52 protein-coding genes and 2 pseudogenes (1 of these 54 cut by a window edge) are annotated in these 56,869 nt (G+C 71.9%); 17 read left to right on the forward strand and 37 right to left on the reverse strand.

The annotated features are described in order from the left end of the window. The 3 genes and pseudogenes from VA596_RS35825 to glgC form a co-directional block, all read left to right on the forward strand. Positions 1–943: pseudogene (locus VA596_RS35825) on the forward strand (glycosyltransferase); the annotation flags it as partial. 81 nt (positions 944–1,024) lie between these two features. Then, entirely contained in the window at positions 1,025–2,179 is a 1,155-nt protein-coding gene (gene glgA / locus VA596_RS35830) for a glycogen synthase (RefSeq protein WP_323333105.1), read from the forward strand. Next, entirely contained in the window at positions 2,176–3,393 is a 1,218-nt protein-coding gene (gene glgC / locus VA596_RS35835) for a glucose-1-phosphate adenylyltransferase (protein ID WP_323333106.1), read from the forward strand. Before glgA ends, glgC begins: the two co-directional genes overlap by 4 nt. Before the next feature lie 25 nt (positions 3,394–3,418). Here the strand turns inward: glgC and VA596_RS35840 are convergent, their stop codons facing one another. Both VA596_RS35840 and VA596_RS35845 read right to left on the reverse strand, forming a co-directional pair. Then, a complete protein-coding gene (locus tag VA596_RS35840) occupies positions 3,419–3,550 on the reverse strand; it encodes a hypothetical protein (RefSeq protein ID WP_323333108.1) in 132 nt (43 codons plus the stop codon). Positions 3,551–3,650: 100 nt separating this feature from the next. Then, positions 3,651–3,797, reverse strand: a complete 147-nt coding sequence (locus tag VA596_RS35845; RefSeq protein ID WP_323333110.1) for a hypothetical protein — start codon at positions 3,795–3,797, stop codon at positions 3,651–3,653. Between the two features lie 194 nt (positions 3,798–3,991). Here VA596_RS35845 and VA596_RS35850 point away from each other — a divergent pair, with 194 nt between their 5' ends. After that, positions 3,992–5,029: an NADPH:quinone reductase gene (locus VA596_RS35850; protein WP_323333112.1), complete on the forward strand. Its 1,038-nt coding sequence runs from the start codon at positions 3,992–3,994 to the stop codon at positions 5,027–5,029. 87 nt (positions 5,030–5,116) lie between these two features. Here VA596_RS35850 and VA596_RS35855 read toward each other — a convergent pair whose 3' ends face one another. Further along, positions 5,117–5,959 (reverse strand): NAD(P)-dependent oxidoreductase, encoded by an 843-nt coding sequence (locus VA596_RS35855; protein ID WP_323333113.1) that lies wholly within the window; start codon positions 5,957–5,959, stop codon positions 5,117–5,119. A gap of 90 nt (positions 5,960–6,049) precedes the next feature. On the opposite strand from VA596_RS35855, the gene VA596_RS35860 reads away from it, so the two are divergent. Beyond that, a complete protein-coding gene (locus VA596_RS35860; RefSeq protein WP_323333115.1) occupies positions 6,050–6,655 on the forward strand; it encodes a hypothetical protein in 606 nt (201 codons plus the stop codon). Between the two features lie 201 nt (positions 6,656–6,856). Here VA596_RS35860 and VA596_RS35865 read toward each other — a convergent pair whose 3' ends face one another. Then, a complete protein-coding gene (locus tag VA596_RS35865) occupies positions 6,857–7,744 on the reverse strand; it encodes a LysR family transcriptional regulator (protein ID WP_323333117.1) in 888 nt (295 codons plus the stop codon). 112 nt (positions 7,745–7,856) lie between these two features. Here VA596_RS35865 and VA596_RS35870 point away from each other — a divergent pair, with 112 nt between their 5' ends. From VA596_RS35870 to VA596_RS35885, 4 genes are all read left to right on the forward strand, one after another. Beyond that, complete coding sequence (locus tag VA596_RS35870) at positions 7,857–9,071, forward strand: MFS transporter (protein ID WP_323333119.1); 1,215 nt, start codon at positions 7,857–7,859, stop codon at positions 9,069–9,071. A gap of 46 nt (positions 9,072–9,117) precedes the next feature. After that, positions 9,118–9,978 (forward strand): universal stress protein, encoded by an 861-nt coding sequence (locus VA596_RS35875; RefSeq protein WP_323333121.1) that lies wholly within the window; start codon positions 9,118–9,120, stop codon positions 9,976–9,978. Between the two features lie 10 nt (positions 9,979–9,988). After that, positions 9,989–10,915 (forward strand): SDR family NAD(P)-dependent oxidoreductase, encoded by a 927-nt coding sequence (locus tag VA596_RS35880; protein ID WP_323333123.1) that lies wholly within the window; start codon positions 9,989–9,991, stop codon positions 10,913–10,915. 85 nt (positions 10,916–11,000) lie between these two features. Beyond that, a complete protein-coding gene (locus VA596_RS35885) occupies positions 11,001–13,130 on the forward strand; it encodes an AfsR/SARP family transcriptional regulator (RefSeq protein ID WP_323333124.1) in 2,130 nt (709 codons plus the stop codon). Positions 13,131–13,187: 57 nt separating this feature from the next. Here the strand turns inward: VA596_RS35885 and VA596_RS35890 are convergent, their stop codons facing one another. The 14 genes from VA596_RS35890 to VA596_RS35955 form a co-directional block, all read right to left on the reverse strand. Then, positions 13,188–13,544: a DoxX family protein gene (locus VA596_RS35890; RefSeq protein ID WP_323333126.1), complete on the reverse strand. Its 357-nt coding sequence runs from the start codon at positions 13,542–13,544 to the stop codon at positions 13,188–13,190. A 69-nt stretch (positions 13,545–13,613) separates the two neighbouring features. After that, the gene (locus tag VA596_RS35895) at positions 13,614–13,988 is read right to left on the reverse strand and encodes an STAS domain-containing protein (protein ID WP_323333127.1); all 375 of its coding nucleotides are present in this window, start codon (positions 13,986–13,988) and stop codon (positions 13,614–13,616) included. Positions 13,989–14,027: 39 nt separating this feature from the next. Then, positions 14,028–15,263, reverse strand: coding sequence for a pectate lyase family protein (locus VA596_RS35900; protein WP_323333128.1), 1,236 nt, complete (start codon positions 15,261–15,263; stop codon positions 14,028–14,030). 45 nt (positions 15,264–15,308) lie between these two features. Beyond that, positions 15,309–16,559, reverse strand: coding sequence for a Gfo/Idh/MocA family protein (locus VA596_RS35905; RefSeq protein WP_323333130.1), 1,251 nt, complete (start codon positions 16,557–16,559; stop codon positions 15,309–15,311). After that, positions 16,556–17,635, reverse strand: a complete 1,080-nt coding sequence (locus tag VA596_RS35910; RefSeq protein WP_323333132.1) for a Gfo/Idh/MocA family protein — start codon at positions 17,633–17,635, stop codon at positions 16,556–16,558. Before VA596_RS35910 ends, VA596_RS35905 begins: the two co-directional genes overlap by 4 nt. Continuing rightward, positions 17,632–18,207, reverse strand: coding sequence for a hypothetical protein (locus tag VA596_RS35915; RefSeq protein ID WP_323333134.1), 576 nt, complete (start codon positions 18,205–18,207; stop codon positions 17,632–17,634). The genes VA596_RS35910 and VA596_RS35915 overlap by 4 nt, the downstream gene beginning before the upstream one ends. A gap of 5 nt (positions 18,208–18,212) precedes the next feature. After that, the gene (locus VA596_RS35920) at positions 18,213–19,064 is read right to left on the reverse strand and encodes a carbohydrate ABC transporter permease (RefSeq protein ID WP_323333135.1); all 852 of its coding nucleotides are present in this window, start codon (positions 19,062–19,064) and stop codon (positions 18,213–18,215) included. After that, positions 19,061–20,008, reverse strand: a complete 948-nt coding sequence (locus VA596_RS35925; RefSeq protein ID WP_323333136.1) for a carbohydrate ABC transporter permease — start codon at positions 20,006–20,008, stop codon at positions 19,061–19,063. Before VA596_RS35925 ends, VA596_RS35920 begins: the two co-directional genes overlap by 4 nt. Before the next feature lie 3 nt (positions 20,009–20,011). Further along, positions 20,012–21,292, reverse strand: a complete 1,281-nt coding sequence (locus tag VA596_RS35930) for an ABC transporter substrate-binding protein (protein WP_323333137.1) — start codon at positions 21,290–21,292, stop codon at positions 20,012–20,014. A gap of 182 nt (positions 21,293–21,474) precedes the next feature. Continuing rightward, complete coding sequence (locus VA596_RS35935; RefSeq protein ID WP_323333139.1) at positions 21,475–22,740, reverse strand: FAD-binding protein; 1,266 nt, start codon at positions 22,738–22,740, stop codon at positions 21,475–21,477. A 10-nt stretch (positions 22,741–22,750) separates the two neighbouring features. Then, entirely contained in the window at positions 22,751–23,890 is a 1,140-nt protein-coding gene (locus VA596_RS35940; RefSeq protein WP_323333141.1) for a serine hydrolase domain-containing protein, read from the reverse strand. Positions 23,891–24,023: 133 nt separating this feature from the next. After that, a complete protein-coding gene (locus VA596_RS35945; protein ID WP_323333143.1) occupies positions 24,024–25,067 on the reverse strand; it encodes an Lrp/AsnC family transcriptional regulator in 1,044 nt (347 codons plus the stop codon). A 73-nt stretch (positions 25,068–25,140) separates the two neighbouring features. Then, on the reverse strand, positions 25,141–25,905 hold the full coding sequence (locus tag VA596_RS35950; RefSeq protein ID WP_323333145.1) for a hypothetical protein: 765 nt from the start codon (positions 25,903–25,905) through the stop codon (positions 25,141–25,143). 2 nt (positions 25,906–25,907) lie between these two features. Further along, positions 25,908–26,498: a papain-like cysteine protease family protein gene (locus tag VA596_RS35955; protein ID WP_323333147.1), complete on the reverse strand. Its 591-nt coding sequence runs from the start codon at positions 26,496–26,498 to the stop codon at positions 25,908–25,910. 355 nt (positions 26,499–26,853) lie between these two features. Here VA596_RS35955 and VA596_RS35960 point away from each other — a divergent pair, with 355 nt between their 5' ends. Next, positions 26,854–27,573 carry a S1 family peptidase gene (locus VA596_RS35960; protein ID WP_410171956.1) on the forward strand — a complete coding sequence of 240 codons (720 nt, stop codon included), beginning with the start codon at positions 26,854–26,856 and terminating at the stop codon, positions 27,571–27,573. A 55-nt stretch (positions 27,574–27,628) separates the two neighbouring features. Here the strand turns inward: VA596_RS35960 and VA596_RS35965 are convergent, their stop codons facing one another. Next, positions 27,629–28,165 (reverse strand): hypothetical protein, encoded by a 537-nt coding sequence (locus VA596_RS35965; RefSeq protein WP_323333151.1) that lies wholly within the window; start codon positions 28,163–28,165, stop codon positions 27,629–27,631. Positions 28,166–28,288: 123 nt separating this feature from the next. Between VA596_RS35965 and VA596_RS35970 the strand changes: the two genes are divergently transcribed. Both VA596_RS35970 and VA596_RS35975 read left to right on the forward strand, forming a co-directional pair. After that, entirely contained in the window at positions 28,289–28,858 is a 570-nt protein-coding gene (locus VA596_RS35970; protein WP_323333153.1) for a TetR/AcrR family transcriptional regulator, read from the forward strand. Positions 28,859–28,936: 78 nt separating this feature from the next. Beyond that, positions 28,937–29,959: a medium chain dehydrogenase/reductase family protein gene (locus VA596_RS35975; RefSeq protein ID WP_323333155.1), complete on the forward strand. Its 1,023-nt coding sequence runs from the start codon at positions 28,937–28,939 to the stop codon at positions 29,957–29,959. A 64-nt stretch (positions 29,960–30,023) separates the two neighbouring features. Here VA596_RS35975 and argG read toward each other — a convergent pair whose 3' ends face one another. Then, positions 30,024–31,472: an argininosuccinate synthase gene (gene argG / locus VA596_RS35980; protein ID WP_323333157.1), complete on the reverse strand. Its 1,449-nt coding sequence runs from the start codon at positions 31,470–31,472 to the stop codon at positions 30,024–30,026. Positions 31,473–31,563: 91 nt separating this feature from the next. Between argG and VA596_RS35985 the strand changes: the two genes are divergently transcribed. After that, complete coding sequence (locus VA596_RS35985; RefSeq protein ID WP_323333159.1) at positions 31,564–32,469, forward strand: aminoglycoside phosphotransferase family protein; 906 nt, start codon at positions 31,564–31,566, stop codon at positions 32,467–32,469. Here VA596_RS35985 and VA596_RS35990 read toward each other — a convergent pair. The 4 genes from VA596_RS35990 to VA596_RS36005 form a co-directional block, all read right to left on the reverse strand. Continuing rightward, positions 32,384–33,490: a hypothetical protein gene (locus VA596_RS35990; RefSeq protein ID WP_323333161.1), complete on the reverse strand. Its 1,107-nt coding sequence runs from the start codon at positions 33,488–33,490 to the stop codon at positions 32,384–32,386. The genes VA596_RS35985 and VA596_RS35990 overlap by 86 nt on opposite strands. Positions 33,491–33,552: 62 nt before the next feature. Beyond that, positions 33,553–35,259: a glycerol-3-phosphate dehydrogenase gene (gene glpD, locus VA596_RS35995; RefSeq protein ID WP_323333163.1), complete on the reverse strand. Its 1,707-nt coding sequence runs from the start codon at positions 35,257–35,259 to the stop codon at positions 33,553–33,555. Positions 35,260–35,264: 5 nt separating this feature from the next. Next, entirely contained in the window at positions 35,265–36,782 is a 1,518-nt protein-coding gene (gene glpK, locus VA596_RS36000; protein ID WP_323333165.1) for a glycerol kinase GlpK, read from the reverse strand. 15 nt (positions 36,783–36,797) lie between these two features. Continuing rightward, positions 36,798–37,616 carry an MIP/aquaporin family protein gene (locus VA596_RS36005; protein ID WP_323333167.1) on the reverse strand — a complete coding sequence of 273 codons (819 nt, stop codon included), beginning with the start codon at positions 37,614–37,616 and terminating at the stop codon, positions 36,798–36,800. 151 nt (positions 37,617–37,767) lie between these two features. Between VA596_RS36005 and VA596_RS36010 the strand changes: the two genes are divergently transcribed. After that, positions 37,768–38,520, forward strand: a complete 753-nt coding sequence (locus VA596_RS36010) for an IclR family transcriptional regulator (protein WP_323333169.1) — start codon at positions 37,768–37,770, stop codon at positions 38,518–38,520. Between the two features lie 208 nt (positions 38,521–38,728). Further along, positions 38,729–40,666 (forward strand): glycerol kinase GlpK, encoded by a 1,938-nt coding sequence (gene glpK, locus VA596_RS36015; RefSeq protein ID WP_323333171.1) that lies wholly within the window; start codon positions 38,729–38,731, stop codon positions 40,664–40,666. On the opposite strand, the gene VA596_RS36020 is transcribed toward glpK (VA596_RS36015), so the two are convergent. Together VA596_RS36020 and VA596_RS36025 are read right to left on the reverse strand one after the other, a co-directional pair. Continuing rightward, on the reverse strand, positions 40,663–41,376 hold the full coding sequence (locus tag VA596_RS36020; protein WP_323333173.1) for a class I SAM-dependent methyltransferase: 714 nt from the start codon (positions 41,374–41,376) through the stop codon (positions 40,663–40,665). The genes glpK (VA596_RS36015) and VA596_RS36020 overlap by 4 nt on opposite strands. A 19-nt stretch (positions 41,377–41,395) precedes the next feature. Beyond that, the gene (locus tag VA596_RS36025; RefSeq protein WP_323333175.1) at positions 41,396–41,785 is read right to left on the reverse strand and encodes a YunG family protein; all 390 of its coding nucleotides are present in this window, start codon (positions 41,783–41,785) and stop codon (positions 41,396–41,398) included. A 265-nt stretch (positions 41,786–42,050) separates the two neighbouring features. On the opposite strand from VA596_RS36025, the gene VA596_RS36030 reads away from it, so the two are divergent. Continuing rightward, on the forward strand, positions 42,051–43,550 hold the full coding sequence (locus VA596_RS36030) for a DUF1996 domain-containing protein (RefSeq protein WP_323333177.1): 1,500 nt from the start codon (positions 42,051–42,053) through the stop codon (positions 43,548–43,550). 69 nt (positions 43,551–43,619) lie between these two features. Here VA596_RS36030 and mmsB read toward each other — a convergent pair whose 3' ends face one another. The 11 genes and pseudogenes from mmsB to VA596_RS36085 form a co-directional block, all read right to left on the reverse strand. Next, a complete protein-coding gene (mmsB, locus tag VA596_RS36035; protein WP_323333178.1) occupies positions 43,620–44,840 on the reverse strand; it encodes a multiple monosaccharide ABC transporter permease in 1,221 nt (406 codons plus the stop codon). Beyond that, positions 44,837–46,357, reverse strand: coding sequence for a multiple monosaccharide ABC transporter ATP-binding protein (mmsA, locus tag VA596_RS36040; RefSeq protein ID WP_323333180.1), 1,521 nt, complete (start codon positions 46,355–46,357; stop codon positions 44,837–44,839). Before mmsA ends, mmsB begins: the two co-directional genes overlap by 4 nt. After that, positions 46,354–47,460, reverse strand: a complete 1,107-nt coding sequence (gene chvE / locus VA596_RS36045; protein ID WP_323333182.1) for a multiple monosaccharide ABC transporter substrate-binding protein — start codon at positions 47,458–47,460, stop codon at positions 46,354–46,356. Before chvE ends, mmsA begins: the two co-directional genes overlap by 4 nt. 28 nt (positions 47,461–47,488) lie before the next feature. Then, positions 47,489–48,988 carry an L-arabinose isomerase gene (gene araA / locus VA596_RS36050; RefSeq protein WP_323333184.1) on the reverse strand — a complete coding sequence of 500 codons (1,500 nt, stop codon included), beginning with the start codon at positions 48,986–48,988 and terminating at the stop codon, positions 47,489–47,491. Positions 48,989–49,005: 17 nt separating this feature from the next. Then, positions 49,006–49,683 carry an L-ribulose-5-phosphate 4-epimerase gene (locus VA596_RS36055; protein WP_323333186.1) on the reverse strand — a complete coding sequence of 226 codons (678 nt, stop codon included), beginning with the start codon at positions 49,681–49,683 and terminating at the stop codon, positions 49,006–49,008. Next, positions 49,683–51,314, reverse strand: coding sequence for a ribulokinase (araB, locus tag VA596_RS36060; RefSeq protein ID WP_323333188.1), 1,632 nt, complete (start codon positions 51,312–51,314; stop codon positions 49,683–49,685). The genes VA596_RS36055 and araB overlap by 1 nt, the downstream gene beginning before the upstream one ends. A 42-nt stretch (positions 51,315–51,356) precedes the next feature. Then, complete coding sequence (locus VA596_RS36065; RefSeq protein WP_323333190.1) at positions 51,357–52,388, reverse strand: LacI family DNA-binding transcriptional regulator; 1,032 nt, start codon at positions 52,386–52,388, stop codon at positions 51,357–51,359. 275 nt (positions 52,389–52,663) lie between these two features. Beyond that, positions 52,664–53,626 (reverse strand): endonuclease/exonuclease/phosphatase family protein, encoded by a 963-nt coding sequence (locus tag VA596_RS36070; protein WP_410171957.1) that lies wholly within the window; start codon positions 53,624–53,626, stop codon positions 52,664–52,666. Beyond that, on the reverse strand, positions 53,623–54,546 hold the full coding sequence (locus VA596_RS36075; protein WP_323333194.1) for a D-alanyl-D-alanine carboxypeptidase family protein: 924 nt from the start codon (positions 54,544–54,546) through the stop codon (positions 53,623–53,625). The genes VA596_RS36070 and VA596_RS36075 overlap by 4 nt, the downstream gene beginning before the upstream one ends. A 185-nt stretch (positions 54,547–54,731) precedes the next feature. Then, positions 54,732–55,580: pseudogene (locus VA596_RS36080) on the reverse strand (glycoside hydrolase family 16 protein); the annotation flags it as partial. Positions 55,581–55,773: 193 nt separating this feature from the next. Beyond that, on the reverse strand, positions 55,774–56,019 hold the full coding sequence (locus VA596_RS36085) for a hypothetical protein (protein WP_323333196.1): 246 nt from the start codon (positions 56,017–56,019) through the stop codon (positions 55,774–55,776). Between the two features lie 228 nt (positions 56,020–56,247). Here VA596_RS36085 and VA596_RS36090 point away from each other — a divergent pair, with 228 nt between their 5' ends. Next, positions 56,248–56,869 carry the 5' portion of a phosphocholine-specific phospholipase C gene (locus VA596_RS36090; protein ID WP_323333198.1) on the forward strand. 1,421 nt of this gene lie beyond the right edge of the window, so the window shows 622 of its 2,043 coding nt (coding positions 1–622); the start codon lies at positions 56,248–56,250; its stop codon lies off the right edge, out of view.

Consider the following 56,869-nt stretch of genomic DNA (forward strand, 5'->3'; position numbering starts at 1 on the left):
CCTGGAGCCGGGTCAGCCGGTCGAGCACTCGCTGACCACCGCGGACCTGCTCGGCGTCGACGAGGAAACGTTGAAGCCGAACCGGCAGGAACGTCGTCTGGACGCCGGGTACAACGGCTGGTGGTCCTGCCTGATCCCGTATGAGGTCGTGCAGGCCACCGGGTATCCGATGCCGTTCTTCTTCCAGTGGGACGACGCGGAGTACTCCTACCGCGCCCGCGCCCACGGCTTCCCGACCGTCACCCTGCCGGGGGCGGGGGTGTGGCACGCGGACTTCCACATGAAGGACTGGGACGAGTGGCACCGCTACTTCAACCTGCGCAACTCCATCATCACCGCGGCGCTGCACTCGCCGTTCAACCTGAACCTGCTCTCCCGCGTGCTGCTGGCCCAGCTGGTGCGGTACCTGCTGGGGATGCAGTACGGGCTGTCGGCGACGTTGATCAAGGCCGTGGAGGACTTCCTCGAAGGTCCTGAGGTGCTGCGTGACGGTGGTGTGGAGGCGATGAAGGAGATCCGCCGGATCCGGGACCAGTACCCGGAGACCAAGCGGCACAAGGCCACCGACGTCCCGGGCATCGCCTCCAACGACATCGGCATCATCAACAGCGCGCCGCCGCCCAGCCGGACCCTCGTGGTCCTGCTCAAGCGGCTGCTCGACCAGACCAGGGGCCGGCACCGGTTCGGCCTGGGTGCCGTCCCGGCCGACGAGGCCCACTGGTGGCACGTCGCGCTGTTCTCGACCGTCGTCGTCACCGACGCGAACCAGGACGGCGTCCGCGTCCGCTCCTACGACCGGGCGAAGACGTTCGAACTGGCCAAGCGCGGCGTCCGGGTGATCCAGCGGCTACGCAGGAAAGGTGCGGCCGTTCAGGAGCAGTACCAGCGCGCGATGCCGGAGCTGACGTCCCGGGAGAACTGGGCGCGGCTCTACGCGAGCTGACGCTCCGCTCATCCGAGCGATCAAGGAATTCGCCTGGACGCCAGACTGCGCCGGAGGCCGGGGAGGCCATAGGGTTCGGTCATGAAGGTCGGCCTGCTCACCCGGGAGTACCCGCCGGAGGTCTACGGCGGAGCCGGGGTTCACGTGGAGTTCCTCGCCCGGGAGTTGCGGTCGCTGGTCGATCTCGACGTGCACTGCTGGGGCCCGGACCGCCCGGACGCGACCGGGCACACCGACCCGCACGGCTACCGCCAGCCCGCGTTCACGACCATGGACATCGCCGTCTCGATGGCGAACGCCCTCGAAGGCCACGACCTCGCGCACAGCCACACCTGGTACGCGAACCTGGCCGGCCACCTGGCGAAGATGACCTACGGCATCCCCCACGTCGTCACCGCGCATTCGCTGGAGCCGCTGCGGCCGTGGAAGGCCGAGCAGCTCGGCGGGGGCTACCGGGTGTCGTCGTGGATCGAGCGCGAGGCCTACGAGTCGGCCGACGCGATCGTCGCGGTCAGCGGCGGCATGCGCCAGGACGTGCTGACCGCGTACCCGGCCGTGCCGCCCGAGCGCGTCCACGTGATCCACAACGGCATCGACACCACGCTCTACCGGCCCGACCCGGGCACCGACGTCCTGGCGAAGCACGGCATCGACCCGGACCGGCCGTACGTGCTGTTCGTCGGGCGGATCACCCGGCAGAAGGGCGTCCCGCACCTGGTCAGGGCCGGTGCGGCCCTCGACCCGGGCACGCAGCTGGTGCTGTGCGCGGGCGGCGCGGACACCCCCGAGCTGGACGCCGAGTTCCGCGGGCTGGTCGCCGACCTCGAGAAGACCCGCACCGGCGTCCGCTGGATCCCGGAGATGCTGCCGCGCCCCGAGGTCGTCCAGCTGCTAACCCACGCCGCGGTGTTCGCCTGCCCGTCGGTCTACGAGCCGCTCGGCATCGTGAACCTGGAGGCGGCGGCGTGCGGCACGGCCGTGGTCGCCAGCGACGTCGGCGGGATCCCGGAGGTCGTCGACGACGGCCGGACCGGCCTGCTGGTGCACTACGACGAGGCGGACACCGCCGGGTACGAGGCGCGGCTGGGCGCGGCCCTCAACGAGCTGGTGGGCGACCCGGACCGGGCCGCCGCGATGGGTACCGCCGGCCGCGAGCGCGCGGTCGGCGAGTTCGGCTGGAAGGCGATCGCCGAGCAGACGGTCGCCCTCTACGAAGCGTGCGGGAGGTCCTCGTGAACAGTGGAGCCGACGTTCTGGGCATCGTGCTCGCGGGCGGCGAGGGCAAGCGCCTGATGCCGCTCACCGCCGACCGCGCCAAACCCGCCGTGCCGTTCGGGGGTGTGCACCGGCTGGTCGACTTCGTGCTGTCGAACCTGGTGCACGGCGGGATCCGGCGGCTGTGCGTGCTGACGCAGTACAAGTCGCACTCGCTCGACCGGCACATCTCGACCACGTGGCGGCTCTCGGCCCTCACCGGCGAGTACGTCACGCCGGTGCCGGCGCAGCAGCGGCTGGGCCCGCGCTGGTACCAGGGCAGCGCCGACGCGATCCACCAGAGTCTCAACCTGGTCTACGACGAGGACCCCGAGTACATCGCGGTGTTCGGCGCGGACAACATCTACCGGATGGACCCCCGGCAGATGCTGGAGACCCACATCTCCTCGGGCGCCGGCGTCACGGTCGCCGGGATCCGGGTGCCGCGCGCCGAGGCGAGCTCGTTCGGCGTCATCCGGACGACCGACGGCCTGATGATCGACGCGTTCATGGAGAAGCCCGCCGACCCGCCGGGGCTGCCCGACTCCCCCGAGGAGTCGTTCGTGTCGATGGGCAACTACATCTTCACGACGAAGGTGATGCTGGAGGCGCTGCACGCCGACGCGGAGAACGCGGCGTCGCACCACGACATGGGCCGCGACATCATCCCGGCGCTGGTGAAGTCCGGCGAGGCGGCGGTCTACGACTTCAGCGGCAACGTCGTCCCGGGGGAGACCGAGCGCGACCACGGCTACTGGCGCGACGTCGGGACGATCGACAGCTACTACGACGCGCACACCGACCTGATCTCGACGCACCCGATCTTCAACCTCTACAACCGCAAGTGGCCGATCCTGGCCCACCCCGGCCAGCGGGCGGCGGCGAAGTTCGTCGAAGGCGGCTCGGCCAACCAGTCGATCATCAGCAACGGCTGCATCATCTCCGGCGCGCAGGTCGTCGACTCGGTGCTCTCCCCCGACGTCCTGGTCGAGCACGGCGCGGTGGTGCAGGGCTCGGTGCTGCTCGACGGGGCCCGGGTGGGCCGCGGCGCGGTGGTGCGGCGGGCGATCCTGGACAAGAACGTGGTGGTCCCGCCGGGCGCGCACATCGGGGTGGACCTGGCCCGCGACCGCGGGCACTACCACGTGAGCGAGGGCGGGATCGTGGTGCTGGGCAAGGGGGAGCGCGCCATCTGAGGCGCTGGGCAGGCCGCCTGGCCGGTCAGGACCCGGCGGCGGCGGAGATCCGCTCGACGACCTGGCGCGGGTCGATGCCCCAACGCTCGGCCAGCTCCGAGATCGAGGCTCCCGCCGCGTACTCGGCGGCGATCATGCTGTTGACCACGCCTGCCAACGTCCTACTCCTCACCCGCAGATGCACGTGCAGCCAAGATGCTACATGTTCCGCGCGGACGTCGAACAATCTGCCTCAGATCCCGAGTGTGCCGGTGTGGTCAGCGCGCCGCTTTGCCCTCGCCCGCGGGTTTCCCGGGCTTCGTGTTCTCCCCCGCCCCCTTGCGGGCCGCGTTCGCCACGGCGTCGAAGATGGGCGTCGGCTCACCGTCGTCGGACTTCGAACGCTCTTCGCGCGATGTGCGCAATTCCTCTCCCACACGCTCAGTTTCTGTGACCCCGGCCGGTTTCGCTCGGGCAACACCGAAAATCGCCCGGCCGGGGGATCACCCGTACCGCGGTGCCTTTCCGCGGCATTTTCCGCTTGCGCGCATTTCCGCACGTCACGCAATTCCGGGCGGCCCGGGGAATATCCCGGGGGTCCGGCGGGATTGCACCGGGCATGAAAGCTGTCGTCTACCGCCGCGCAGGCGGACCCGAGGTGCTGACGCTGTCCGAGCGGGACGTCGCGGAGCCCGGGCCCGGCGAGGTCCGCGTCCGGCTCGTGGTGTCCGCCGTCAACCCCACCGACTGGAAGGCGCGGCAGGGCCGCGGCGTCGAGGCCGGGACCGAAGTGCCCGACACCGTCCCCAACCAGGACGGCGCCGGGATCGTCGACGCGGTCGGCCCGGACGTGACCGGCTTCGCCCCCGGCGATCGCGTGTGGACGCTGCTGGCGGGCACGCACGCGCCGGAGTCCGGCACCGCCCAGGAGTACACGGTGCTGCCCGCCGAAAAGCTCGCCGGGCTGCCCGGCGGCGTCGGCTTCGACGAAGGAGCCGGCTTCGGCATCCCGGCGCTGACCGCGCACCGCGCGCTGACCGTCGCCGAAGACGGCCCGGCACGCCTGTCCCCCGGCGCCCTGGCGGGCAAGACGGTGCTGGTCAGCGGCGGCGCGGGCGCGGTCGGCAACGCCACGATCCAGCTGGGCCGCTGGGCCGGCGCGACGGTGATCGCCACGGTCAGCAGCGACGCGAAGGCTGCACTGGCAACCGCGGCCGGCGCCCAGCACGTGCTGCGCTACCCCGACCCGGAACTGGCGGAGCGGGTCCGCGAAATCGCGCCCGACGGCGTCGACCTGGTGGTCGAGGTCGCCACCGGCGTCAACGCCCCGCTGCACGCGGCGGTCCTGCGCACCCGCGGCACGGTAGCGGCCTACGGCGACGACCGCGGCACGGGCACGATCAGCCTGGAGTTCGGCGCGAACCTCTGGCTGAACACGCGCTACCAGTTCCTGGTGCTCTACACGGTCGGCGCGGACAAACTGCGCGCCGGGGCCGAGGACATCAACGCAGCCTTCGCGGACGGCGCCCTGCGGCTCGGGGACGAGCGCGGGGTGCCGGTGCACCGGTTTTCGCTGGCCGACACGGCGAAGGCGCACATCGCGTCTGAGGAAGGCGCGACTGGGAAGGTGCTGATCGACATCAGCCCGGAGTCGTGAGGTCCGGGGTGACGGCCGGCAGCTCGCCGGCCGTCACCTCCTCGTCACCCCGATACTCGCGCCAGCGGCCGAATGAGCCCATCGACATCAGCCTGGCTCCGCGACCTCCGGGGTAACAGCCAGCGCCGCAAGCAACTCGCCGGCCGTCACCTCTTCGTCGTCGCGGTGGTCGCGCCAGCGGCCGAACAGTTCCTGGGCCGCCGTCAGCAGCGCTGGGGACAGGCCGGCGTCCGTGCACGCGGCCGCGATCTCCGCCATCTCGCCCTCCCAGCGCCAACCCCGCTGCGCCGCGGACTCGAGGGCGCCCGGGGCGCCGAGCGGGGTGTCGCGCCGGACCGCGCCGGCCAGGTCGCGGAACACCTCGTCCACGCCGTGGTGGGCCGCGAGGGCGTGGGCCTGCGCGGCGAGCGCGTAGGTCAGCTTGTTGTACGACGCGAACGCGAGCTTGAGCGCCGAAGCCCGCCCGACCGGGCCGTCGAGCACGATGGGCCGCAGGAGGGTCCCCTCGAAAAGGCTTTCCACGCGCCCGGCGTCCGGTCCGGACAGGTAGAGCCGCGTGGAGCCGTCGTGGCGCGGCGGCGGCCCGACGATCCCGCCGTCCACGACGGACGCCTGGCCGCGGAACAGGTCCTCGATCTCCTGGGCGTGCCCGGGGCTGATGGCGTTCGCGTCCAGGTAGACACCCGCGAACCCACTCGCGGCGACCTCCCGGGCGACATCCACGGCGGACGCGGGCGGGCAGATGCTGAGCACGACGTCGCAGCCGGCGAGGTCGTCGGCCTGGGTGAACCCGGCGTCCTCGGCGCGACGGCGGGTGGCGGGCCCGCGTCCGGCGGGCAGCCAGCGGACGGGAACGCCCCGGTGCACCAGCAGCGCGCCGACCGCCGCGCCCATCGCCCCCGGGTGCAGCACCCCGACGGAAATCTTCACGTGTGCTCCTTTCACGGCTTCGAGACCCAGCGTAGGCAGAGTTCGCGCAGGGGGCCGACGAGCACTTCCGGCTCCCCTAGACTCGGCGGCGTGACCGATCTCGCCACGACCAGGCGTTCCCTGCACGGCGTCGCCGAGCTGCTGCTGGCGGGTCCGCAGCACCGGGCGAGCGGCCGGATCGAGCTGCGCGTGGCCGAGGGCGGCTTCGCCACCGTCGTCGCGCCGGACCTGCGGGTCGACGGCACCGAGCTGGTGACGAACTCGGTGCGCGTCCCACTGGCCGGCCGTACCTACCTCGACGTCGCCGCGGCGGCCGGGCTGACGGCGGGGGAACCCGAAGGGGTCTACTCGGGCGGCCCCGGCGTCCGCCCCGGCGAGACGATCGCCTTCGACGCGGCGTCACTGACGGCCCTGCTGCGGGGTTTCGCCGACGGCGACCGCGCGCTGCGGGAGTTCGCGCCGGACGCGACGCCGGTGCTGTGGCCGGAGCACTTCGACGTCGCGATCACCGTGGACGAGGTCAACTACGGCGTCTCCCCCGGCGACGGGTACCTCGGCGAGCCGTACGCCTACGTCGGGCCGTTCGAGCCGCGGGAGGGCGAGTTCTGGAACGCCCCCTTCGGCGCGGCCCGGCCGCTGAGCGACCTCGACGGCCCGATCACGGAGTTCTTCCGGGCCGGCCGCGAACAGCTTTGACGTGTCGGCCGCGCGCCCGGTCTTCGGCCGCCGCGGCCCACTGCGGGAACGCGAACTCGAAGCCCGCGTCCAGCACCACCCGGCGGCTCTTCAGGAGCGGCTCCGTGTCGCTGCGCAGGACGAACGCGGCCATCCAGCGGGCGGCGGGCAGCCCGTACGGTCGTCCCCCGCGACCGACCGTACCGGAGGAGTTGAACGCGTTCAAATACCCTCGTGAGCAGCGACGAGGTCGAGGAGCGTGTGCAGGGCCCGGCTCGGCGGCTTGGTGCTCGCGGAGACGAGGTTGAGCGGCCAGTCCAGGCCCGCGCCGGCCAGCGGCAGCGAGACGACGTCCGCCTCGTCGGCTTCGGGCAGCTCCGGGATGACCGCGATCCCCAGGCCGGCGCGGACGTACCCGGGCACGGTCCGCAGGTCGGCGACCTCGACGGTGACGCGCCGGGGCGAGCCCAGCGCGTCGTAGGCGCGGTCCACCAGGACCCGGTTGCCGAAGCCGCGGGGCATGTCCACGAAGGACTCGCCCGCGAGGCTCTCGAGCCGGATCTCCCGCTCGCGCGCCAGCGGATGACCGACGGGCAGCAGCGCGACGAACGGCCGGGTTTCGAGGCTCCGGACGTCCAGGCCGGGCAGGTCCGCGCCGGGCAGGCCGACCAGCGCGGCGTCGAGGCGGCCCTGGCGGACGTCCTCGGCCAGGCCGGTCGAGCCGGTGATCGACACCGTGACCTGGATGTCCACCAGCGGGTAGCGGCGGTGGAACGCGCCGAGCAGGCCCGGCAGGTCGACGCTGCCGATCGAGGTCAGCGTGCCGATCCGGAGGCTGCCGCGCAGGCCCGCCGACGCCTCCTGGACCGTCGCGCGGGCGCGTTCGAGGGCTTCGATCGCCGCCTTGGCCTCGGGCAGGAACGCGACGCCGGCCGCCGACAGCGCGACCCTGCGGGTGGACCGGTCGAACAGCCGGGCGCCGAGCTCCGTCTCCAGCGCCCGGACCGCGGCCGACACGGTGGACTGCACCGCGTACAGCCGCTGGGCGGCCCGGGTGAAACTGAGCTCCTCGGCGACGGCGACGAAGTACTCGAGCTGGCGCGTCTCCATACGCGCCAACTTATCGCTTGATCCGATAACTGGCACCACAACTCTTCGTTGGACTTGGTGAGTCAGCGGGTTCATGGTGGAAGGCGGAAGATCCGTAGACCAGGAGGTCAGCATGTCCGCCACCGTCACCCCGGCCCGGCCCGCCGCGCGCCCGCGGGTGAGCCACGGCCTGGGGTTCCGCATCATCGCCGTCGCCTTCGCGACCGCGCTCGCGTTCTCGACCGTCCCCACCCCGCTGTACGCGCTTTACCAGCAGCGCGACGGCTTTCCGACCTTCGTCGTCACCGTCGTCTTCGCCGCCTACGCGGTCGGCGTGATGCTGAGCCTCTACCTGGCCGGGCACGTCAGCGACTGGCTGGGCCGCCGCCGCGTCATCGTCGCCGGGCTGCTGGCCGAGGCCGTCGCCGCGGCCCTGTTCCTGCTGTGGCCGGACGTCCCGGGCCTGATCGTCGCCCGGCTGATCAGCGGCGCCGGGATCGGCGCGCTCACCGCGACCGCCACCGCGCACCTGTCCGAGCTGCGCGCGCAGGCGAACCCGGACGCCGACGCCGGGCGGTCCGGCCTGATCACGACCGTGGTCAACGCCGGCGGCCTCGCCCTCGGCCCGCTGGTCGGCGGGTTCTTCGCGCGGTTCGCCGGCCAGCCACTGCACACGCCGTTCACGGTCTTCCTGATCGTGCTGCTCGTCGAGGCGATCGCGGTGAGCCTGGTGCCGGAAACCGTCGAACGGCTGGAGGAGCGCCCCGCCTACCGCCCGCAGCGGCTCTCGCTGCCGCCGGCCGCCCGGTCCGAGTTCACCGGCGCCGCGATCGGCGTGTTCGGCGCGTTCGCGATCAGCGGCCTGTTCATGGCGCTCGCCCCCTCGCTGCTGGTGCAGGAGCTGCACCAGACTTCGCGGCTGCTGGCCGGCATCGCGCCGTTCGTGATGCTCGGCAGCGCCGCGGTCGTCCAGATCGTGTTCGCCCGCGCCGGCACGCGCCCGCAGCTTCAGGCCGGGTACGTGCTGATGGGCGTCGGCCTGGTGCTGCTGGCGGTGTCGGCTTTCGCCGCCTCCCTCCCGCTCTTCTTCGTGGCTGCGGTGCTCGGCGGCGCCGGGTTCGGCCTGGGCTTCCGGGCGGGTGTCGGGACCGTCGCCGCGCTCGCCGACCCCCTTCGCCGCGGCGAAGTGCTGGCCGCGCTGTTCCTCGCCGCCTACGCGGGCCTGGTCCTGCCGGTGCTGACGACCGGCCTGGCGCTGCTCTGGCTGCCCGGCTCGGTCGTGCTCGCCGGGTTCGCGGTGCTGGAACTGGGGTTGATCGGCTGGTCCGCGCGGCGCACGCTCAGCTGACCGCGGGCCGGGAGCCGGCGGACGACCGCCGCGTCAGGAGCCGCCGATGTCCCCCTCGCCGATCGTCACGGGAGCCGACGGCTCGGCGGAGTCGCTCGACGCCGTCCGGTGGGCGGCGCGGGCGGCCCGGCTGCACGGCCGTCCGCTGGAGATCCGGCACGCGCTGGATTTCCCGGCTCTGCTCGCGGGCGGCGAGGTGCCCCCACCCGAGGACATGCTGGACGCGCTGCGCGCCCGCGGCCACCGGGCCCTGAGGACCGCGCAGGAGCTGGCCGGGGCGCAGGGCATGCCGGACGCGGTCACCCGGCTCGACCCGGATCGCGCCGCGCAGTCGCTGATCGAGGCGTCGAGGACCGCGGCGTTGCTGGTGGTCGGCGCGTCCGGGCGGGGCCGGTGCGCCGGGCCGCTCGCCGGCTCGGTCGCCGCGGCGATCGGCACCCACGGGCGCTGCGACACGGTCGTCGTCCGCGGCGACCGCTGGGACGAGCCGGACGCGGACGGCCCGGTCGTCACGGGCATCGACGGCAGCGACACCGGGAGGCGGGTGCTCGCGACGGCGCTGGCCGAAGCTCGGGCCCGCGAGGTGCCACTGGTGGTGCTGCACGCGTGGGCCGACGAGCCACCCGCGGAGCTGGACCGCCAAGCCGTCGCCGAAGCCGGCCGGCGGTTGCTGGACGCGCGGGTCCCGGACACCGGCGACGTCGAGGTGGCGCGGGTGGTGGTGCCGGCGCACCCGCGGCGTGAGCTGGTCGAGCGCAGCGCGGCGGCCCAGCTGGTGGTGCTGGGCGACCGCGGCCGCGGCGGCTTCCCGGGGCTGCTGCTGGGCTCGACCGCCCAGGCCCTGCTGCACAACGCGGGCTGCCCGGTCCTGCTGGTCCGCACGGCGGGGCCGCCCGTCCGGCCGTAGGTTGGACCGGGTGATCGCTCCCCTCATCGACGTCGTCCTCGACCGGACGGCGACCGGGTACACCCGCTTCGGCTACTTGCTGCGCCGGCCGCACTGGCGCTCCGGCGACCCCGCACCCGGTTCCCTGAAGGGGAAGGTCGCGCTGGTGACCGGCGCGGGTTCCGGGCTGGGCCAGGCGTGCGCGGTGGAGCTGGCCCGGCTGGGCGCGTCGGTCGTCATGCTGGTCCGCGACCTCGGCCGCGGCGAGCCCGCCCGCGACGACGTCCTCGCCCGGGTGCCCGGCGCCGACGTCCGGCTCGCGCAGTGCGACCTGTCGAGCCTGGCCTCCGTGCGCGCCTGCGCCCCGGAGTTCGCCCGCGTGGACGTCCTGATCCACAACGCCGGCACACTCCCGCCTGAGCGCACGGAAACCGAGGACGGGCACGAAGTCACGCTCGCCACCCACGTCCTCGGCCCGCTGCTGCTGACCGAACTGCTCCGGCCCGCGCTCGGCGACGGCCGGGTGATCTTCATGTCGTCGGGCGGGATGTACACCCAGGCCCTGGCCGCGGACGACCCGGAATACCGGTCAGGCACCTACCGCGGCGCCGTCGCTTACGCGCGCACGAAACGGATGCAGGTCGAGCTGACCCCGCTCTTGGCCCAGCGCTGGGGCCTGGCCGTGCACAGCTGTCACCCGGGCTGGGCCGACACCCCGGGCTTATCCAGCTCGCTCCCGGCGTTCCGGCGCCTGACCCGGCCGTTCCTCCGCACGGCCGCGCAGGGCGCCGACACCGCCGTCTGGCTCGCCGCGACCGAGCCGCCGCCCCCGGCGGGCCGCTTCTGGCACGACCGGCGCCCGCGTCCGGAGCACCTGCTCCCCCGCACCCGCCCCAGTGAGGCGCAGGTCCGGGAACTGCTGGCGTACTGCCTGGAAGCCGTCGGCGAAACGCCGTAAACGCTCGCCCGGTACGACGTATCCCACGCGCTGCGTTCCGCTCCTGTAGACCGAACGCGGACTCGTCCGCGGTGAAGGGGCGGGGATGAGCGGGAACACCGCGCGGGGCGTGGATCTCGGGGTGCTGGGGCCGTTCGAGGTCGGGGTCGGCGGGGAGCCGGTGGACGTGGGCGGGCCACGGCTGCGCACGCTGCTGGCCGTGCTGGCGGCCGAGGCCGGCCGGGTCGTCAGTGTCGGCGCGCTCGGGCGGGCGCTGTGGGGTGACCGGCCGCCCGACCAGGTCGACCGGACCGTGCGGACGTACCTTTCGCGGCTGCGCAAGCCTTTCGACCCGCCGCTGATCCTGACCCGGCCGCCGGGGTACGTGCTGCACGTGCCGCCGCAGGCCATCGACGCGGTGCGGTTCGAGCAGCTCGCCGCGGAGGGGCGGCGCGCGCTCGCCGCCGGCGACGCGACCACCGCGCGCACGCACCTGACCGCCGCGCTGGACCTGTGGCGCGGGACCGCCTACGGCGAGTTCGACGAGGTCGAAGTGCTGGCCGCGGAAGGGATGCGGCTGGAACGGGTGCGCCACAACACCGTGCAGGACCGGATCGACGCCGACCTCGCGGCGGGCGAGGACACCGGGCTGATCGCGGAGCTGGAGGTGCTGACCGCCGCGTTCCCCGGCCACGAACGGCTTTGGGCGCAGCTGATGACCGCCCTCTACCGGGCCGGGCGCCAGGGCGACGCGCTCGAGACGTTCCGCCGGGCCCGCCGCGGGCTGGTCAGCGCGTCCGGCCTGGAACCCTCACCGGTGCTCACCGAGGTGCACCGGCGGGTCCTCGCCCACGACCCCGGCCTGCTCGCCGAGCGCCCGCGGGAGGCGATCGAGATCCCGGCCGTGGACCCGCTGACCGCCGGAGAGCACGCGCTGCTCGAAGAAGGCGACCTCCGCACGAGCCGGGAGCACTTCGAAGAGGCCTACCGCCGCGCCGAGCACACCGGGGACGTCGACACCCTCGCGCACGCCGTGCTCGGGCTGGGCGGGGTGTGGGTGCACGAGCACCGGACGTCGGCCGCGTCGACGGTGCTGCTGACCCGGCTGCGGCAGGTGCTGGGCCGCGTCGACCCGGCGTCCCCGCTCGGCCTCCGGCTCCGGACCCGGCTGACCGGCGAGCTGGACTACCAGGACGGGGCGTACGGCCGGATCCTCGCGCTGACCGCGGAAACCCGGGCGGCCGGTGATCCCGTCGCGCACGCCGAGGCGCTGAGCCTGGCCCACCACTGCGTGCTCGGCCCGGACCACGCCGCCCTGCGCCGCTCGCTGGCCTCCGAGCTGATCGGGGTGAGCGCGCGGCGGACCGACCTCGTCATGGGGGTCGTGTGGGACACCGTCGACCGGTTCCTGGCCGCCGATCCGCACGCCGAACGGCGGCTCAGCGAGCTCAAGGACCTGCTGGCCACGCGGAAGCACCTGGCGGCCGGGTTCGTGGCCGCGTCCCTCGAGGTGATGCTGGCGATCCGGGCGGGCCGGTTCGCCGAGGCCGAAGCCGGCGCGCAGGCGTGCGCCCTGCTCGGCGAGGTGGCGGGCGATCCCGACGCGCTCGGCTGGTACGGCGCGCAGCTGGTGGCCATCCGGTGGTTCCAGAACCGGCTCGGGGAGCTTGTCCCGGTGCTGGACCAGCTGATGCACTCCCCCACGCTCAGCACCATCGACAACTCCTACTACGCGGCGCTGGCCGCGGCCGCCGCCTCGGCGGGCGACCGCCGCACGGCCGTGGGCGCCCTGGCGCGTCTCTGCGGCGACGACGTCGGGGCGCTGCCCCGTTCCAGCACCTGGCTGCTTTCCCTGTGCGGCGCGGCGGAAACGGCGTACCTGGTGGACGACCCCGAGACGGCGGCGCGGGTCTACGACCTGCTCAAGCCGTTCGGCCACCTGCCGGTGATGGCCAGCCTCGGAGTCGCCTGCTTCGGCTCGGCCCACTACCCACTGGGCACGGCGGCCCTGGCCACCGGCGACGCCGACCGGGCCGTGACACACCTGCGGACGGCCGTCCAGCACAACCTGGCCCTGTCCCATTGGCCGGCGGTGGTGTTCTCCCGCCGGAGGCACGCCGAAGCCCTGACCCGCCGAGGCCGCCCGGGCGACAGTGCGGCCGCCGACCGTGAATTGGCTGCGGCGGAAGAGGAAGCTCATGCTCTTGATGGGGAGCTCACTTCGCCATGCCGATGACGAGTACGCCGCGCCCGTGCGCCGCGGAGGGGGATGTCCACGCCCTGAACGGCGAACTCACCTCGCCGCGACGGTGACCATCACCAGCGATGCGCCCGCCAGCGCCAGGTACGCGACCGGGGCGCCGATCGTGCGCAACGCCCGGGCCCGCACGTGTGCCCCGACCGCGCCGACGAAGAACAAGACCAAGCCGATCGCCGCGGCGGTGCCCAGCGCCGTCCACCCGGCCAGGCCCGCGGCGAGCCCGGCCGCGCCCGCGAGCTTCAGCAGGCCCAACGCAGGCACCCAACCGGGCGGCACGTCGACCGCGGCGGAGTTGGCCAGCACGAAACGCGCACGGGCGAGGTCCGCGACCGCGATCCCGGCGTTCGCCGCGATGGTCACCAGGGTGACGACGAAGTAGGCGATGGTCATCGGCAAAGTCCTTGCGTCGGAAGCGGTTACGCCTCCTCGACGGACCGGACGCACCGAAGGTGACCGGGGTCAGCGAGCAGCGGAACGCCCTGCCTCCGTACCAGGCCCCGCCCAAGGCCCGGCCAACCGGAACAGCGGGCTCAACGCCGCGAGGTCCAACGCCCGCCGCACCACGCTGGACGGGCGGACCACCAGCTCCGTCCCCGCCTCCGCGCAGCGGGACCGCAACCGGGTCAGCGTCGCCATTCCGGTCACCCCGCAAAAGCCGACCCCCGTCAGGTCGGCGACCAGCCGCTCCGGCGCGTCACGCACCGCACGGTCCAGTTCCGCCTCCAGCGCTCGGCGGGTGGACATGTCGACCTCGCCTGTCACCGTGACGCGCAGGGTTCCCGGTGCGGGCTCGGACGTCGACGCGGTCAGCATCAGGCCCGGGGTCTCGGTCAAGGTGGGGCTCCTTCCGGCGGATGATCACCGCCTACCCGGTCAACCGCGGCCCGAAACGCCCGCGCCCGCCGTCACCCGGGCCGGGACCTCGCGTGCCGGGTCCAGGTGGGGCACCAGGGTCGGCGTCCAGCCGACGTCCGGGCCCAGGTCCGGGTCGTTCGCCGCGTTGTACTCCGCCAGGAGGTCGACCGGGCGCGGGCGGCCGTGGCCGGTGGCGACCAGCGTGCCCGTGGCGTGCAGGACCGTGCCCTTCCAGTACTTCACCAGCGCGCCCAGCGGCAGCGCCGCCGGGATCCGGAAGAAGTTCTCCTCCGCGTAGATGCGGGATTCGACGCCCACGCCCAGCGAGTACGTGTACGACGCGACCTCCGGCACGCGGTATAGGTTGTTATACACATGGACTTGGCCGTAACGCACTCGCGGTGCGCGCTGGCCGATCGCGGTGAACTCGTTGTGGTGGACGGTGACGCGCAGCTTGCCGGCGTCGGCGTCCGGGCGGTCGGTGCTGCCGATCAGCATGGTCTTGTCGTGGTCGTGCAGGCGGTTCCACGAAACCGTCACCAGGTCCGAGCCGGTGACGATGTCGAGCAGCCCGTCGTGGACCTCGTACTTGCGCCCGAAGTACTCGACGGACCCGGTGTTGTCGCCGTCGCCGAAGTCGTTGTGGTCCACCCAGACGTGGGTCGCGCCGACCAGGTCGAGGTTGTCGTACTCGGAGTTCCAGTTGCCGTCGGCGCCGTCGAGCGGGTCCCACTGCGGGAAGCAGTCGTGCGCGTCCTCGAACCGCAGGTTCCGGAGGATGACGTTGTCGCCGGTGACGCGCAGGGTCAGCCCGTGCAGCTTCGCCCCGCGGAGGCCGACGACGGTCGTGTTCGGGCCGACGTCGAGCACCACCTGCGCGGCCTGGTTGGCCTGCGACCGCGCTCGCGCTTCCTCCAGCGGCCCGGAAACCGGGGTCTTGCCCCAGGTCGCCGGGTCGTACTGCGTCAGGTACGCGGGCAGGGTGTACGCCGGGTCGGCGAAGTCGTCGCAGCTCATCGGCCGGTCGCGGGCGTCGACGTTGCCCTCGATCGTCCCGCGGACGTAGACGATCTTCGGCACGCCGGGGCGCGCCGCGAGCGCGGCGGCCAGCTCGGACCGCTTGGACACCGTGCGGACGTCCCGGGGTGCCGCCGCGGCTCCCCCGGTCGTCCCCGCGGCCCAGCCGTCGCGCGCGCCCAGCACGACCCGGCCGGGCTCGACGCCGTGCGCGGCCGCCGGAGCAGCCGTGGCCAACAGTCCTAAAAGGACAATACCCGCCGTCAAGCGCATCTTCACTCCCTAAGGTCCGATCTCGTCGAGCAGCCCGCGGATCCCGACGGACTCGCCGGTGAGCAGGGACCGGTTCGCGGCCAGCCCGGTGAGCAGGGCACGCAGGCCGTCCTCGTGGTCGGCCGCGCAGCCGAGCGGGTCGGGCTCCGCGTCGCCGAGCAGCTCGGCGAGCATCCGTTCGTCGCCGCCGCCGTGGCCCTCCCCCAGCCGGACGTCGAGCACGGCCTCGGGCGCCGCCCAGTGCCGCTGCACGGTCAGCCGCGCCCGGGCGGGCCGGGCCGCGGCGCTCGCGTGCACGTTCTCCCGGACGTCGAGTTCCAGCCGGCCCTCGCTGCCGGAGAACGCGACGCGGTAGCCCTCGCGGGGCGAATAAGCGTGCAGGTGGTAGTTCAGCACCACGCCGTTGCGGTGGCGGACGAGCACCGACAGGTCGTCCTCGATGGTGACGCCCGGGGAGAACACGTTGCGGTCGCGCAGATAGCCGTCCTCCTGCTCGGCGTCGCGGTACAGCGCCCGCAGCCGGGGCGAGCTTTCGAGGTCCAGGGCGAACGGGTCGTCGCGGGCCGCGTCGTCGCCGGTCCCGCGGGCGTATCCGGTGGCCTGTCCGTGGCGCCGGCCGTTCTCCTCGCCGTAGAACACCAGCCCGCCCAGCGCGAACACCGTCTCCGGTCCGCTGCCGAGCCACCAGTTGACCAGGTCGAAGTGGTGCCCGGACTTGTGCACGAGCAGCCCGCCGGAACGGTCCTTGTCGCGGTGCCAGCGGCGGAAGTAGTCGGCGCCGTGCGCGGTGTCGAGCAGCCAGCTGAACTCCACCGAGCCGATCTCGCCGACGGCGCCCTCGGCGAGCAGCTCGCGCACCCGCCGGTGCACCGGGTTGTAGCGGTAGTTGAAGGCGACCCGCACCGCGCGCCCGGTCCGCCGCTGCGCCGCGAGGATCAACCGGGCGCCTTCGACGTCGGTCGTCATGGGCTTCTCGGTGACGACGTCGCAGCCGGCGTCGAGCGCGCCCGCGACGTACTGGGCGTGCGTGTGGTCCGGTGTGCACACCACGACGACGTCAATCCGCTCCTTCGCGAGCATGACGGCGAAGTCGTCCGGCCGGTAGCACGGCAAGGACGTGCCGAGCCAGCCGTTGTGGACCCGCATCCGCGTCCGGTTGCGGTCGCAGAACGCGGCCAGCTCGGCCCGCGGGGACTTCGCCAGTGCCCGGGCGAACAGCTCGGCCCGGGAGCCGAGCCCGACGATCGCGTACCGCCTCATGACGGGCACCCCCAGGGCAGGTCGAGTTCGGAGAACAGGGCGAGCCGCCCGGCCGCTTCGTCGACGGCGGCGTCGATGCCCGGCACGACGAACCGGTCCTCCCGGCGCTCGGCGGGCAGCGGCCGGGGTTCCGGGGCGCCGCGCACGGCCTCGACCAGCGCCGTGAACGCGCGGGTCGACGCCAGCGGCGCGAGCAGCGGGACGTCGTCACGCACGTGCCGGACCAGGTTGGCCAGCAGGTCCTCGGGCGGGCCGACGCCGACCGTCTCGTCGCCGATGACGAGGACGTCGGTCTTGTAGTGCCAGCGGATCCGGCCCGCGGTCCCGTGGACGAGCACGTACGGATCGTGATCGGCCTCGGCGGCGAGGGTGGCCGCGACGACGACGTCCGGGGCGCCGTCGAAGGTGAGCCGGGCGCACGCCGTGTCGTCGCCCTTGATGTCGCGCGCCCGGTACAGCTCGACGGTGACGCTCTCCGGGACGGCGCCGGCGGTGCCGTTCAGCAGCAACGCGGAGGCCACGGCGTGGGCGAACGGGTTGGTCAGCGACCCGTCGCCGAGGTCGCGGCGGCCCGCCCACGCGGCCCGCCGGTAGTACTCGTCCCGCCGGATCCACGCCCCGGCCGCGCCGATCCCGGTCACCTCGCCGATCGCGCCGCGCCCGATCGCCGCGCGGATCACCGGCACGGCGGCCGAGCCGAAGCTCTGGAACCCGGTCTGGACGGTCCGGGCCCGCTGCTCGAGCTCGCCGAAGGCGGCCAGGTCGAGGACGGGTGGTTTCTCGACGAGCACGTGGCACCCGGCGTCGAGGGCGAGCCGCGCGAGCACCAGGTGCGTGCGGGGCGGGGTCGCCACCACGGCGAGCACGGCGCCGGTGCGGGACAGCAGCTCGCCCGGGCCGTAGGTGACGATCGCGTCGTCCGGCAGCAGGTCGAAGGCTTCCGCCGGGGGCTCCCGGACGTCGCACGCGCCGGCGAGGACGATCTCGCCGCGGTCGTGCAACGCGCGGGCCCGGCGCAGGTGGGTGGCCGCGTAACCCGCCGTGCCGAAGACGACCAGCGAGGGCGCGTCGCTCATCGACGCGCGCCGGTCGCCACCGCGGCCAGGCACAGCGGTCCGGCCACCACGAGAACCAGCACCGGCAACATCCACACCAGCACCGCCGACAGGGCCACCGCCACCGCGACGAGCAGGGCCTTTCCCGGTGCGCCGACGGTCTCACGGGCGGCCGCCACCACTGCCCGGCGCCAGGCCAGTTCGGTAGCCGCAACCACTTCGCACGTCCGCACCGCGATCACCGCACCCACCGCAGCAAGCACCTGCAGCACCGGCCCGAGCACACCCGCGCCCGGCATCGAGCGCGTCACCTCGAGGTCCACCGCGACCAGCACGGCCGCCACCACGACCACCGCGCCGAAGGGCACCCCACCTCGGGCCGCCTGCCGGAAGTCCGCCCAGAACGTCGTCCACAGTGGACGTACGATCCCGTGCCGGGCGCGGTCCAGCGCCCGGCAGCCCGCCACGAACCCCGCGGGTGCGGTCACCACCGGCACCGACGCCAGCGCGACCAGCAACCCGGCCAGCAGGCAGTCGGAGAAGTCGCCCAGCCCCGAGCGCCAGTCCACCCGCCGCACGGCCGCCTTCGGCATCGGCGTCATCCCTTCAGGCCGCTGGTGCTGACGCCTTCGACCAGCAGGCGCTGGAAGGCGAGGAAGAACAGGACGATCGGGACCAGCGCCAGCGCCGACATCGCGAACATCGCGCCGAAGTCGGACTGGCTGCTGGTGTCGACGAACAGCCGCAGGCCGAGCGGCACGGTGAACTTCTCCGTGTCGTTGAGGTACACCATCTGCGTGAAGAAGTCGTTCCACGTCCAGATGAACGTGAAGATCGACGTCGTCACCAGCGCCGGTTTGGACAACGGCAGCACGACGTGCCAGAACGTCCGGTAGACGCTGCAGCCGTCGATGATCGCCGCCTCGTCCAGCTCGCGCGGGATGCCGCGCATGAACTGGACGATGAGGAACACGAAGAACGCTTGGGTGGCCAGGAGTTTCGGCAGGATCAGCGGGACGAACGTGTTGACCAGCCCGGCCTGCTGGAAGATCACGTACTGCGGGATGAGCGTCACGTGGTAGGGCAGCATCAGCGTCGTGATCATGAACGCGAACAGCGCGCCGCGGAACCGGAACCGCAGCCGGGCGAAAGCGAACGCGGCCAGCGAGCACGAGAGGACGTTGGCCAGCACCGAAAGACCGGCGACGAGGAACGAGTTGAGGAAGAACCGGCCGAAGCCGACACCCGCCGCGCCTTCCCAGCCCTTCGAGTAGCCGTCGAAGACGAACCGGGTCGGCAGCAGCGCCAGCCGCGAGAGGATCTCGTCCGGCGGCTTGACCGACGCGAAAGCCAGCCACGCCAGCGGGTACAGCACCACGGCCACCCCGCAAAGGCAGAGCACGTGCCAGCCGATCGACCGTGCGGTGCGGGGCACCCGGAGCGCGGTCACGGGCGGTCCTCGTAGAACACCCAGAGCTTCGCGGTGCGGAACACGATCGCCGTCACGATGGCGATCACCACCAGCAGCACCCAGGCCATCGCGGACGCGTACCCCATGCGGAAGTCCTGGAAGCCGACCTCGAACAGGTAGAGCGTGTAGAACAGGTCCGCGTCGGCGGGCCCGCCGCGGCCGCCGCCGATGACGAACGCCGGGGTGAACGCCTGGAACGCGTGGATGGCCTCCATCACGAGGTTGAAGAAGATCACCGGCGACAGCATGGGCAGCGTGATGTGCCGGAACCGGCGCAGCGCGCCCGCGCCGTCGATGGCGGCGGCCTCGTGCAGCTCGGCCGGGACCTGCTTGAGCCCGGCCAGGAAGATCACCATCGGCGCGCCGAACTGCCACACCCCGAGCAGGACGATCGAGGCCAGGCTGAAGCTCGGGTCGTCGACCCAGCTCGGCGTGTGCCAGCCGAGCCCGGCGAGGACCTCGTTAACCGGGCCGCCGCCGGTGAACAGCGCCCGCCAGACGAGCGCGGCCGCGACGCTCGCACCGAGCAGCGAAGGCGCGTAGAACGCCGCGCGGTAGAAGCCGTTTGTGCCGCGGCGGGAGTTGAGCAGCAGCGCCACCCCCAGCGACACGGCGAGCTTCACCGGCACCGACACGAGGACGTAGATCAGCGTGACCTCGACCGAGCGCAGGTAGCGGTCGTCGTCGGTGAACATGTGCGTGAAGTTGCCGAAGCCGACCCAGTGCGGCGCCGTGAACAGGTCGTAGTCGGTGAACGAGAGGTACAGCGAGACGACCATCGGGCCGACGGTCAGCGCCACCGCCCCCAGCAGCCACGGCGTCAGGAACGCGAACGCCTCCGGCTGGCTCCTGCGGCGGTACCCGCGGCGCGGGACCCCCGGCGCCGCCGGCCGTGGCGGTGCCGGGGTGCGCAGCGTCGTCATCGGCTACGCCAGGCTCTTGTCGGCTTCGGACATGAACCGGGTGACGGCGTCGTCGATGCCCAGCCGCCCGAACGCGATCTCCTCGTAGGTGCGCTGGAGGAGCTTCTGGATCGCGCCCGCGCCCTTCGGCGGGACCGGCGGCGCGGCCCCGAGCTTCGGTTCGAGGGCGGCTTCGTAGGCGTAGAGCGTCTTGTCGTCGCCGGTCGCGCCGGACGAGAGCTGCGAGCGGATCTTGAGGTTGGGGGCGAGACCCCGGTCCGTGCCGAGGATCTTGGCCGCGTCCGCGTCGTTGACGAAGAAGTCGACGAGTTTCGCCGCGGCCTCCTGCTGCTGGCTGCGCGCGGAGACGGACAGGAACATCGACGGCCGCCGGTACTGCCCGAGGTCGCCGTTCGCCGCGGTCGGGTAGGGCGCAACGGCCAGGTTCTTGCCGTTCGCCTTGCGGTAGGCCGGCAGCAGGTTGTCGTAGGCGAACTCCGAGCTGGTCAGCTTCTTGCCGAGCGGCGACTGCTCGGGCGAGGTGTTGTAGGACGCCGTGACGTCGGCGGGCGAGGAACCCTTGGCGTCACGGAACTTGCTCGCGAGCTGCCAGTACCGGCGCAGGTCGTCGGCGGTGAAGCCGAGCTTGCCCTCGGGGGTGTAGAACTGCTTGCCCTGCTGGCGCAGCCAGATCTCCAGGGGCGTGTCGAGGATGCCGAAGTCGGTCGCCCCGCGGGCGGCGAACCCGCTGGCCGCGCTGACCCTGGTGGTCGCGTCGGCGTACTGGTCCCAGGTCAGGCCCTTCGCCGGGTCCGCGCCGGCCGCGGTGAAGGCGGCGGGGTCGTACAGCATCGCCGGGGTGTTCTGCGCCCAGGGCACGGCGTAGCGCTTGCCCTGGTAGACGCCGGTGGCGGCCAGCTCTGGGTTGACGTCGGCCAGCGAGATCGCCTTGCCGGCGCCCTGGTTCAGGTCGGCCAGCACGTTCCGCCCGCCGTACTCGGCGAGGTAGCGGGTGTCGACGTTCATCACGTCCGGCGGCTTGCCCCCGGCCGTCTGCGTCGCCAGCTTCTCCCAGTAGGCCGCGTACGCCGCGAACGACGTCTGCACCTTGATCGCCGGATTCTTCTTCTGGAACAGCTCGACGGCCTGCTTGGTCAGGTTCGCCCGGCCGTCACTGCCCCACCAGGCGAAGGTGATGGTGACGTCACCGCCGTTCCCGCTGTCCCCGCCACAGGCGGTGCTCCCGGTCAGCAGCAGGGCGGCCACCGCGGCCACCCCGAACCTGCGCGCTCGCGTCCGACGCATCGACATCTCCGTCCGGTCGGAATGGCTGGAAGCGCTCCCGTCCGAAAGCGAGAAAGCGCTTACAAGGATCCGGCGGTCCACCGTAGGGCGCCCGCGACAAACGTGTCAATACGCGGATTTCACCTTCGAATTCGTCGAATTCCGGTTACTCCGAACGCATTCACGGGTGAAGGCGCCGGCGGCTAGACCCCGGACTCGCCGAAGACGTGACGGCGGACGAACGGGGTGCGGAACGTGCCTCCCGGGTCCAGGCTTCCCGCCAGGGAACGGAAATCGGCCAGGCGCGGGTACACCGCGTCCAGGCCGCCGCCGTGGAAGAGCTTGCCCCAGTGCGGGCGCGCGCCGAACGGGGCCAGGCGCTCTTCGAGCAGCGGCAGCACCGCCTCGACCTCGGGCTGGCGCGGCTGCCACGTGAAGTGGAACGCGACGCGGTCGCCGCCCTGGGCGGGGCTCAGCCACAGCTCGTCCCCCGCGACCGCGCGGATCTCGGACACCAGCAGCACCGGCGCCAGCCGGTCGCCGATCCCGCGCACCGCCTCGATCGCGGCCGCCGCGTCCCGGTAGGGCACGAAGTACTCCGACTGCAGCTCGTCCCCGACGCTCGGGGTGAACTCCAGCGCGAAGTGCGGGATCCGCTGGTGCCACGGCCCCGGCGCGCCCTGCTGCGGCGTGACGTTGCCGGCCGGGATCCCGGCGGCGTGCGCCGGGTGGCGCGGGCCGTCGGCCGGGACCGCGCCGAACAGCCCGGCCCGCTCGGTGAAGGCGTCCACGCGACTCTTGACCCAGACCTGGTCGACCACGTCGTTCACCCAGTTCGTGAACAGGCTGACGCTGTACCCGGCGTCCTCGATCTCGTCGAAGTGCCGCTGGGCGGCGTCCCAGGACAGGCCGTCGAAGACGTCCTGCCGGACGTCGAACGCGGGCACCAGGTCCAGGGTCAGGCGGGTGACGACGCCGAGCGCGCCGAGGCTCACGACCAGGCCGGGGAAGACGTCCGGATCACCGTCGCGCGAGAAGGTGCGGACCTCGCCGCCCGCGGTGACCAGCTCCAGCGCCGAGACGGCCGCGGCGAGCCCGCGCTGCCGCCGTCCGGACCCGTGGGTGCCGGTGGCGACGCTGCCGGCGACCGTGATGTGCGGCAGCGACGCGAGGTTGGCCAGCGCGAACCCGGCGGCGTGCAGTTGGCCCGCGAAGTCGCCGTAACGCGCGGAGCCGCCGACGGTCACCGTCGCGGCGTCGGCGTCGATCTCCACCGGGCTCTCGAGCGCGCTCAGGTCGAGGAGCACGCCGCCGGGCGCGTCCGCGATGTCGTTGAAGCAGTGCCTGCTGCCCAGCGCCTTGACGCTCGACGCGGCGGCGACCGCCTCGCGCACTTCGTCGTGGGTGCGCGGCGTCACCACGGTTTCCGCGGCGTACTCGTGGTTGCCCGCCCAGTTCGACTCGCCCATGCCGCCGACCCTACGCGGCCGCGTACTGCCAGAAGTCCCGCATCCACGCCGGCACGACCGGGCTGTCCGCGCCGACCTGGGTGAACAGCACGCTGACCGTACCGGTGGCCGGGACGATGTGAGCGGAGGTGCCGGTGCCGCCGACCCAGCCGTAGCGGCCCGGCACGTTCCACGGGTCGAGGGCGGCGATGTCGACCGACCCGCCCATCCCCCAGCCCTGGCCCTCCAGGAACAGCGCGCCGATCTCCCGCTGCGCCGCGGTGGTGTGGTCGGTGGTCATCAGCCGGACGGACTCGGGCGTGAGGACCCGCTTGCCGTCGGCCGCGGCGCCTTCGGCCAGCAGCATCCGCCCGAACGCGACCCAGTCGCCTGCCGTCCCGGCCAGGCCGCCCGAGCCCAGCGGCATCGCCGGCATGGTGCTCCACTGGCCGTCCGGCGCGTCGGCGAGCTCCAGCCCGTCCGGGCCGGCCTTGTAGAAGCTGGTGAACCGGTCGCGCCGGTCGGCCCCGACGACGAACCCGGTGTCGGCCATCCCCAGCGGCGCGAGGATCCGCTCCTCGAGGAACTCCGGCAGCGACGCTCCGGACACCCGGGCGGCGAGCACCCCCTGCACCGCCGAACACGTGTCGTAGAGCCAGCCCTCACCCGGTTGGTAGACCAGGGGCACCTCACCCAGCCGGGCGACCCAGACGTCGGTCTCGGGGAAGTGCTGCACCTCCCGGCCGTCGATCTGGACGGGGAACAGCGCCTGCATCGCGGGGAGCGAGAAGTCGGACGCGAACCCCCAGCCGGCCTGGCTGGTGAGCAGGTCTGACACGGTGATGGGCCGCTTCGCCGGGACGAGGTCGTCGAGGGGGCCCGCCGGGGTGCGCACGACCTTCGGGTCCGCCAGCTCGGGCAGCCACCGGCCGATCGGGTCGTCCAGGGCGAGCCGCCCGTCGTCCACCAGCGCCAGGACGGCGGCGGCGGTGATCGGCTTGGTGAGGGACGCGATCCGGAAGAGGGAGTCCTCGGTCATCGGCCGGCTGCCCTCGACATCGGCCGAGCCGACGGCCGCGACCTCCGTGCCCCGGGGGCCGGCCACGACGGCGACCGCGCCGGGCAGCGCACCCGTGTCCACGTGGTGCTGCAGGGTGTCACGCAGGCTCATGGCTACTCCCCAGCTCGGCTTTCGGCCGAGGTTAGCTCAGCGAGCCGGGATGATCGCCTGACGCGCCCCGCCAGGCCACGCGGACTCGGAAGACGGCCCATCCGCACGGTGATCGCGCAGGCACACAGCCAGCTCAGCGAGCCGGGATGATCGCCTGGTGCGCCCCCGCCAGGCCGTGCGGACTGAGGAGACGGCCCATCCGCTTGGGCATCCGCAGGGTGATCGCGCGGTCGACGATCCGGGCGCCCGGCGCGGCGGCCGCCAGCCGGGTCTCGTAGCCGGTGCAGTCGGCCGGGGTTCGCAGCCATGCCGACACCACCAGGTTCCCCTCCCCCACCACCGCGGCCGACAGCCGGGTTTCGGGCAGGTGCCCTACAGCGATCCCGGCCGCGTCCAGCCCGGGCGGGGTGACGTCGAGGCGGTAGCCCGTGATCACCGGCCAGCCCGCCGGGACGTGCGCGAGGTCGCAGCGGAAGTCCAGCTCGTGGTTGCGCAGCATCCGGGCCAGCGTGCGGCGCACCGCCGACTCGCTCATCCGGCAGTCGCGGGCCAGCTCGGCGTAGCTGCGCCGCCCGTCGACCCCGAGCGACTCGACCAGCGCGCGCAGGTCGCGGTCGTTCCACAGCTGCGGGATGACGTCGCGGGCCTGCACCGCCGTCTCGTCCAGCACCGCCCGCTGCTCCGGGGCGAGCGCGTTGACCAGCCAGCCGCTGCCCTCCCGGAAGACGCGGGTGGCGACGGCGAAGCGGACCTCGCGGACGCCGGGCAGGTCGCCGATCCGGCCGGTGACCAGGGCGTCCAGCGCGTCGAGGTCGCGGGCGGCCAGGCTGAGGAACAGCTGGTGCCTGCTGGTCGTGCGCTCGACGCTGAACACCGCGGGCCACCCGCACAGCTCACGGGTCAACGCGGTCAGGGTGTCGGGGCGGCAGACCAGGTCGGCGTAGCCGACCGTCGTCGTCGGGGCCGTCGAGTAGGCGGTCAGCCAGGCGAGACCCGCGGCCTGCAGGCGGTCCCAGCGGCGGGCCGCGGTCGTCGCGTCGGTGCCGACGGCCGTGGCGATCCGCGTCCAGGGCGCCCGCGGGTCGCGTTGCAGCGCCTCCACCAGCGCGAGGTCCGAGCCGGTCAGCCCCGGCTCGCGGCGCGCCGGGTCCGGCGGGGAGCCCGGGGATACGGCCATGGCGCATTCTGGCGTGATCATCATCGGGTGCCAAGGGGCTGCCGGGAAGGGGTGCCGGCAGCCCCTCGACGTCCTACCGCCGGCGCAGGCGCGGCACCACGGCCGCGCCGGCCAGCAGCACGAGGGCCCCGCCGACGGCGAACGGCAGCACCGGCACCGTGTCCGGGGCGGCCGCCGGCACCGCGCGCTCGCGGCCGCCGTACCCGCCGCCCGCGCCGTCGCGGTCGTAGGCCGAGCCCGGCAGCTTGTCGGCGTACCGCCGGTGCAGCGCCGCGCGGTAGTCGGCGAGCACCAGCTTCGTGCCCGCCGCGACGCCGGTCACGGAGCCGTCCAGCACCGTCACGGCGTCGCCGCGCACCGCGTACCAGGCGTTGACCTGCGGCTCGTGCAGGAGGTATCCCCCGGCCGCGGCGGCCGCGTACTTCTGTTCGTAGTCACCGGAAGCGACGTTCACGACGGTCCACGACGGACCCTGCCGCTCGGCCCACACGGTGGCCGCGGTCCCGTCGCCGGTCCTCGCCGGGACCGCGACGTAGGCGAGCGCGGCCGGGACGTCCGAGGTCCCGGTGACGAACGCCGCCGTCGGCTCGTAGACCGCGACCTGGGTCTTCGGGTCCGCCGTCGCGGCCGCGGCGACGGCGGCGTGCGCGCCGGGGAACTTCGTCGAGGCGAGCCGGTCGAGCGTCGCCCGGCCGCCGGTCAGCTGCCCGATCGCGGCGGTGTCGGCGGCGGTCGGGGTGCCCGACGGCCCGGTGGCCGCGTCGGCGCCACCGGCCCCGAGCACGGTGAGCGCCAGGGCGCCGGCCACCACGGCCGCGCGCAGGATGGTCCTCGGCATGCTCATCCCTCGATCCCGTACAGCGTGTGGGTCCACTGGAACTGGTTGTTCGAGCGGTAGGTGTCGTAGTTCATCGAGTTGTAGCGGCTGTTGTTCGGCCACGGATCGCCGTAGTCCACGCGGGTGGCGCCGTTGGAGGTGTCGTAGCCGTAGAGGACGTGCATGTGGCCGCCGCCGGAACGCCAGCCGATGCGGGTGCCGATCGGCTGTCCGGCGTCGATCTGGTTCTTGATGCCGGTGAACGAAAGCACTTCACCGTTCGAGTTGTACGAACCGACGCTCGTGAATCCCAGGTACCGGAACACGCGCTGCTGGTCGCTCAAATAACCCTGGTTGTTCGCGCAGTCCGAGCCGGACTCGTTGTGCGCGATCTGGCAGAACCGGGTCTGGGTCAGGGAATCGCCCCAGTAGGCGGCGATGGTGTTGCCGCTGGCGTCCCAGCACCACTGGTCCTTCTGCTGCGCCTGCATGGTGATGCCGAGGTCGGACCGGGCCGCGGCCGCGGCGGCGGCCGGAGCCTGCAGCGCGACGGCGGCGGCCGTGGCGGCCACGGCCGCCGTGAGTCCACGTAGGACTCCAGAGGTGACTTTCACGCCGGTGTTCCTCCACTCGGTGAGGGATTTCCGCGAACGGTTCGGTGGCAGGGAATACTCCGCGCACCGGACGTCGATCCGGTACCTACTAAGGGAGGATCACGTTGGCAGGGAACGAATCCCGGCGGATCCCGGCATTTCCCGGGTGCCGGATTCCGGCATCGGGCGCGGCCGGCAGACGGATTCCGGCGGGCTCCCGGCCGGGCGACGGCACCCGGCCCGGGCACGGCCGTTCGGACCACGACGAAAGTCGTGTTTTTCCTTTACCGACCATCGTCGGGTTCCAAGATTCATTCACAACGGTGACGGTAGGTGCGTCCTTGACCACTCGTCACCGCGAGGCCGCCGCCCGCGGATGGAGGTTGATTCCCCAGTGCGTATCGCGCGAACCGGCGTTCTCGTCTCCGGCATCCTGCTGTCGGCCCTGGCGACTGCGGCGCCGTCCCTGGCCGCCCAGCCGGCCATCATCGACGGCGGCAACGCCGACTCGCTCCACGCGGCCGCCCGGATGTTCGCCGGCGGCCAGGAGATCTGCTCGGCGACGATCATCGCGCCGGACTGGATCCTGACCGCGCGCCACTGCACCCAGGGCGCGAACGGCCAGCAGATCAGCTTCCACGTCGGCGACCTGGACCAGACCAAGGGCACCACGGTCAACGCGACGTCGGTGCACGAGGCGCCGGACTCGGACATCGCGCTCGTGCAGATCGACCAGCAGGTGCAGACCGACTACGCGCCGCTCGGCTCGGAAGGCGACGTCAACGTCGGCGACCAGGCCGAGGTCTACGGCTGGGGTGCGACCTGCACCGACAAGCCGGAGATCGAGTGCCAGTCGCAGCTGCTGAAGGTGGCCAAGGTCAGCGTCACCTCGATCGACTGCCCGGACGGCGCGGCCGGCGTCTCGGTGTGCGCGAACCGCGGCGACGGCATCACCGCCGGCGGCGACTCGGGCGGCCCGATGTACGCGAACGGCAAGCAGGTCGGCGTCGCGTCCACGAGTGACCGCCAGTCCTACACCGCGTACATCAACATCACGAAGTACCGCGACTGGATCTCCACCACCGCGGGCGTCTGACCCGCCGGGCCCGGTTCGCCCCCGCCCCACACCGAGCGGGGGCGAACCGCCGGGGTCAGCTGACCCAGAAGGAGCGGATGCGGTCGTCCCAGATCTCGGCGAAGCAGTACCGCAGGTCGGCACAGCCGTGGTCGGCGTCGTCGGTGACGAGCTTCGACGAGCCGGTGAAACCGATGCCGTCGAACACCCGCACGCGACAACCCGAGCCCGGGCGGATGTAGATCGAGCTGACCGACTGGTCCATCGACACGCCGTTGTTCTGGTAGTAGGCGTCCCGCAGATCACCGTCCGAGGCCTCGTGCGGGCTGTCCGCGGCGGTGCAGGTGGTGCGGTTGTAGACGTTGGTGTAGTTGGTGAACCCCTGGTCGCCGGAGTACTCGACGTTGTTGAACAGGGTCGCCACCGGCGCGAGCGCCGCCGCGGTTTCGTAGGCCGCGAGCCCGTCCGCGGTGGTGAAGCACGTTTTCGCACCGCCGGTCAGGTTCACGTCACAGAACGGCTTCGCGGACGCGGCCGGCGCGCCGGCGAACATGAGCCCCGCGACCGCTACCAGCGCGAAGAACCCGGCCACGATTCTCTGGGAAAGCTTCATCGGTACCTCCCGAGCCGACGTGGGCCCCATGCCCACGCTGGAGGTATACCGAGATTGCCCGTCCCGTAGGCGGTTCTGTCCGGTGCTGGACACTGACCAGCGAGTGAGTGTACAGTCACTCACATGACGAAGCGCGGAGCCACTCTCTCCACCTCGGACGCCCGGCGGGACGCCGTGGTCGACGCGGCCGTCGCCGAGTTCGCGCGGACCGGGTTCCACAGCACGCCGATCAGCGCGGTGGCGACCCGGGCGGCCATCTCCCCCGCCTACGTCTTCAAGTTGTTCCCCGGCAAGGTCTCCCTCTTCGTGGCCGCGCTCGACCGGTGTTACGAGCAGGTCGTGCACGCGCTCTCGAACGGCGCCGCCCGCGCCGGGGACGCCGAGCCGGAGAAGATCCTCTACGAGATGGGCGGTGCCTACGCCGACCTGATCGCCGACCGGAACCTGCTCATGCTGCAGGTGCACGCCCAGTCGGCCGCCGACACCCCCGAGATCGCCGACGCCGTGCGCCGCGGCCTCCAGCGGGTGACCGAGTTCGCCCGCTCCCGCTCGGGCGCGCCGGACGACCAAGTACAGCGGTTCCTCGCCTACGGCCAGCTCTGCCACCTCATCACCACCCTCGACCTCGACACCCACCCCGGCGACTGGGCGGCCGTGCTGTCCGCCGGCATCCGCCACCCCGGCAAGAACTGAACCGCCCGGACCACCGGGGCACTTTTTCCCGGCCCAAGAGTGATTGACCAGTCACACACCAATCGAAGGAGCAGTCCGATGACCACCACCGCCACCGAAATCGTCCTCCCCGGCCTCGTCGAGCCGGACGGCCTCCAGGTCACCACCCGCGCACTGCCGGCGCCGGGCCCGGGCCAGGCGCTCCTGCGCGTCGAGGCCAGCGGGATCTCGTTCGCCGAGCAGCAGATGCGGCGCGGCAAGTACTACGACCAGCCGCCGTTCCCGTTCGTCCCCGGCTACGACGTCGTCGGCACCGTGCTCGAAGCGGCCGACCCGGCCCTCGTCGGCCGCCGGGTGGCCGCGATGACCAAGATCGGCGGCTGGAGCAGCCACCTCGTCGTCGACGCGGCCGACCTCGTGCCGGTGCCGGACGGACTGGACGCCGCCGACGCCGAGACGTTCGTGGTCAACGGGATCACCGCCTGGCAGATGCTGCACCGCAAGGCCCGGGTGCGCGCGGGCGGCACGATCCTGGTGCACGGCGCCAGCGGCGGCGTCGGCACCACGCTGGTCCAGCTGGCCCGCGCGGCCGGGATCCGGGTGATCGGCACGGCGTCCGCGCGCAACGCCGACGTCGTCACCGCGCTCGGCGCCACCGCGATCGACTACCGCGGCGACGTCCCGGCGCAGGTCCGCGCGCTGGCCCCCGGCGGCGTGGACGCGGTCTTCGACCACGTCGGCGGGCCCGGCATCGTCGACTCGTTCCGGCTGCTGACCCCGGGCGGCACGCTGGTCGCCTACGGCAGCGCGTCCACGAAGGACACCGGCGGCAACCCGCGCCCGGCGGTGCTGAAGCTGGTCGCCCGCCTGCTGTGGTGGCAGGCGCTGCCGAACGGCCGCCACACGCACTTCTACAACGTCTGGGGCGGCAAGCGGAACCTCGCGAAGTTCCGCGCCCGCCTGGCGGAGGACCTCACGGCCGTCTTCGGCCTCGCCGCCACCGGTGCGCTGCAGGCCCAGGTCGCGGCCCGGTTCCCGCTGACGGACGCGGCGAAGGCCCTGACACTCGCGGAATCCGGCACGGTCACCGGCAAGGTCGTTCTCGTGCCGTCGGGTGAGTGACCAGTCACCCACCTGACAGTCCGAAAAGGACCCGGCCGGGTGCGGCCGGGTCCTTTCGAGCGGGTCAGTCGGTGCCGGACTCCATCGCGGCCTGGTCCAGCAGCTCGTCGCCGCGGGCGGCCTTGCCGCGCGACGCGATCACCTCCGCACCACCCTCGGCCATGGCGCCGATCAGGCCGGTCGAGGCCGCCTGGGCGGCGCCGATCAGCTTGGGGTGCGTGCCGCCGACCATGCCGAGGCTGGCGTACTGCTCCAGCTTCGCGCGCGAGTCGGCGATGTCGAGGTTGCGCATGGTCAGCTGGCCGATGCGGTCCACCGGGCCGAACGCCGAGTCCGTCGTGCGCTCCATCGACAGCTTGTCCGGGTGGTAGCTGAACGCCGGGCCCGTCGTGTCGACGATCGAGTAGTCCTCGCCGCGGCGCAGCCGCAGCGTCACCTCGCCGGTGATCGCGGTGCCGACCCAGCGCTGCAGCGACTCGCGCAGCATCATCGCCTGCGGGTCGAGCCAGCGGCCTTCGTACATCAGGCGGCCGAGGCGACGGCCTTCGTTGTGGTAGCTGGCGACGGTGTCCTCGTTGTGGACGGCGTTGACCAGCCGCTCGTAGGCCGCGTGCAGCAGCGCCATGCCCGGCGCCTCGTAGATGCCGCGGCTCTTGGCCTCGATGATCCGGTTCTCGATCTGGTCGGACATGCCCAGGCCGTGCCGGCCGCCGACGGCGTTGGCCTCCAGCACCAGGTCGACGGCGGTGGCGAACTCCTTGCCGTTGATCGACACCGGGCGGCCCTGCTCGAAGCCGATCGTGACGTCCTCGGCGGCGATCTCGACCTCGGGGTCCCAGAACTTCACGCCCATGATCGGCTGGACGATCTCGAGGCCGGTGTCGAGGTGCTCCAGCGACTTCGCCTCGTGCGTGGCGCCCCAGATGTTGGCGTCGGTCGAGTACGCCTTCTCTGTGCTGTCGCGGTAGGGCAGGTCGTGCGCCTGCAGCCACTCCGACATCTCCTTGCGGCCGCCGAGCTCGGTGACGAAGGCGGCGTCGAGCCACGGCTTGTAGATCCGCAGGGAGGGGTTGGCGAGCAGGCCGTAGCGGTAGAACCGCTCGATGTCGTTGCCCTTGAAGGTGGAGCCGTCGCCCCAGATCTGGACGTCGTCCTCGAGCATGGCCCGCACCAGCAGGGTGCCGGTGACGGCGCGCCCGAGCGGGGTGGTGTTGAAGTAGCTGCGGCCGCCGGAGCGGATGTGGAACGCGCCGCACGTCAGCGCCGCGAGCCCCTCTTCGACGAGGGCTTCCCGGCAGTCGACCAGCCGCGCGACCTCCGCGCCGTAGGCGTGGGCACGCCCGGGCACCGACGCGATGTCGGGCTCGTCGTACTGGCCGATGTCGGCGGTGTAGGTGCAGGGGACAGCGCCTTTGTCGCGCATCCAGGCGACGGCCACGGAAGTGTCGAGGCCACCGGAGAAGGCGATACCGACACGCTCGCCGACGGGCAGGGAAGTGAGCACCTTGGACATGCGAATGATTATGCACGTCGATGCATCATCGTGCAATTCGGGGTCGCGGAAATCCGTTGACCCCGGCTTGACCTGCTGATTCGGTAACGGCATGCCCGCCATCGACACGACGCTCGTCCGCCGGCTGGTCCGCGCGCAGTTCCCGCGCTGGGCTTCGCTGCCGGTCGTGCCACTCCCTTCGGGCGGCACGGTGAACGCCGTCTTCCGCCTCGGCGACGACCTCACCGTCCGCCTGCCGTTGACCGCGAGCGGCGCGGGGGACGTCGCGAAGGAAGCCCAGGTGCTGGCGTCGCTCGGCTGCCTGCCGGTGGCGGTCCCGGCGGTCGCCGGGCTCGGCGAACCCGCCCAGGGTTATCCGTGGCCGTGGTCGGTACACCGGTGGCTGGACGGCGAACCCGCGGTCGAAGGGCGCCCGTTCGCCCCGGAGGCTTTGGCGGAGTTCGTCCTCGCGGTGCGTTCCGCGAAGGCCGACGCTCCCCCGGCCTACCGCGGCGGCCCCCTGACGCTCCTCGACCGCGCGACCCGCGACGCCGTCGAGGAGTTGCGCCGCACCGACGAACCCTTCGACGCTTCAGCAGCCCTCGACGTCTGGACCGAGGCCCTGGACGCCCCCACCGGCCCGGAGGGCTGGGTCCACGGCGACCTGATGCCGAGCAACCTCCTGGTCCACAATGGACGCCTGACGGCAGTCCTCGACTGGGCCACGGCGGGCATCGGCGACCCGGCCTGCGACCTGATCCCGGCGTGGAACCTGCTCACCGCGGCCACGCGCCCGGCCTTCCGCGACGCCGTAGGCGCCGACGACGCGGCCTGGGCACGCAGCCGCGGCCGGGCGCTGTCGATGGCCGTGATCCAGCTGCCGTACTACCGCGGCACGAACCCCGTCATCTCCGCCAACGCCCGCTACGTCCTCACCCAGCTCGGTTGCCGGTCGGCTCGCCGAGCTTCCACAGGACCGCGTGGGAGTTCTGGCCGGGCACCGAACACGAGCCGGTGACGGCCCAGTCGGTCAACCCGTTCGCGTAGCAGCTCCCGTCGTCGGCCAGCAGCGGCAGCACCGAGACCCGGCCGGCGGTGTCCCAGGTGAACGACGTCCCCGTGTCGGTCCGCCCGAGCACGACACCGGTCCGGCCGGCGGCGGTGAACCGGCTCGGCACGTCGCCCGGGGTCGGCAGCACGGTCACGATGCCCGTCCGGTCCCAGCGCGCCACCCGGGTCTTGTGGTCCGTGCCCGTAACCTCGCCGAAGATCGTCCCGTCGGCGGTGATCGCCAGCGCGGTGCTGGACGCCCAGGTGGTGTCGAGCACCGTGAGGTGCCCGGCCGAGTCCCACTTCGCGGCCTGGAGGCCGCTGCTGCCGACCACGGTGCCCGCGTCGTCGAGGTCGTGCAGGGAACCGCCCTCGGCCAGCTCGACGACGGTGCCCGCCGGGTCCCAGTACGTGTTCTGGCTGATCACCGCGCCCGCCTCGTTGATCGCCACGGCCCGGCCGAAGCCCAGCTCGGTGACCGTGCCCCGGCCGGTGTCCCACCGCACGACCGTGTCCGGCCCGGGAGCGCCGTAGACGAATCCGGCGACCATGCCGTGTTCGTTGATCGCAGACGCTTCGGAGAACGGGTGGTGCGGGAACTCGTCCGACAGCGGCAGGGCCACCGGCACACCCGAAGCATCCCAGAGCGCGGCCCGCCCGGTGATGATGCTGCCCATCGAGTTCCCGATCGCCACCCCGGCCTCGTTGAGCGCGACGGCCCGCACGGTGTCGTAACCGTCCAGCGGCGGCCGCAGTTCCGAGATCCGGCCGGCCGCGTCCCACCGCGCGCCGTGCTCGTGGAACGCGGAGTCGTAGGCCGTGCCGAACACGGTGCCGTGGTAGTTCACCCGCGCTCCTGCGCTGGTCAGCCCGCCAGGCAGCGTGCCAAGGTCGACCGGTCTTGCGATGGCCGCGGCGTTGGCGGGAGCGGCGGTGGTGGCGAGCACCACCACCGCTCCCGCGAGCGCACTCGCGATTCTCTTGAACATCCCTGCTCCCCCTTCAAAGGCGACAACGGGATGTCCACGCGCGAAGGGCGTGATCGGTTGAGTCAGCCCGGCAGGAGGGCTGGAGCCGTGAGGCGGCTGGCGTTGGCCGCCTCGTCGTCCGGGGCCTCCTGGGCCGTGCGCTCCGCCTCTACGCGCGCGAGGTAGTTGGCCACCTCGCGCTCCTGCTTGGGCGCGTCCCAGCCCAGCAGCGGGGCCATCAGCTCCGCGACCCAGGGCGCCGCCGTGACGCCGCGGTCGCGTTCCTCGATCGAGATGCGCGTGCGGCGGGTGAGGACGTCCTCCAGGTGCAGCGCGCCCTCGTGCGAAACCGCGTACACGACCTCCGCCTTCAGGTACTCCGCCGCGCCCGGCAGCGGCGCACCCAGCTCGGGGCGCTCCGCGATCGACGTCAGGACGTCCTCGATCGCCGAGCCGTAGCGGCCCAGCAGGTGCTCGATCCGGGCCACCGGCAGGGCGGCCCGGGACGCCAGCGCGAACCGGCCGTCCCACAGTTCGTGGTAGCCGGCCGCGCCGACGATCGGCAGCCGGTCGGTCCACGACGGCGGGGTCGGGCGGTCGACCTCTTCGACCGCGACGTCGACGGCGTCCGCGGCCATCACCCGGTACGTCGTGTACTTGCCGCCGGCCACGATCACCAGGCCCGGCACCGGGTGCGCCACCGCGTGCTCCCGCGACAGCTTCGTCGTCGCGGCCGCCTTCGCCGCCAGCAGCGGGCGAAGACCGGCGTAGACGCCTTCGATGTCGTCGTGCGTGACCGGCGTGCGCAGCACCGCGTTGAGGTGCTCCAGCACGTAGTCGACGTCCGCGCGGCTCGCCGCCGGGTGCTCGCGGTCGAGGTCCCACTCGGTGTCGGTGGTGCCGACCAGCCAGTGCTTGCCCCACGGGATGACGAACAGCACGCTCTTCTCGGTGCGCAGGATCAGCCCCGTGTCGAGGTCGATCTTCTCCCGCGGCACCACGAGGTGGATGCCCTTCGACGCGCGCACGGTGAACGGCGCGGGGATCCCGGCCGCCTCGGACATGTCGTCGCTCCACACGCCGGTCGCCGCGATCACCGTGCGAGCCCGCACTTCGAACTCGACGCCGCTCTCGCGGTCCACGACCTTCGCGCCGATCACGCGCTCGCCGTCCCGCAGCAACGACGTCACGCGCGCCCGCGTCAGCACCGAAGCACCCTGCTCGGCGGCGGTCCGCGCGATGGTCATCGTGTGGCGGGCGTCGTCGACCTGGGCGTCGTAGTACTGGATCGCGCCGACCAGCGCGTCGTCGGCCAGGGCCGGCGCCACCTTGAACGCGCCGCGCTTGGACAGGTGCCGGTGCCGCGGCAGGGCGCGGGCCCCGCCGAGGGTGTCGTACAGCGTGACGCCGGCGCCGATGTACCCGCGCTCCCACACCCGGTGGGTCAGCGGCACCAGGAACTTCACCGGCCGCACCAGGTGCGGCGCGAGGGTCTGCAGCAGCAGCCCGCGTTCCTTGAGCGCCTCGCGCACCAGCTTGAAGTCCAGCTGCTCCAGGTAACGCAGGCCGCCGTGGATCAGCTTGGACGACCGGCTGGACGTCCCGGCGGCGAAGTCCCGCGCCTCGACGAGCGCCACGGACAACCCCCGCGACGCCGCGTCGAGCGCGGCACCGGCGCCGGTCACTCCCCCGCCGACGACCAGCACGTCGACCTCTTCGCGGGCCAGCTTGCGCAGCGTTTCCGCGCGGTACAGCGGGGAAAGCGGTGTCACGGTGTTCCTCTTGGTCATTTCTTTCACTCCACGTCTACCCAGTCGAGCGTGCGGCCCACGGCCTTCTGCCAGCCCGCGTAGCCCTCCGCGCGCTGTTCTTCCGTCCACGACGGCTCCCAGCGCTTGTCCTCGTTCCAGTTCTGTTCCAGCTCGTCGGCCGACCGCCAGAAGCCGACGGCCAGCCCGGCCGCGTAGGCGGCCCCGAGCGCGGTGGTCTCGGCGACGACCGGCTTCGACACCGGCACGCCGAGGATGTCCGCCTGCAGCTGCATGCACAGCTCGTTCGCCGTGACCCCGCCGTCGACCCGCAGCACGTCGAGGGTGACCCCGGAGTCGTTCTGCATCGCCTCGACGACGTCGCGGGTCTGGTAGCAGATCGCTTCCAGGGTGGCCCGCGCGAGATGGGCGTTGGTCGTGGCGCGGGTGAGCCCGACGATCGCGCCGCGGGCGTCCGAACGCCAGTACGGCGCGAACAGGCCGGAGAACGCCGGTACGAAGTAGACCCCGCCGTTGTCCTCGACCTGGCGGGCCAGGCTCTCGCTCTGCGACGCGCCGCTGATGATGCCCAGCTGGTCGCGCAGCCACTGCACGGCCGAGCCGGTGACGGCGATCGAGCCCTCCAGCGCGTACACCGGCTTCTCGTCGCCGAACTGGTAGCACAGCGTCGTGAGCAGGCCGTGCTTCGAGCGGACCAGCTCGTGGCCGGTGTTGAGCAGCAGGAAGTTGCCGGTGCCGTAGGTGTTCTTGGCCTCGCCGGGCCGGAAGCAGACCTGCCCGACGGTGGCCGCCTGCTGGTCACCGAGCACGCCGGCGATCGGGACCTCGCCACCGAGCGGGCCGTCCGCGCGGGTCGTGCCGAAGAAGCCCGGGTTCGACGACGGCCGGATCTTCGGCAGCATCTGGCGCGGGACGTCGAAGAACGACAGCAGCTCGTCGTCCCAGTCGAGGGTTTCGAGGTCCATCAGCATGGTGCGCGACGCGTTGGTCGGGTCGGTCACGTGGACGCCGCCGTCGGGGCCACCGGTGAGGTTCCAGATGAGCCACGAGTCGGTGGTGCCGAACAGGGCGTCACCCTTTTCGGCGTCTTCGCGGACGCCGTCGACGTTCTCGAGGATCCACTGCAGCTTGCCGCCGGAGAAGTACGTCGCGGGCGGCAGGCCGGCCTTGCGGCGGATGACCTCGCCCTTTCCGGAACGTTCCAGCGCGGAGGCGATCCGGTCGGTGCGGGTGTCCTGCCAGACGATCGCGTGGCCGTACGGGCGGCCGGTGCGGCGGTTCCACACGACGGTGGTCTCGCGCTGGTTGGTGATGCCGAGCGAGGCCAGGTCACCGGCGGTGAGGTTGGCCTTGTTGAGCGCGGTGGCGATGACCGAGCGGGTGCGTTCCCAGATCTCGGTGGCGTCGTGCTCGACCCAGCCGGGCCGGGGCAGGATCTGCTCGTGCTCCAGCTGGTGGCGGGCGATCTCGTTGCCGCCGTGGTCGAAGATCATGAAGCGGGTGCTGGTGGTTCCCTGGTCGACGGCGCCGATGTAGTCAGGCATGGTGTTCTCCCCTTCTCAGGCGGCGGGCTCGAGGTCCTTGGCGGACACGGTGTCGAACTGCTCCGCCGGGAGGAACCGCTCGATCAGGTACTTGTAGATCGCGCCGCCGATGACGGCGCCGAGGACCGGTGCCACGATCGGGATCCACCAGTAGGGGTAGCCGTACTGGTCGGTGAACGCCGTGTCGTAGCCGGTGAGCCAGGACGCGAGCCGCGGGCCGAAGTCGCGGGCGGGGTTGATCGCGTAGCCGGCGTCGGTCCCCCAGGCCATGCCGATCGCGACGACCAGGAAGCCGATGACGACCGGGGCGAGGTTGGCGCCGGGGGCGGTGTTCCGCAGGTCCGTGATGGCGAAGATGACCAGGGCGAGGATCGCGGTGCCGATGATCTGGTCGCGGAAGGCACCCCAGTCACCCACCGGGAGGGTGCCGTTGCCCGGCAGGGTGGAGAAGACGCCCTGGGTCTTGATCGTCAGGCCGGGGTCCTTGGCGTTGAGGATCTCCGTGTAGTTCCAGCGCACCAGCATCGCGGCGAGGAACGCGCCGGCGGTCTGCGCGAGGGCGTACGGGGCGACCTTGCGCCAGGAGAACCCCTTGAACACGGCGAGGGCGACGGTGATCGCCGGGTTGAGGTGCGCGCCACTCACCCGTGAAGCGACGTAGACACCGAGCGTGACGCCGATGCCCCACGCCCAGGCGATGCTGTCGTGGTCCCCGATGCCCGCGGCGGCGACCTGCGCCACCACCCCGCACCCGAACAGGATGAGGATCATCGTCCCCACGAACTCCGCGGCCATCTCGCCGGCGAGTCCGTGGGCCTTGAGGTTTCGCACCATTGCTTCCTCCACAAAGGACCAGTTCCCCCTGGTTCGTCCAGCCAAGCCCGCCCGTCACAGCGGGTCAACGCGGCCCGGTCGGCATTGTCGAACGTGTGAAGACGATGTTCGACATTGTCGAATCAGGGCCGGTCGGGCTAGGGTCGCGGACGTGCCGGGTCCGATCCAGTCCATCGAGCGCGCCGCCGCGATCCTGCGGCTGCTGGCGCGGGGCTCGGGCCGGCTGGGCGTCGGCGAGATCGCCGAATCCCTCGAACTGGCGAAGGGCACGGCGCACGGCATCCTGCGGACGCTGCAGGGCGTCGGGTTCGTCGAGCAGGACCGCGACACGGGCAAGTACCAGCTCGGCGCCACGCTGCTGCACCTGGGCACGAGCTACCTGGACGTCAACGAGCTGCGGTCCCGGGCGATCAACTGGGCCGACGCGCTGGCGTCCCGCAGCGGCGAGGCCGTCCGGATCGGCGCGTCGCTGGAGGGCCGGGTGCTGGTCGTGCACCACGTGTTCCGCCCGGACGACAGCCTGCAGACCCTCGACGTCGGCACGCTGCTGCCGCTGCACGCGACGTCCCTCGGCAAGGTGCTGCTGGCCTACGACACGACGTTGAAGGCCACGACGGAGGCGTACACGCGCCGCACGCTGGTCACCCAGACGGCGATCAAGCGCGAGTGTGCGAAGGTACGCGAAGCGGGCTGGGCGGCGGAGAACGGCGAGATGATCTCGGACGAGGCGGGCATCGCCGCCCCGATCCGCGGCCACGGCGGCATCGTGGTCGGCGCGATCGGCGTGTCGGGCGCGGTGGAACGCATCTGCGAGCACGACGGCAGCCCCAACCCGCGGCTGCTGGGCCACGTGCGCGACGCGGCCCGCGCGGTGTCCCGCGACCTGGGCGCGTCCCGATGGTGAGGGCGGCGGCGCTCCTCGTCCGGCGCAAACCTGGCCGAGGGAGGCGGGTCCCGGTGGTCATCGAACAGGCCGGTACTCCGCGGCTCATGGGTGATGGAGGTGCTCGCGCAACCCGGCACCGCCCCCGGCCACTGCGACCCGGCGGCGCCGCCCGGCAACAGCCACGACCGCGACCTGGGCGCGTCCCGATGGTGAAGGAGGTGCGGCCGTGGTCCAGCGGTACGTGATGTCCATCGACCAGGGCACCACCTCCACCCGGTGCATCCTGTTCGACGCCCGCGGCCGGCTGGTGTCGGTCGTGCAGCGGGAGCACCAGCAGCACTTCCCGCGGCCCGGCTGGGTCGAGCACGACGCCACCGAGATCTGGCGCAACCTCGCCCGGATCGTCCCGCAGGCCCTCGCCGATGCCGGCGCCACCGCTGATCAGATCGTCGGCCTCGGGATCGCCAACCAGCGGGAGACCACCGTCCTGTGGGACCGGCACACCGGCAACCCCGTCGGGCGGGCGATCGTCTGGCAGGACACCCGCACCGACGCCATGCTCGAACAGCTCGCCCGCGAGCCCGGCGCGGACCGCGTCCGGCAGCTGTGCGGCCTGCCGCTGGCCACCTACTTCTCGGCGCCGCGCATCCGCTGGATGCTGGACCGCACGCCCGGCCTGCGCGAACGCGCCGAGCGCGGTGACGTCCTCTTCGGCACCATCGAGAGCTGGCTGATCTGGAAGCTGACCGGTGGCGTGCACGTCACCGACGTCACCAACGCCTCGCGCACCATGCTGATGAACCTGCGCACCCTGAGCTGGGACGACGAGCTCCTCGGCTTCTTCGGCGTCCCGCGCGCGATGCTGCCGGAGATCCGTTCCTCCACCGAGGTCTACGGCACCACCAGCGAAGTCGTGCCCGGCATCCGGATCGCCGCCGCGCTCGGCGACCAGCAGGCCGCGCTGTTCGGCCAGACCTGCTTCGCGCCCGGCGAGGCGAAGTGCACCTACGGCACCGGCAGCTTCCTGCTGCTCAACACCGGCCCGGAGCCGGTGCTGTCCACCCACGGCATGCTCACCACCGTCGGTTTCAAGATCGGCGACGAGCCCGCGGTGTACGCGCTGGAAGGCTCGATCGCCGTCACCGGGTCGCTGGTGCAGTGGTTCCGCGACGGCCTCGAGCTGATCGGCAGCGCGCCGGAGATCGAGACCCTGGCCAGGACGGTCGACGACAACGGCGGCTGCTACATCGTCCCGGCGTTCTCCGGCCTGTTCGCGCCGCACTGGCACAGCGAGGCCCGCGGCGTGATCGCCGGGCTGACGTCGTACATCACCAAGGGCCACCTCGCGCGGGCGGTGCTGGAGGCGACCGGCTGGCAGACCCGCGAGGTCGTCGACGCCATGAACGCCGACTCGGGCCTGGCCCTCAAGACCCTCAAGGTCGACGGCGGGATGACGGCGGACAACCTGCTCATGCAGTTCGTCGCCGACGTCCTCGACGTCCCGGTCGTCCGCCCGATGGTGGCCGAGACGGTGTCGCTCGGCGCGGCCTACGCGGCCGGGCTGTCCGTCGGGTACTGGCCGGACCTCGAGGGCCTGCGGCGCAACTGGCACCGGGCCGGGCAGTGGCTGCCGGCGATGGACCCGGCCCGCCGCACCACCGAGTACGGGCACTGGCGCCAGGCCGTGGAGCTGACGTTCGGCTGGATGCGCCCCGGCCCGGCGGCGGTCGCGCCCGGCTCGGACCTGGTCGAGGTGCTGCTGGCCGACCACCGCCGGTTCGAGCAGCTGTTCCGCGACCTGCGCAACACCGAGGCCGACCGCCCGGCCCTGGTCGCCGAGCTGGCGGCCCTGCTGGTCGCGCACGCGACGGCGACCGAGCGGATCGTCCGCCCGGAGGCGCCCGGAGAGCTGTTCGCCGACGACCTCCTGGCCGCCCTCGACCCCGACGACTTCGAGAAGGCGTTGCAGCGCCTGGAAAACCTCGTCGACACGCACGTCCGAGGCGAGGAACGCGGTCTGCTCAACGACCTCCGCGCGACAATGTCCACTTCGGACCGGACGGCGCTGGGCCGCGCGTTCGCGGCAGAGCGCCGCCGCCAGCTGGACCTCGGCAGCGGCGACCCCGCGTACATCCGGGACCTCGCCGACCGACTGCGGCTCTAACCCGCTTCCAGGACGAAGAACAGGAAGGTCGGGAAGGTGTCCAGGATCGGGAAGTCGTCCGGGTACACCTCCCGCGCCTCCGGCGTGGGGTGCGGCTCGTGGATGACGGAGATCCGGAAACCGGCTTCGGTGAAGGCGTCGGTCATCGCGTGCAGCGGCTTGTTCCAGAACGTCATCCGGCAGGGCCGGCCCTGCAGCACGAACTCGTCGGTCCAGGTGTAGCGCTCGAAGTAGTCGGGCCGGGGACCTTCCGCGCGGTGCGTGAGGTTGACCATCATCGGGTGGTTGACCGACGCGATGAGCCGCCCGCCGGTGCGCAGCACCCGGTGCAGCTCGGCCAGCGCCGGCTTCCAGTCCGCCAGGTAGTGCAGCACCAGGGACGCCATGACGTCGTCGAAGGCGTCGTCGGGGAAGGGCAGCGGGTCGGCCAGGTCGGCGACGCGCAGGTCCGCGTCGTCACCGAGCCGCTTCCGCGCCTGGTCCACCATCCCGGCGCTCTGGTCGAAGCCGGACACGACGGCACCGCGGTCGCGCAGTGCCGCGAACAGCGGACCCGAGCCGCAGCCGGCGTCGAGGATCCGCCGTCCGGGCACGTCACCGGCGAGGGCCAGGGCCGCGGGCCGTTCGTAGTAGGCGTTCATGAGGCTGGTCTCGTTCTCGGCCGCGTAGGTCCCGGCGAAAGCGTCGTATCCACTCGTCTCCTGAGCCATGCGGCCCATCCTGCACCATTCAGGCCGGGATCCCCTGCGGCACCGAGCCGCCCAGGCGAGCGCGCACGCGGGACGCGAAGAGGTCGTAGCGCGTGGCCATGCGGGCGCCGGGACGGCGGATCGGCGCGTGCGCGGACACCGGGCCCAGGTGCTCGCCGTCGCGGAACTGCTCGCGGGTGAGGTCGAGCTCCAGGCCGCTGGGCAGCCGGTTCCAGTAGTGCAGGCCGGCGCGCTCACCGTCGGGCCGGAACACCTCCGAGCAGAGCAGGACGCCGCCGAGGAGCTCCGCCACGGCCATCGCGGTGACGCTGCAGTGCCCGCCGGCGGGGTTCCCGGCGTCCCAGGTGTCGGACGGGTCGCAGGTCCGCTCGTCCCAGCACTCCCGCAACACGGCTTCGAGCTCCGTCAACGACCACACCACGGTCAGCCACCCCTCCGGATCACGTCCCCCGAACAGTAGCCGCCAACCGAAGGTAACGAAAAGATAACGGCCGAATCGCGGTTTGAACCGCCCCCGACTTCTGGCCGTTTCAGCCAATGCCGGAACCAGTGACACCGGGCGCGGTCCCCGACAGCCGCGCGCGGTGGCACTCCCCCGGGTTCCGCGCGTTCTCCCAGCCGGGCACGCAGCTTTCCTTGTCGTGCCCGGAAAACCTAACGAGGTGAACAACTCCATGTCCCGATCCCCCGCCACGGGCCGGCACCGCATCTCCCGCAGAACGAAGATCGCGACCGGCGGCCTCGCCCTCGCGATCGCCGTCGGCGGCATCGTCGTCGCGACCACCGCCGGCAAGACCGGTGAAGCCAGCGCCGACCCCGCCGACCCGTCGTTCTTCCTGGACATCGCGAAGGTCCCCGCCGGCAACTTCGTGAACAAGGCGCTGCAGCAGAAGGGCGCGCGCGGCACGTTCACGGTGAACTGCGGCCGCAACGAGAACGGCCACTTCAACCCCGACAACTTCATCGCGCAGCCCGGTGTCCGCAACGGCGCCCAGCACCTGCACGACTACGTCGGCAACCTTTCGACGAACGCCGACTCCAACAACAAGAGCCTGTCGAAGGCCGGCACCACCTGCAAGAACGGCGACAAGTCCGCCTACTACTGGCCGGTCGTGCGCATCGACACCGGCGACGAAGAGGCAGCGGCGGCGAACCCGCCCGCCAGCGTGCCGGCCAGCGATCGCGCGGGCGCGGCGAAGGACAACGCGTCCACGCAGGTCGACTGCCCGGACGTCGCGAGCCAGCTGCCCGAAGACGTCCCCGACCAGGCGATGGACGAGGTGAACCGCAACCTCACGCTGATCGACCAGCAGATCGACGAGGCGAACAAGCGGATCGCCAAGGGTGACCTGAAGACCCCGCAGGACGTCCAGAACGCCGTCGTGGGCCCGCTCAAGGACAAGCGGACCGCGGTGCTCGACCGGATCGCCACGGCGATCGGGCGCAACGCGGCCAAGCCGACGAACCTCGGCGGGCTCGCCGCGTGCAAGCTCAAGCAGGGCGGACAGGGCGGCCTGGACAACGGCGGCCAGAACAGCGACGGCGACAAGGGCGCTTCGGCCGGCAAAAAGCAGCAGAAGCAGGCCGACGGCGCGGCCGCGGAACTGCCCGGCGTGAACGACAAGAACGAGGTCGCCGGCAACGACGGCGAGATCCAGCGCGTCCAGTCCGCGACCATCACGTTCACCAGCGGTGGCGCGCGGAAGGTCGTCGCGATGCCGCAGTTCCTGCGCATCCTCTACGGCGACGCCAAGCAGAGCACCAACGGCCCGGCCAACGCCCGGCCGAGCTGGACGTGCACCGGCTTCGAAGACCGGCTGACCGACCACTACCCGATCTGCCCGGGCAACAGCAAGGTCGAGCGGATCCACGCCTTCCCGAACTGCTGGGACGGCAAGAACATCGACAGCACCAACCACCGCACGCACATCGTGTTCGCCGACCAGCAGGGCAAGTGCCCGCAGGGCTTCAAGAACGTGCCGCAGCTGGTGATCAAGCTCGTCTACAACATCCCGCACGACATCCAGGTCAAGGGCCAGTACAAAGTGGACGCCTTCCCGCAGGAGAGCCACAACCCCCGCTCGGACCACGACGACTTCGCCAACGTCATGGGCCAGTGCCTGATGAACCAGGTCGTCAAGTGCATCAACAGCGGCCACCGCTGCTCGCAGTAGCCAGTCGTCCGTGAAGGCCACATCGAGGGACTCCGAGTCCCTCGATGTGGCCTTCACGGACTTTCGGGGTCAGGAAGCCGCGCGGCGCTTGGTCCAGATGTCGTAGGCGACTGCCGCGAGCAGGACGACGCCCTTCACCAGCATCACCCGCTCGCTCGGGGCGCCGATCAGGGACATGCCGTTGTTGATGACGGCCATGATCAGGCCGCCGGTGATCGCGCCGACCACCTTGCCGACGCCGCCCTGGACCGCCGCGCCGCCGATGAAGGCCGCCGCGATCGCGTCCAGCTCGAAGTTGACGCCCGCCGTCGGGCCCGCCTGGTTGAGCCGGCCCGCGAAGATGATCCCGGCCAGGGCCGCCAGCACGCCCATGTTGACGAAGATCCAGAACGTCACCGACTTGACCTTGACGCCCGAGAGCGTCGCGGCCTGCAGGTTGCCGCCCACGGCGTAGATGTGCCGGCCGAACACCGACTTCCCGGCCACCAGCGAGTAACCGAGCACCAGCACGGCCAGCAGGATCAGCACCCAGGGCAGGTTCTTGAACCGGGCCAGCTGCACCACCAGCGCGAGCACGACCACCGCGACCCCGGCGATCTTCAGCAGGAACACCGGGAACGGGTCGACGTCCTGGCCGTAGCCCAGCCGCGCCGAGCGCTTCCGCCACTGCGTGAACCCGATCCCGGCGACGGCCGCGACGCCGGCCAGCAGCGACACCAGATCGGCTCCCCCCAACGGCCCGAGGCCGATGTTGCCCAGGTAGCCGTCGGTGAAGCCGTTGGACAGCGTGCGGATCGCGTCCGGGAACGGGCCGATGCCCTGGTTGCCGAGCACCGTCAGGGTCAGCGCGCGGAACGCGAGCATCCCCGCCAGCGTCACGATGAACGCCGGGATGCCGAAGTAGGCGACCCAGTACCCCTGCCACGCGCCGATCGCCGCGCCGACGACGAGGGTGACCAGCACGGCCAGGAACCACGGCAGGTGCCAGTTCACCATCAGCACCGCCGACACCGCGCCGGTCATCGCGACCACCGACCCGGCGGACAGGTCGATGTGCCCGGAGATGATCACCAGGATCATCCCGATCGCGAGGATCAGCACGTAGGAGTTCTGCACGATGATGTTGGAGATGTTCTGCGGCTCCAGCAGCGCACCACCGGTGAGCACCTCGAACAGCACCACGATCAGCGCGAACGCGACGTAGATGCCGCTCTGGCGCGGGTTGATCGAGATCCGCCGGGCGGAGTGCTCGACCGGCGGCGCGTCGGGCCGCGCTTCGGTCGTGGTCATTCCCGTTCCTTCGTCATGTACTGCATGAGCAGTTCCTGGGTGGCTTCCTCGCGGGTCGCCTGGCCGGTGATCCGCCCGGCCGACAGCGCGTAGATCCGGTCGCAGAGCCCGAGCAGCTCCGGCAGCTCGGAGGAGATGACCAGCACCGCCTTCCCCTGCGCGGCGAGGGCGTTGATGATCGAGTAGATCTCGAACTTGGCGCCGACGTCGATGCCGCGGGTCGGCTCGTCGAGGATCAGCACGTCCGGGTCGGTGAAGATCCACTTGGCCAGCACGACCTTCTGCTGGTTGCCGCCGGAGAGCTTCCCGGTCACGCTGCGCACGGTCGGCGCCTTGATCGAGAGGTCACGGCGGTACCGGGCGGCCGTGTCGTGCTCGGCGTTCTCGTTCACCCAGCCGCGCTTCGCGAGCTTGCCCAGCCCCGCCGCGGACACGTTGCGCTGGATGTCCTCGATGAGGTTGAGCCCGTAGCGCTTCCGGTCCTCGGTGGCGTAGGCGATGCCGTGGCGGACGGCGTCGCGCACCGACCGGACGTCGATCTCCTCGCCGTGCTTGAGGATCCGCCCGGAGATGTCCTTGCCGTAGGACCGGCCGAACACGCTCATCGCGAGCTCGGTGCGGCCGGCGCCCATCAGGCCGGCCAGCCCGACGATCTCCCCGCGCCGCAGCGAAAGCGACGCGTGGTCGACGACGACCCGGCCCGCCTGCGTGGGGCTGTGCACCGTCCAGTCCTCGATCCGCAGGACCTCTTCGCCGATGTCCGGTTCCCGGGGCGGGAACCGGTGCTCGAGGTCGCGCCCGACCATCCCGGTGATGATCCGTTCCTCGGTCAGGCCGGCCGCGTCGAGGGTGTCGATGGTGCGGCCGTCCCGCAGGATCGTGACGGTGTCGGCGATCGCCGTCACCTCACCGAGCTTGTGCGAGATGATCACGCACGTGACGCCGTCGGCCCGCAGCTCGCGCAGCAGGTCGAGCAGGTGCGCCGAGTCCTCGTCGTTGAGCGCCGCGGTCGGCTCGTCGAGGATCAGCAACCGGACCTCTTTGGACAGTGCCTTGGCGATTTCGACGAGCTGCTGCTTGCCGACACCGAGGTCCCGCACCGGCGTCACCGGGTTTTCGGCGAGGCCGACGCGCCGCAGGAGCGCGCCGGCCTCGTGGTTGGTGCGGTTCCAGTCGATCCAGCCCCGCTTGTCGCGTTCGTTGCCGAGGAAGATGTTCTCCGCTATCGAGAGCTGCCCGCACAGCGCGAGCTCCTGGTGGATGATCACGATTCCGCGCCGCTCACTGTCGCGCACCGAACCGAACTCGCACCGCTGCCCGTCGAAGTGGATCTCGCCGTCGTACGTCCCGTGCGGGTAGACGCCGGAAAGCACCTTCATCAAGGTGGACTTCCCGGCGCCGTTCTCCCCGCAGATCGCGTGGATCTCGCCGCTGTTCACGGAAAGGGTGACGTCCGACAGCGCCTTGACCCCGGGGAAGGTCTTGGTGATCCCGCGCATGCCGAGCAGTTCGGTCATTTCAGCTGACCCGCCGTGTAGTAGCCGGAGTCGACGAGCTCCTTCTGGTAGTTGGCCTTGTCCACGGTCACCGGCTGCAGCAGGAACGACGGGACGACCTTCTTGCCGTTGTCGTAGTCGGTGGTGTTGTTGACCTCGGGCTTGCCGCCCTTGAGCACGGCGTCGGCCATCTTCACCGTGGTGTCGGCGAGGATGCGCGTGTCCTTGAAGATCGTCGAGTACTGCTCGCCGGCGATGATGGACTTGACCGACGCGACCTCGGCGTCCTGCCCGGTGACCACCGGGTACGGCTGGCCGGCGGTGCCGTAGCCGTTGCTCTTCAGGGCGGAGAGGATGCCGATCGAGAGGCCGTCATACGGCGAAAGCACGCCCGCGACCTTCGCGCCACCGGTGTAGGTCTTGGTGAGCAGGTCCTCCATGCGCCGCTGCGCGGTGGCCGGGTCCCAGCGCAGGATCGCCGCGCGGGCGAAGTCGGTCTGGGTGCTCTTGACGACGAGCTTGCCGCTGTCCATCAGGGGCTTGAGCACGGACATCGCGCCGTTGAAGAAGAACGTCGCGTTGTTGTCGTCGGGCGACCCGGCGAACAGCTCGACGTTGAACGGGCCGGCGCCGGTGCCGAGGCCCTTGACCAGCGAGTTCGCCTGCTCGACGCCGACCTTGAAGTTGTCGAAGGTGGCGTAGTAGTCGACGTTCGGCGAGTTGCGGATCAGCCGGTCGTAGGCGATGACCGGGATCTTGCGGTCGGCCGCCTCCTGCAGCTGCGTGGTGATCGCGGTGCCGTCGATCGAGGCGATGACCAGCAGCTTCGCGCCCTTGGTGATCTGGTTCTCGATCTGGTTGACCTGCGTCGGGATGTCGTTCTCGGCGTACTGCAGGTCGACCTTGTAGCCGAGCTTCTCCAGCGCGGCCTTGATGTTGTCGCCGTCGTGGATCCAGCGCTCCGACGACTTGGTCGGCATGGTGACGCCGACCAGCCCGCCCGCCGCGCTCGCGGCACCGGAGGCCGGCGCCTGGTCGGCGGTCTTCTGGCTCGAACCGCACGCCGACAGCGTGAGCACGAGCCCCGCGGCGGCGATCCCCGCCATTGTTCTGGTGAACTTCATTGTTCCTCTTCCTTTCTCAGAAGCCGATTCAGAAGCCTTGAGCGAGCCGGTGGTACGCCTGGTTCCAGCGGATGCGGTCGGCGAAGCCGTGCGGCGTGGTGTCCTTGTCGATCACCAGCAGCTCGACGCCGAGCAGGTTCGCGAAGTCGCGAAGGGTCTCCGTGCCCACGGCCTGGGTGAGCACGGTGTGGTGCGGGCCGCCCGCGGTGATCCACGACTCCGCGGACGTCGCCAGCGTCGGCGCCGGCTGCCACACCGCTCGCGCGACCGGCAGGTTCGGCAGCGGCTCGTCGGGCGGGACGACGTCGATCTCGTTGGCCACCAGCCGGAACCGGTCGCCGAGGTCGACCAGGCCGAGGGTGACGCCGGGCCCGGGCGCGGCGTCGAACACCAGCCGCACGGGGTCCTCGCGCCCGCCGATGCCCAGCGGGTGGATCTCGCACGACGGCGTCTCGGCGGCGATGCTCGGGCAGACCTCGAGCATGTGCGCGCCGAGGATCTTCGGCGTGCCCGGCCCGAAGTGGTAGGTGTAGTCCTCCATGAACGACGTCCCGCGCCCGGTGCCGGTGCCCATCGCCTTCACCGCGGCGAGCAGCGCGGACGTCTTCCAGTCGCCTTCGCCGCCGAAGCCGTACCCGTCGGCCATCAGCCGCTGGACCGCGAGGCCCGGCAGCTGGCGGAGGCCGCCGAGGTCCTCGAAGTTCGTCGTGAACGCGCCGAAGCCGCCGTCGTCGAGGAACTTCCGCAACCCGGCCTCGATCTTCGCCGCGTAGCGCAGCGACTCGTGCCGCGCTCCCCCGGCGGCCAGTTCCGGGACGATGGCATAGTCCTCGGCGTACCGCTCCAGCAGATCGTCCACATCGGACACCGCGTCGACCAGCTCGACGAGTTCGTTGACGCCGTAGGTGTTGACCGAGACGCCGAACCGCAGCTCGGCCTCGACCTTGTCCCCTTCGGTGACCGCGACGTCGCGCATGTTGTCGCCGAATCGGGCCAGGCGCAGGTTCCGCAGGTGGTCGGCGCCGATCGCCGCGCGCGCCCACGCGTCGATGCGGGCCACGACGACCGGGTCGGTGACGTGCCCGGCCACCGTCTTGCGCGGAATGCCCAAGCGCGTCTGGACGAACCCGAACTCGCGGTCGCCGTGCGCGGCCTGGTTGAGGTTCATGAAGTCCATGTCGATCGTGGACCACGGGAGCGCCTCGTTGAGCTGGGTGTGCAGGTGCAGCAACGGCTTGCGCAGCGCGTCCAGCCCGGTGATCCACATCTTCGCCGGCGAGAACGTGTGCATCCAGGCGATCACGCCGACGCAGGCGGCGTCGGCGTTGGCCTCCTGCAGCACCCGGCGGATCGAGGACGCCTCGGTCAGCACCGGCTTGCCGACGATCTCGGCCGGCAGCCCGCCGGCGCCCGCCAGCAGCTGCTGGATGCGCAGGGACTGGCCGGCGACCTGCTCGAGGGTCTCCTCGCCGTAGAGGGCCTGGCTCCCGGTCAGGAACCAGAGCTGCGGTTTGGCCGCGGAAGTCATCGTTCTCCTCATCGCGATCATTGCTGGCCGTAGACGTTCTGGTACCGGGCGTAGAGCCGGTCGACGTCCTCGGGCGGCAGGGGTTCGGGCGTGCCCAGCTCGAAGGCCTTGTGCACGGTGCGGGCGACGTCCTCGACCATCACCGCGGCCTTGACGGCGTCACGGGCGGTGCGCCCGACGGTGAACGGGCCGTGGCTGCGCATCAGCACGGCCTTGGAGCGGCTGGTGCGCAGGGTCTCGACGAGGCCGCGGCCGATCGAGTCGTCGCCGATCAGGGCGAACGGCCCGACCGGGACGTCACCGCCGAACTCGTCGGCGATCATCGTGAGCACGCACGGGATCGGCTCGCCGCGCGCGGCCCACGCCGTCGCGTAGGTCGAGTGCGTGTGGACGACCCCACCGATCTCCGGCATGTGCCGGTAGACGTAGGCGTGCGCGGCGGTGTCGGACGACGGCGCCAGCTCCCCGTGCACCAGCTCACCGTGCAGGTCGGTGACCACCATGGTGTCGGCGGACAGGTCGTCGTAGGACACCCCGGACGGCTTGATGACCATCAGGTCGCGGCCGGGGACCCGCGCCGAGACGTTGCCCGCGGTCCAGATGACCAGCGCGTTGCGGGTCAGCTCGCCGTGCAGGCTCGCCACGGTCTCCCGCAGTTCCGCGATGGTGTCGAGGACTTCGCCGGTCAGGGACATCAGGACCGTCCTTTCGCGACAGCTCGGCGGCGGGCGGCCAGCCGGTGCATGACGTCGTTGGTGCCGCGGCCGAAGTAGTCGTGCAGGGTGGTGTACTCGGCGTACAGCTCGTCGTAGGCCGTGACGTGCGCGGGCACCGGCTCGTACACCGCGGAGCGGGCCGAGCCCATCGCCCCGGCCGCCGCGCGGATGTCCGGGTAGGCCCCGGCCGCGACGGCGGCGTGGATCGCGGAGCCGAGGGCGGGCGCCTGCGCCGAGCCGACGACCGAGAGCGGCAGGTTGGTGACGTCGGCGTAGATCTGCATCAGCAGGGCGTTCTTCGTCAGGCCGCCCGCGACGATCAGCTCGGTGACCGGGATGCCGGCCTCGGCGAACGTCTCGACGATCTTGCGGGTGCCGAACGCGGTGGCCTCCAGCAGCGCGCGGTAGACGTCCTCGGCGCGAGTGGCCAGGGTCTGCCCGACGACGACGCCGGAGAGGTCGTGGTCGACCAGGACCGAGCGGTTGCCGCTGTGCCAGTCGAGCGCGACGAGCCCGTGTTCGCCGACTTCCTGCCGGGCGGCGAGCCGGGTGAGCTCGTCGTGGCTTTCGCGGGCGAAGTGCCCGGCGAACCAGCCGAAGATGTCACCGACGCCGCTCTGCCCGGCTTCGTACCCCCACAGGCCCGGCACGATCCCGCCGTCGACGACCCCGCACATGCCGGGGACCTCGCGCAGCTCGGCGCCGTTCACGACGTGGCACGTCGAGGTGCCCATGATCGCGACCAGCTGCCCGGGTTCGACGGCCCGCGCGGCGGGGGCGGTGACGTGCGCGTCGACGTTGCCGACGGCGACCGCGATCCCCTCCGGCAGGCCCGTCCACGCGGCGGCCTCGGCGGTGAGCGTGCCCGCCCGGTCGCCCAGCTGCCCGAGCGGGTGCTCGAGCTTGTCGGCCACGAAGGACTCGAAGCCCGGCGCCAGCTCGCGGAGGAAGTCGCGGCTCGGGTACTGGCCGTCCTGCAGGATGCCCTTGTACCCGGCGGTGCAGGCGTTGCGGACGTAGGAGCCGGTCAGCTGCCAGACGATCCAGTCGGCCGCCTCGACCCAGTGGCGCGTCGCCGCGTAGACGTCCGGCGCCTCTTCGAACAGCTCGAGGCCCTTGGCGAACTCCCACTCCGACGAGATCAGCCCGCCGTAGCGCGGCAGCCACTTCTCACCGCGGGCGCGGGCCAGCTCGTTGATCCGGTCGGCCTGCGGCTGGGCGGCGTGGTGGCGCCAGAGCTTGACGTAGGCGTGCGGGTTCTCGGCGAACTCGGGCAGCTCGCACAGCGGCGTTCCGTCCACTGTGGCCGGAACCATCGTGCAGGCGGTGAAGTCGGTGCCGATGCCGAGCACGTCGGCGGGGTCCGCGCCGGCGTCGGCCAGCGCGGCGGGGACGGCGGTGCGCAGGACGTCGACGTAGTCCGAGGGCACCTGCAGCGCCCACTCCGGCGGCAGCGCCCGCCCGGTCGCCGGGAGCTCGCGGTCGACGACGCCGTGGCGGTACTCCGTCACGGCGCTGCCCAGCTCGGCACCGTCCCGCACGCGGACGACGACCGCGCGCCCGGAGAGCGTGCCGAAGTCGACGCCGACGACGAGGGGATCTGCTGACACTGCCGGTTCACTTCCTTCTGTTAGCGCTAACACTCGCGAGTGTTATCTCGGTCCGGTGCTCTCTCGCACGATCAACTCGGGCGCGACCAGCGCGCGGTCGTGCCGGTCACCGCCGCTCATCCGCGCGGCCAGCAGGCCGAACGTGCGGCGGCCGAGTTCGATGAAGTCCTGCCGGACCGTGGTGAGCGGCGGCGTGAAGAAGGCCGCCTCGGGGACGTCGTCGAAGCCCGCGACGCGGACGTCGCCGGGCACCGAGATACCGGCTTCGGCGAACGCGCGCAGCAGGCCGAGGGCCATCTGGTCGTTGGCGGTGAAGACGGCGTCCAGGTCCTTTTCCCGGGCCAGCGCCCGGCCCGCGTCGTAGCCGGAGCGCGAGCTCCAGTCACCGCGGACGACCTTCGGCACCGGAGCGCCGTGGCGTTCGAGGGTTTCGCGCCAGCCGGCCTCGCGGTCGAGTGCTTCCAGCCAGTCCTCCGGCCCGGCGACGTGCCAGACCGTGCGGTGGCCCAGGGCCAAGAGGTGTTCGGTGGCGCGGCGGGCGCCGTCGCGCTGGTCGACGGCGATCACCGGGACCGGCGCGTCGTCCCCGCCGCCGACGGCGACGAGCGGGATGTCGGCGGGCGCGGCCTCCAGGGCCCGCCCGGCGGTGACGTGCGGGGCGATGACGATGATGCCTTCGACCGCCTGGCCGCGCAGGTTCTCGACGGCGTCCGCGATGGACGACCGGCCGGGACGGCTGACGCTGGAGATCGTGATCGCGAACCCGGCTTCGCGGGCGGCGTTCTCGATGCCGTAGAGCGTGCTGGCCGGACCGTACAGATTGGACTCGAGGGCGAGCACGCCGAGGGTGCCGGTGCGCCCGGTGACCAGCGCGCGGGCGGCGGAGTTCGGGCGGTAGCCCAGTTCCTCGATCGCGGCGAGCACCCGGGCCCGGGTCGTGGGCCGCACCGGGCCGGTCCCGTTGATGACGCGGGAGACGGTCATGTGCGACACCCCGGCCCGCCCGGCGACGTCGGTCAGGCTCGGCTGCCGGGCCCCGTTGAGGGGTCCACCAGGGCGCGCTCGTTCGGCCACCGACAACCCCTTCCGTCCCCGTCGACGTGGTCCCCGTCACTCGTTCAGGTGACGGCGAGGAGTCAGTGTTAGCGATAACACCAGCGCGGTCAAGCCCGATGGCCGTAACGGTCTCGTCACGCGAGCCGGACGGCCGGCGGCGATTTCGACGCGTTCGACCAGCGGTTTTGGTGAACAATTCACCGCGGGTCCGCGGGCGGCTGCTGGATCGTGGTCTGCCGCGGCTGTCGTGAGTGTTCAGGAGGGTTCTAACCCTCCTAAACACTCACGACCGGCTACAGGGTCAGGGTGGCGGCCACCGGGAGGTGGTCGGAGCCCGTCGCGGGGAGGGTCCAGGCCGCCGTGGGACGGGCGCCCGTCACGAAGATCTGGTCGATCCGGGCCAGCGGCAGCGAGGCCGGCCAGCTGAAGCCGAAGCCGTCGCCAGCCTCGTCCTGGGCCGACTGCATGCGGCTGGTGATCGGGGTGAGGGCACGGTCGTCGGTGGTGCCGTTGAAGTCGCCGACCAGGACCTTGCGCGGGGCCGGGTCAGCGAAAAGAGCGTCGGAGAGGAGACCCAGCGCCGCGTCGCGGCCGTTCGCCGTGAAGCCCGAGTCGACGCGGACCCGCACCGACGGCAGGTGGGCCACGAACACCACGACCGGCCCTTTTGGACTGTCCACAGTGGTCCGCAGCGCGCGGGTCCACGGCATGATCGCCACCGGCTCGGTGTCGCGGATCGGGTAGGTGCTCCAGATCCCGACCGTGCCCTGCACCGAGTGGTGCGGGTACGCCGCGGCCAGCGCGTCCTCGTACTTCGGCACCTCGGAGCGCTTCAGCTCCTCCAGCGCGATCACCTGCGCGCCCGACGCGGCCAGCGCCCGCGCGGTACCCGCCGGATCCGGGTTCTCGTCGTTCACGTTGTGGGAGACGATCGTGAGGTCTCCGCCGGTGCCGCGCTTGTCGAAGACCCGGCCGCCGAAGGACACACCCCAGACGAGCGCGGGCAGCAACAGCGCCACCAACGCCAGGGCCGAACGCCGGATCAGCGCCGCCACCAGCAGCGGCACCAAGAGCAGGCCGGCCCACGGCAGGAACGTCTCCAGCAGGCTGCCGGCGTTGCCCGCCCAGTTCGGCACCAGCGGGTGCGCGAGCAGCAGCAGCGCCGTCAGGACGGCGAACACCGCGACGACCCGGCCGCGCCGCCAAGGCCCCCTGCGCACGGGCGGCACGGTGATCGGTTCGGTCACCGCGGTCATCGGGTCGCCGCCGGGAGCTGCTGCTGGATCGCGGCGATGAGCGTCTCGCTGGCGGCCAGCGCGGCCTGCAGCCCGGCCGACGGGGTCCCGCCGGGGTTCTGGTGCAGCACCACCCCGAGGATCAGCGCGCCGCCCGGCGTCCGGGCCGCCCACATCAGGGCGCCGCCGGCCGCGGTCGACGAGCCCGTCTTCAGCCCGATCACGCCGGAGCGCCCGAGCAGGGTGTTCGTGTTGACGACGGCGCCGGGCACCCCGTCCACGCGCAGGCTCGGCGTGGCGACGAGCGAGCGGACGACCTCGTCCTTCATCACCTCGCGGGCGAGCTTGAGCTGGTCCTCGGCGGTGCTGGTCGTCGAGTCCTCGACGCCGCTGGCGCCGGTGTAGGTCGTGCTGGTCATGCCGAGGTCGGCCGCCGCGCGGTTCATCTTCGCGACGAACGCGTCCTGGCTCCCGGCGTCCCACCGGGCGAGCAGCCGGGCGACGTTGTTGCCGGACGGGATGAGCATCAGCGCGAGCAGGTCGCGCTGGCCGATCGTGCGGCCCGCCCGGACCGGCGCGGTCGACTCCTCGGCCGACGTCGACTCGTCCTGCGCCTGCTGGTCGACGGTGATCCGCGGGCCCGCGTCACCCGGAGCGAGCGGGTGGTCCTTGAGCACCACGTAGGCGGTCATCACCTTCGTGACGCTGGCGATCGGGACCGGCGTCCGCTCCCCGTGGGTGCCGAGCGAGCCCAGGCCCTGCACCTCGGCGGTGGCCTGGCCGCCGGCCGGCCACGGCAGCGGCAGGTCGAGGGCGGGCCGCGCGGGAACCGCCTGGCCCGCCACCGACGGCGGGAAGACGACCCAGGCGGCCGCGGCGAGCGCCACCGCCCCCGCGGCGGCGAACCCGCTCGCGGCGGGCGGGAAACGAAAGCGGGCCATGGATCTCCTCCGGGTGCCGGGGTGCGCCGCTCGAGCGCACCCCGGTCACTCTGTCCGGGGAAGATCGCCGTCCCGTCGGGGTTGTTCGACAGGTCTGAACCAGAAGTGTCACGGTTCTGTACTGAAACGAGAGAGGGCCCCCTGCCGCCAACCCGGCAGGGGGCCCGTCCCGCACCGCGCGCTCAGCTCACGTGGACGTAGTCCACGACGAGCTGCTGCGGGAACTGGGTGCTGCCGTCGGGGTCGCCGGGCCAGTAGCCGCCGACCGCCAGGTTGAGGATGAGGAAGAACTCGTGGTTGAACGCCCACTGGTTGCCGCCGACGTCGGCCGGCGTGCGGGTCTGGTAGGCGTTGCCGTCGACGGACCAGACGATCCGGTCCGTCGACCAGTCGACCGCGTAGGTGTGGAAGTCGTCGGAGAAGTTCGGCCCGCTGTAGGGGGCGCCGATGCCGGCGGACCCGGAGTAGCCGGGGCCGTGGATGGTGCCGTGCACCGTGTTCGGCTCGAAACCGACGTTCTCCATGATGTCGATCTCGCCGCAGTTGGGCCAGCCGGCGCTGCCGATGTCGGTGCCGAGCATCCAGAACGCGGGCCACATGCCCTGCCCGCGCGGCAGCTTCATCCGGGCCTCGATGTGGCCGGACGACGCGGAGAACTTGCCGGAGGTGTTGAGCCGCGCCGAGGTGTACTCGCAGGGCCCGTACCAGCAGTTGTTCCCGCTGTTCTCCTTCTTCGCGGTGATCACGAGGTGGCCCTGGCCGTCGAGCGCCGCGTTGGCGGTGCCGTCGGTGTACCACTGCCGTTCGTGGTTGTTGACGTTGTCCCCGGTCTCGTGGCCCCACTTCGACCCGTCGACGCCGGCACCGGCCGGGCCGTCGAAGTCGTCACTGAAGCTCGCGAGCAGGTTCGTGGGGACGGCCGAAGCGGCCTGGCTCTGCGGTGCGGCCAGCAGTGCGCCGGTCACGAGCAGCGCCGCGGGCGCCACCAGCAGGCGGGCGGTCCGCCGCCATCGGGCGGAGTTCTCGGTCGACATCGTCGTCGCCCCTTCTCATTCCGCGGGCGACGGCTGGCGGCTCACCGGCACCCTATTTGTTGTGGATGGCAACAAAGTATCCACGGGTACCTGGCGAAGAACAAGGCTAACCGGTCGGACATTTTCCGACCATGACCCGATGGTCCGGACCATCGGGTACTTTCGGGCAACCGGCGCGCGTCAGCGCCGAATTTCAGCGCAGGATGCAGTCCAGTCCGAGCCCGACGCCGGTGGCCACGTACTCGCAGATGTGCGACGCGTGGGCGACGTCGGTCTCGGTGCAGCCCAGCGGGACGCCGAGCAGGTCGACCGAGCAGTAGGCGTAGAACTGGTTCGGGCTGCCCGGAACGGGGTCCGCCGAAGCCGGGGCGGCCGTGGCGAGGGCCGCGGAAACGGTGAGCGCGGCCGCGGCCGCGAGGGCGGCGATACGGGTCCTCATGGTGCTCTCCTCCCGGAAATCCCCTGTGCGCCAGGGGTTTGTGCGGTGAGGATGCCCCGCGCGACACTGGTTCAGCTCCAAGTCACCGGAAAGTGTCACCGGACCGGACCGCGGACCGAACAGAACATGAACACCAGATGCTCGTTTACGTCCGAACGTAGGTAGTTACGAGCAGCTTCGATCATCTAGGCTGACGATCGCCCTGCCGTGGTCCCCCAGGAGGCTCTCGTGACGCCCGACCGCTCCGGACTCACCCGCCGCAGTTTCCTCGGCGGGGTCGCCGCCGCCGGCGCCCTCGGCGCCCTGCCGCCCGGGATGGCCGAGGCGCTGGCCGAACCGCGCGCGAGCGGCAGCCTCGCCGACGTCCAGCACGTCGTGGTCCTGATGCAGGAGAACCGCTCGTTCGACCACTACTACGGCACGATGAAGGGCGTCCGCGGCTTCGGCGACCGGTCGGCGATCGTGCAGCCGAACGGCCAGGACGTCTTCCACCAGCCGGATTCCGGCCGCAGCGACGGCAAGTACCTGCTGCCGTTCCGCGTCGACACGTCCAAGGTGGACGGTCAGGACCTCGGCGACCTCGGCCACGGCTGGGCCGACCAGCACCAGGCCGTCGCCGGCGGCGCGAACAACGCGTGGGTCCCCGCCAAGGGCGAGATGACCATGGGCTACTTCGGCCAGGGCGACATCCCGTTCCACCGGGCGCTCGCCGACGCGTTCACCCTGTGCGACCACTACCACTGCTCGGTGCAGGGCCCGACCACTCCCAACCGGCTCTACCTGTTCACCGGCACCATCGACGCCGACGGCAAGGCCGGCGGCCCGGCGAACTACAACCCGGCCGACTACA

Source organism: Amycolatopsis heterodermiae, assembly GCF_034929455.1.
Taxonomy (GTDB): Bacteria; Actinomycetota; Actinomycetes; order Mycobacteriales; family Pseudonocardiaceae; genus Amycolatopsis; species Amycolatopsis heterodermiae.

What these genes read in the sequence shown, in the direction of transcription:
- VA596_RS36055 (WP_323333186.1), bottom strand. Translation starts at nt 49,683, where the DNA reads ATGTCCCTGACCGGCGAAGTCCTCGACACCATCGCGGAACTGCGGGAG.
- VA596_RS35910 (WP_323333132.1), bottom strand. Translation starts at nt 17,635, where the DNA reads ATGAGCGACGCGCCCTCGCTGGTCGTCTTCGGCACGGCGGGTTACGCG.
- VA596_RS36030 (WP_323333177.1), top strand. Translation starts at nt 42,051, where the DNA reads ATGTCCCGATCCCCCGCCACGGGCCGGCACCGCATCTCCCGCAGAACG.
- VA596_RS35935 (WP_323333139.1), bottom strand. Translation starts at nt 22,740, where the DNA reads ATGGGCGAGTCGAACTGGGCGGGCAACCACGAGTACGCCGCGGAAACC.
- VA596_RS35850 (WP_323333112.1), top strand. Translation starts at nt 3,992, where the DNA reads ATGAAAGCTGTCGTCTACCGCCGCGCAGGCGGACCCGAGGTGCTGACG.
- VA596_RS36020 (WP_323333173.1), bottom strand. Translation starts at nt 41,376, where the DNA reads ATGGCTCAGGAGACGAGTGGATACGACGCTTTCGCCGGGACCTACGCG.
- VA596_RS35915 (WP_323333134.1), bottom strand. Translation starts at nt 18,207, where the DNA reads ATGCCGAAGGCGGCCGTGCGGCGGGTGGACTGGCGCTCGGGGCTGGGC.
- VA596_RS35930 (WP_323333137.1), bottom strand. Translation starts at nt 21,292, where the DNA reads ATGCGTCGGACGCGAGCGCGCAGGTTCGGGGTGGCCGCGGTGGCCGCC.
- VA596_RS35975 (WP_323333155.1), top strand. Translation starts at nt 28,937, where the DNA reads ATGACCACCACCGCCACCGAAATCGTCCTCCCCGGCCTCGTCGAGCCG.
- VA596_RS36085 (WP_323333196.1), bottom strand. Translation starts at nt 56,019, where the DNA reads ATGAGGACCCGTATCGCCGCCCTCGCGGCCGCGGCCGCGCTCACCGTT.
- VA596_RS35960 (WP_410171956.1), top strand. Translation starts at nt 26,854, where the DNA reads ATGGAGGTTGATTCCCCAGTGCGTATCGCGCGAACCGGCGTTCTCGTC.
- VA596_RS35890 (WP_323333126.1), bottom strand. Translation starts at nt 13,544, where the DNA reads ATGACCATCGCCTACTTCGTCGTCACCCTGGTGACCATCGCGGCGAAC.
- VA596_RS35945 (WP_323333143.1), bottom strand. Translation starts at nt 25,067, where the DNA reads ATGGCCGTATCCCCGGGCTCCCCGCCGGACCCGGCGCGCCGCGAGCCG.
- VA596_RS35990 (WP_323333161.1), bottom strand. Translation starts at nt 33,490, where the DNA reads ATGTTCAAGAGAATCGCGAGTGCGCTCGCGGGAGCGGTGGTGGTGCTC.
- VA596_RS35905 (WP_323333130.1), bottom strand. Translation starts at nt 16,559, where the DNA reads ATGAGGCGGTACGCGATCGTCGGGCTCGGCTCCCGGGCCGAGCTGTTC.
- VA596_RS36075 (WP_323333194.1), bottom strand. Translation starts at nt 54,546, where the DNA reads ATGGCCCGCTTTCGTTTCCCGCCCGCCGCGAGCGGGTTCGCCGCCGCG.
- VA596_RS35925 (WP_323333136.1), bottom strand. Translation starts at nt 20,008, where the DNA reads ATGACGACGCTGCGCACCCCGGCACCGCCACGGCCGGCGGCGCCGGGG.
- glpD (WP_323333163.1), bottom strand. Translation starts at nt 35,259, where the DNA reads ATGACCAAGAGGAACACCGTGACACCGCTTTCCCCGCTGTACCGCGCG.
- VA596_RS35965 (WP_323333151.1), bottom strand. Translation starts at nt 28,165, where the DNA reads ATGAAGCTTTCCCAGAGAATCGTGGCCGGGTTCTTCGCGCTGGTAGCG.
- glpK (WP_323333165.1), bottom strand. Translation starts at nt 36,782, where the DNA reads ATGCCTGACTACATCGGCGCCGTCGACCAGGGAACCACCAGCACCCGC.
- argG (WP_323333157.1), bottom strand. Translation starts at nt 31,472, where the DNA reads ATGTCCAAGGTGCTCACTTCCCTGCCCGTCGGCGAGCGTGTCGGTATC.
- VA596_RS35885 (WP_323333124.1), top strand. Translation starts at nt 11,001, where the DNA reads ATGAGCGGGAACACCGCGCGGGGCGTGGATCTCGGGGTGCTGGGGCCG.
- VA596_RS35940 (WP_323333141.1), bottom strand. Translation starts at nt 23,890, where the DNA reads ATGAGCCTGCGTGACACCCTGCAGCACCACGTGGACACGGGTGCGCTG.
- VA596_RS35985 (WP_323333159.1), top strand. Translation starts at nt 31,564, where the DNA reads ATGCCCGCCATCGACACGACGCTCGTCCGCCGGCTGGTCCGCGCGCAG.
- VA596_RS35970 (WP_323333153.1), top strand. Translation starts at nt 28,289, where the DNA reads ATGACGAAGCGCGGAGCCACTCTCTCCACCTCGGACGCCCGGCGGGAC.
- VA596_RS36070 (WP_410171957.1), bottom strand. Translation starts at nt 53,626, where the DNA reads ATGACCGCGGTGACCGAACCGATCACCGTGCCGCCCGTGCGCAGGGGG.
- VA596_RS35865 (WP_323333117.1), bottom strand. Translation starts at nt 7,744, where the DNA reads ATGGAGACGCGCCAGCTCGAGTACTTCGTCGCCGTCGCCGAGGAGCTC.
- VA596_RS35875 (WP_323333121.1), top strand. Translation starts at nt 9,118, where the DNA reads ATGTCCCCCTCGCCGATCGTCACGGGAGCCGACGGCTCGGCGGAGTCG.
- VA596_RS36005 (WP_323333167.1), bottom strand. Translation starts at nt 37,616, where the DNA reads ATGGTGCGAAACCTCAAGGCCCACGGACTCGCCGGCGAGATGGCCGCG.
- chvE (WP_323333182.1), bottom strand. Translation starts at nt 47,460, where the DNA reads ATGAAGTTCACCAGAACAATGGCGGGGATCGCCGCCGCGGGGCTCGTG.
- mmsA (WP_323333180.1), bottom strand. Translation starts at nt 46,357, where the DNA reads ATGACCGAACTGCTCGGCATGCGCGGGATCACCAAGACCTTCCCCGGG.
- mmsB (WP_323333178.1), bottom strand. Translation starts at nt 44,840, where the DNA reads ATGACCACGACCGAAGCGCGGCCCGACGCGCCGCCGGTCGAGCACTCC.
- glgA (WP_323333105.1), top strand. Translation starts at nt 1,025, where the DNA reads ATGAAGGTCGGCCTGCTCACCCGGGAGTACCCGCCGGAGGTCTACGGC.
- VA596_RS35950 (WP_323333145.1), bottom strand. Translation starts at nt 25,905, where the DNA reads ATGCCGAGGACCATCCTGCGCGCGGCCGTGGTGGCCGGCGCCCTGGCG.
- VA596_RS35870 (WP_323333119.1), top strand. Translation starts at nt 7,857, where the DNA reads ATGTCCGCCACCGTCACCCCGGCCCGGCCCGCCGCGCGCCCGCGGGTG.
- araA (WP_323333184.1), bottom strand. Translation starts at nt 48,988, where the DNA reads ATGACTTCCGCGGCCAAACCGCAGCTCTGGTTCCTGACCGGGAGCCAG.